Source organism: Streptomyces sp. NPDC006332 (assembly GCF_040612855.1).
In the GTDB taxonomy this organism is placed as follows: Bacteria; Actinomycetota; Actinomycetes; order Streptomycetales; family Streptomycetaceae; genus Streptomyces.
Map to the genome: position 1 here is coordinate 1 of NZ_JBEXRA010000006.1, position 56,816 is coordinate 56,816.

At 71.1% G+C, this 56,816-nt stretch carries 51 protein-coding genes (1 of these 51 running past the window's edge); 23 read left to right on the top strand and 28 right to left on the bottom strand.

Annotated elements, in window-relative coordinates; genetic code table 11:
• Nucleotides 1-112: 112 nt before the first annotated feature.
• On the bottom strand, nt 113-451 hold the full coding sequence (locus ABZ027_RS07560; RefSeq protein ID WP_356765389.1) for an SH3 domain-containing protein: 339 nt from the start codon (nt 449-451) through the stop codon (nt 113-115).
• Between the two features lie 182 nt (nt 452-633).
• Here ABZ027_RS07560 and ABZ027_RS07565 point away from each other — a divergent pair, with 182 nt between their 5' ends.
• Nucleotides 634-2,742, top strand: a complete 2,109-nt coding sequence (locus ABZ027_RS07565; RefSeq protein WP_356765391.1) for a serine/threonine-protein kinase — start codon at nt 634-636, stop codon at nt 2,740-2,742.
• Between the two features lie 71 nt (nt 2,743-2,813).
• Here ABZ027_RS07565 and ilvD read toward each other — a convergent pair whose 3' ends face one another.
• From ilvD to ABZ027_RS07585, 4 genes are all read right to left on the bottom strand, one after another.
• Nucleotides 2,814-4,667 carry a dihydroxy-acid dehydratase gene (gene ilvD / locus ABZ027_RS07570; protein WP_356765393.1) on the bottom strand — a complete coding sequence of 618 codons (1,854 nt, stop codon included), beginning with the start codon at nt 4,665-4,667 and terminating at the stop codon, nt 2,814-2,816.
• A gap of 162 nt (nt 4,668-4,829) precedes the next feature.
• A complete protein-coding gene (locus ABZ027_RS07575) occupies nt 4,830-5,459 on the bottom strand; it encodes a TetR family transcriptional regulator (protein ID WP_356765395.1) in 630 nt (209 codons plus the stop codon).
• Nucleotides 5,456-6,286 (bottom strand): sugar phosphate isomerase/epimerase, encoded by an 831-nt coding sequence (locus ABZ027_RS07580; protein WP_356765397.1) that lies wholly within the window; start codon nt 6,284-6,286, stop codon nt 5,456-5,458. The genes ABZ027_RS07575 and ABZ027_RS07580 overlap by 4 nt, the downstream gene beginning before the upstream one ends.
• 166 nt (nt 6,287-6,452) lie before the next feature.
• A complete protein-coding gene (locus tag ABZ027_RS07585; RefSeq protein ID WP_356765399.1) occupies nt 6,453-7,385 on the bottom strand; it encodes a Ppx/GppA phosphatase family protein in 933 nt (310 codons plus the stop codon).
• A gap of 185 nt (nt 7,386-7,570) precedes the next feature.
• On the opposite strand from ABZ027_RS07585, the gene ABZ027_RS07590 reads away from it, so the two are divergent.
• Complete coding sequence (locus ABZ027_RS07590) at nt 7,571-8,419, top strand: hypothetical protein (protein ID WP_356765401.1); 849 nt, start codon at nt 7,571-7,573, stop codon at nt 8,417-8,419.
• 485 nt (nt 8,420-8,904) lie between these two features.
• Here the strand turns inward: ABZ027_RS07590 and ABZ027_RS07595 are convergent, their stop codons facing one another.
• On the bottom strand, nt 8,905-10,641 hold the full coding sequence (locus tag ABZ027_RS07595; protein ID WP_356765403.1) for a hypothetical protein: 1,737 nt from the start codon (nt 10,639-10,641) through the stop codon (nt 8,905-8,907).
• A 228-nt stretch (nt 10,642-10,869) separates the two neighbouring features.
• Between ABZ027_RS07595 and radA the strand changes: the two genes are divergently transcribed.
• The gene (radA, locus tag ABZ027_RS07600) at nt 10,870-12,279 is read left to right on the top strand and encodes a DNA repair protein RadA (RefSeq protein ID WP_356765405.1); all 1,410 of its coding nucleotides are present in this window, start codon (nt 10,870-10,872) and stop codon (nt 12,277-12,279) included.
• Nucleotides 12,280-12,358: 79 nt separating this feature from the next.
• A complete protein-coding gene (gene disA / locus ABZ027_RS07605) occupies nt 12,359-13,483 on the top strand; it encodes a DNA integrity scanning diadenylate cyclase DisA (RefSeq protein WP_356765407.1) in 1,125 nt (374 codons plus the stop codon).
• A 44-nt stretch (nt 13,484-13,527) separates the two neighbouring features.
• Here the strand turns inward: disA and ABZ027_RS07610 are convergent, their stop codons facing one another.
• Nucleotides 13,528-14,367: a hypothetical protein gene (locus ABZ027_RS07610; protein WP_356765409.1), complete on the bottom strand. Its 840-nt coding sequence runs from the start codon at nt 14,365-14,367 to the stop codon at nt 13,528-13,530.
• 393 nt (nt 14,368-14,760) lie between these two features.
• Between ABZ027_RS07610 and ABZ027_RS07615 the strand changes: the two genes are divergently transcribed.
• The 5 genes from ABZ027_RS07615 to cseC all read left to right on the top strand — a co-directional run bounded on the left by ABZ027_RS07615 (nt 14,761) and on the right by cseC (nt 19,366).
• Entirely contained in the window at nt 14,761-15,696 is a 936-nt protein-coding gene (locus tag ABZ027_RS07615) for an A/G-specific adenine glycosylase (RefSeq protein WP_356765411.1), read from the top strand.
• A gap of 222 nt (nt 15,697-15,918) precedes the next feature.
• Entirely contained in the window at nt 15,919-16,458 is a 540-nt protein-coding gene (locus ABZ027_RS07620) for a SigE family RNA polymerase sigma factor (protein WP_356765413.1), read from the top strand.
• Nucleotides 16,459-16,532: 74 nt separating this feature from the next.
• The gene (locus tag ABZ027_RS07625; protein ID WP_356765415.1) at nt 16,533-17,153 is read left to right on the top strand and encodes a hypothetical protein; all 621 of its coding nucleotides are present in this window, start codon (nt 16,533-16,535) and stop codon (nt 17,151-17,153) included.
• Nucleotides 17,154-17,297: 144 nt separating this feature from the next.
• Nucleotides 17,298-18,002, top strand: coding sequence for a two-component system response regulator CseB (cseB, locus tag ABZ027_RS07630; RefSeq protein WP_356765417.1), 705 nt, complete (start codon nt 17,298-17,300; stop codon nt 18,000-18,002).
• Nucleotides 18,003-18,058: 56 nt separating this feature from the next.
• Nucleotides 18,059-19,366: a two-component system sensor histidine kinase CseC gene (cseC, locus tag ABZ027_RS07635; protein ID WP_356765419.1), complete on the top strand. Its 1,308-nt coding sequence runs from the start codon at nt 18,059-18,061 to the stop codon at nt 19,364-19,366.
• A gap of 200 nt (nt 19,367-19,566) precedes the next feature.
• Here cseC and ABZ027_RS07640 read toward each other — a convergent pair whose 3' ends face one another.
• Nucleotides 19,567-21,165 carry an MDR family MFS transporter gene (locus ABZ027_RS07640; RefSeq protein ID WP_356765421.1) on the bottom strand — a complete coding sequence of 533 codons (1,599 nt, stop codon included), beginning with the start codon at nt 21,163-21,165 and terminating at the stop codon, nt 19,567-19,569.
• A gap of 123 nt (nt 21,166-21,288) precedes the next feature.
• Here ABZ027_RS07640 and ABZ027_RS07645 point away from each other — a divergent pair, with 123 nt between their 5' ends.
• Nucleotides 21,289-21,876: a TetR family transcriptional regulator gene (locus ABZ027_RS07645; protein ID WP_356765423.1), complete on the top strand. Its 588-nt coding sequence runs from the start codon at nt 21,289-21,291 to the stop codon at nt 21,874-21,876.
• Nucleotides 21,877-21,928: 52 nt separating this feature from the next.
• Here ABZ027_RS07645 and ABZ027_RS07650 read toward each other — a convergent pair whose 3' ends face one another.
• Complete coding sequence (locus tag ABZ027_RS07650) at nt 21,929-22,633, bottom strand: M23 family metallopeptidase (RefSeq protein ID WP_356765425.1); 705 nt, start codon at nt 22,631-22,633, stop codon at nt 21,929-21,931.
• A gap of 512 nt (nt 22,634-23,145) precedes the next feature.
• Between ABZ027_RS07650 and ABZ027_RS07655 the strand changes: the two genes are divergently transcribed.
• Nucleotides 23,146-23,781 carry an HAD family acid phosphatase gene (locus tag ABZ027_RS07655; protein WP_356765427.1) on the top strand — a complete coding sequence of 212 codons (636 nt, stop codon included), beginning with the start codon at nt 23,146-23,148 and terminating at the stop codon, nt 23,779-23,781.
• An 83-nt stretch (nt 23,782-23,864) separates the two neighbouring features.
• Here the strand turns inward: ABZ027_RS07655 and ABZ027_RS07660 are convergent, their stop codons facing one another.
• Complete coding sequence (locus ABZ027_RS07660; RefSeq protein ID WP_356765429.1) at nt 23,865-26,390, bottom strand: ATP-dependent Clp protease ATP-binding subunit; 2,526 nt, start codon at nt 26,388-26,390, stop codon at nt 23,865-23,867.
• A 430-nt stretch (nt 26,391-26,820) separates the two neighbouring features.
• Between ABZ027_RS07660 and ABZ027_RS07665 the strand changes: the two genes are divergently transcribed.
• The gene (locus ABZ027_RS07665; RefSeq protein WP_356765431.1) at nt 26,821-27,774 is read left to right on the top strand and encodes an SCO3374 family protein; all 954 of its coding nucleotides are present in this window, start codon (nt 26,821-26,823) and stop codon (nt 27,772-27,774) included.
• A 47-nt stretch (nt 27,775-27,821) separates the two neighbouring features.
• Here the strand turns inward: ABZ027_RS07665 and ABZ027_RS07670 are convergent, their stop codons facing one another.
• The 10 genes from ABZ027_RS07670 to ABZ027_RS07715 all read right to left on the bottom strand — a co-directional run bounded on the left by ABZ027_RS07670 (nt 27,822) and on the right by ABZ027_RS07715 (nt 36,379).
• The gene (locus ABZ027_RS07670; protein WP_356765433.1) at nt 27,822-28,157 is read right to left on the bottom strand and encodes an Lsr2 family protein; all 336 of its coding nucleotides are present in this window, start codon (nt 28,155-28,157) and stop codon (nt 27,822-27,824) included.
• Between the two features lie 285 nt (nt 28,158-28,442).
• On the bottom strand, nt 28,443-29,003 hold the full coding sequence (locus tag ABZ027_RS07675) for an amino-acid N-acetyltransferase (RefSeq protein ID WP_356765435.1): 561 nt from the start codon (nt 29,001-29,003) through the stop codon (nt 28,443-28,445).
• Between the two features lie 9 nt (nt 29,004-29,012).
• Nucleotides 29,013-29,456 (bottom strand): BlaI/MecI/CopY family transcriptional regulator, encoded by a 444-nt coding sequence (locus ABZ027_RS07680; protein WP_356765437.1) that lies wholly within the window; start codon nt 29,454-29,456, stop codon nt 29,013-29,015.
• Nucleotides 29,457-29,586: 130 nt separating this feature from the next.
• Nucleotides 29,587-29,766, bottom strand: coding sequence for a hypothetical protein (locus ABZ027_RS07685; protein ID WP_356765439.1), 180 nt, complete (start codon nt 29,764-29,766; stop codon nt 29,587-29,589).
• 46 nt (nt 29,767-29,812) lie between these two features.
• Nucleotides 29,813-30,613, bottom strand: coding sequence for a hypothetical protein (locus ABZ027_RS07690; protein ID WP_356765759.1), 801 nt, complete (start codon nt 30,611-30,613; stop codon nt 29,813-29,815).
• A 209-nt stretch (nt 30,614-30,822) separates the two neighbouring features.
• Complete coding sequence (locus ABZ027_RS07695; RefSeq protein ID WP_356765441.1) at nt 30,823-31,620, bottom strand: type III pantothenate kinase; 798 nt, start codon at nt 31,618-31,620, stop codon at nt 30,823-30,825.
• Nucleotides 31,621-31,624: 4 nt separating this feature from the next.
• On the bottom strand, nt 31,625-32,611 hold the full coding sequence (gene nadC / locus ABZ027_RS07700) for a carboxylating nicotinate-nucleotide diphosphorylase (RefSeq protein WP_356765443.1): 987 nt from the start codon (nt 32,609-32,611) through the stop codon (nt 31,625-31,627).
• A gap of 5 nt (nt 32,612-32,616) precedes the next feature.
• Nucleotides 32,617-34,404: an L-aspartate oxidase gene (locus tag ABZ027_RS07705; RefSeq protein ID WP_356765761.1), complete on the bottom strand. Its 1,788-nt coding sequence runs from the start codon at nt 34,402-34,404 to the stop codon at nt 32,617-32,619.
• Nucleotides 34,405-34,415: 11 nt separating this feature from the next.
• Entirely contained in the window at nt 34,416-35,408 is a 993-nt protein-coding gene (panC, locus tag ABZ027_RS07710) for a pantoate--beta-alanine ligase (RefSeq protein ID WP_356765445.1), read from the bottom strand.
• A complete protein-coding gene (locus ABZ027_RS07715; RefSeq protein WP_356765447.1) occupies nt 35,405-36,379 on the bottom strand; it encodes a DUF2520 domain-containing protein in 975 nt (324 codons plus the stop codon). Before ABZ027_RS07715 ends, panC begins: the two co-directional genes overlap by 4 nt.
• 183 nt (nt 36,380-36,562) lie before the next feature.
• On the opposite strand from ABZ027_RS07715, the gene ABZ027_RS07720 reads away from it, so the two are divergent.
• Nucleotides 36,563-37,777, top strand: coding sequence for a beta-eliminating lyase-related protein (locus ABZ027_RS07720; protein WP_356765449.1), 1,215 nt, complete (start codon nt 36,563-36,565; stop codon nt 37,775-37,777).
• 42 nt (nt 37,778-37,819) lie between these two features.
• On the opposite strand, the gene ABZ027_RS07725 is transcribed toward ABZ027_RS07720, so the two are convergent.
• Nucleotides 37,820-38,035: a hypothetical protein gene (locus ABZ027_RS07725; protein ID WP_356765451.1), complete on the bottom strand. Its 216-nt coding sequence runs from the start codon at nt 38,033-38,035 to the stop codon at nt 37,820-37,822.
• 164 nt (nt 38,036-38,199) lie between these two features.
• Between ABZ027_RS07725 and ABZ027_RS07730 the strand changes: the two genes are divergently transcribed.
• The gene (locus ABZ027_RS07730; RefSeq protein ID WP_356765453.1) at nt 38,200-39,306 is read left to right on the top strand and encodes a DUF5937 family protein; all 1,107 of its coding nucleotides are present in this window, start codon (nt 38,200-38,202) and stop codon (nt 39,304-39,306) included.
• 73 nt (nt 39,307-39,379) lie between these two features.
• Here ABZ027_RS07730 and ABZ027_RS07735 read toward each other — a convergent pair whose 3' ends face one another.
• Entirely contained in the window at nt 39,380-40,051 is a 672-nt protein-coding gene (locus tag ABZ027_RS07735; RefSeq protein ID WP_356765455.1) for a response regulator transcription factor, read from the bottom strand.
• A 108-nt stretch (nt 40,052-40,159) separates the two neighbouring features.
• Nucleotides 40,160-41,359: a sensor histidine kinase gene (locus ABZ027_RS07740; RefSeq protein WP_356765457.1), complete on the bottom strand. Its 1,200-nt coding sequence runs from the start codon at nt 41,357-41,359 to the stop codon at nt 40,160-40,162.
• A 117-nt stretch (nt 41,360-41,476) separates the two neighbouring features.
• Here ABZ027_RS07740 and ABZ027_RS07745 point away from each other — a divergent pair, with 117 nt between their 5' ends.
• The gene (locus ABZ027_RS07745; RefSeq protein ID WP_356765459.1) at nt 41,477-42,541 is read left to right on the top strand and encodes an SAM-dependent methyltransferase; all 1,065 of its coding nucleotides are present in this window, start codon (nt 41,477-41,479) and stop codon (nt 42,539-42,541) included.
• Here the strand turns inward: ABZ027_RS07745 and ABZ027_RS07750 are convergent.
• Nucleotides 42,506-43,657, bottom strand: coding sequence for an NADH-quinone oxidoreductase subunit D (locus tag ABZ027_RS07750; RefSeq protein ID WP_356765461.1), 1,152 nt, complete (start codon nt 43,655-43,657; stop codon nt 42,506-42,508). The two genes, ABZ027_RS07745 and ABZ027_RS07750, sit on opposite strands and share 36 nt — an antisense overlap.
• 31 nt (nt 43,658-43,688) lie before the next feature.
• On the opposite strand from ABZ027_RS07750, the gene ABZ027_RS07755 reads away from it, so the two are divergent.
• Nucleotides 43,689-44,192: a PH domain-containing protein gene (locus ABZ027_RS07755; protein ID WP_356765463.1), complete on the top strand. Its 504-nt coding sequence runs from the start codon at nt 43,689-43,691 to the stop codon at nt 44,190-44,192.
• Entirely contained in the window at nt 44,189-45,523 is a 1,335-nt protein-coding gene (locus ABZ027_RS07760) for a PH domain-containing protein (protein WP_356765465.1), read from the top strand. Before ABZ027_RS07755 ends, ABZ027_RS07760 begins: the two co-directional genes overlap by 4 nt.
• Nucleotides 45,524-45,791: 268 nt before the next feature.
• Here ABZ027_RS07760 and ABZ027_RS07765 read toward each other — a convergent pair whose 3' ends face one another.
• The gene (locus ABZ027_RS07765; RefSeq protein WP_356765467.1) at nt 45,792-47,354 is read right to left on the bottom strand and encodes a hypothetical protein; all 1,563 of its coding nucleotides are present in this window, start codon (nt 47,352-47,354) and stop codon (nt 45,792-45,794) included.
• A 206-nt stretch (nt 47,355-47,560) separates the two neighbouring features.
• Nucleotides 47,561-48,688: an alpha/beta hydrolase-fold protein gene (locus ABZ027_RS07770; RefSeq protein WP_356765469.1), complete on the bottom strand. Its 1,128-nt coding sequence runs from the start codon at nt 48,686-48,688 to the stop codon at nt 47,561-47,563.
• A gap of 172 nt (nt 48,689-48,860) precedes the next feature.
• Between ABZ027_RS07770 and ABZ027_RS07775 the strand changes: the two genes are divergently transcribed.
• The 6 genes from ABZ027_RS07775 (at nt 48,861) to ABZ027_RS07800 (ending at nt 54,113) form a co-directional block, all read left to right on the top strand.
• On the top strand, nt 48,861-50,672 hold the full coding sequence (locus tag ABZ027_RS07775; RefSeq protein ID WP_356765471.1) for a phosphatidylglycerol lysyltransferase domain-containing protein: 1,812 nt from the start codon (nt 48,861-48,863) through the stop codon (nt 50,670-50,672).
• A gap of 249 nt (nt 50,673-50,921) precedes the next feature.
• Nucleotides 50,922-51,812 (top strand): dihydropteroate synthase, encoded by an 891-nt coding sequence (gene folP, locus ABZ027_RS07780; protein ID WP_356765473.1) that lies wholly within the window; start codon nt 50,922-50,924, stop codon nt 51,810-51,812.
• Complete coding sequence (locus ABZ027_RS07785) at nt 51,809-52,312, top strand: nuclear transport factor 2 family protein (RefSeq protein WP_356765475.1); 504 nt, start codon at nt 51,809-51,811, stop codon at nt 52,310-52,312. The genes folP and ABZ027_RS07785 overlap by 4 nt, the downstream gene beginning before the upstream one ends.
• Nucleotides 52,313-52,603: 291 nt before the next feature.
• Nucleotides 52,604-52,963 carry a dihydroneopterin aldolase gene (gene folB / locus ABZ027_RS07790; protein WP_356765477.1) on the top strand — a complete coding sequence of 120 codons (360 nt, stop codon included), beginning with the start codon at nt 52,604-52,606 and terminating at the stop codon, nt 52,961-52,963.
• Nucleotides 52,960-53,571 carry a 2-amino-4-hydroxy-6-hydroxymethyldihydropteridine diphosphokinase gene (gene folK, locus ABZ027_RS07795; protein WP_356765479.1) on the top strand — a complete coding sequence of 204 codons (612 nt, stop codon included), beginning with the start codon at nt 52,960-52,962 and terminating at the stop codon, nt 53,569-53,571. The genes folB and folK overlap by 4 nt, the downstream gene beginning before the upstream one ends.
• Nucleotides 53,572-53,627: 56 nt before the next feature.
• Nucleotides 53,628-54,113 carry a DUF3180 domain-containing protein gene (locus tag ABZ027_RS07800; RefSeq protein WP_356765481.1) on the top strand — a complete coding sequence of 162 codons (486 nt, stop codon included), beginning with the start codon at nt 53,628-53,630 and terminating at the stop codon, nt 54,111-54,113.
• 43 nt (nt 54,114-54,156) lie between these two features.
• Here ABZ027_RS07800 and folE read toward each other — a convergent pair whose 3' ends face one another.
• Together folE and ftsH are read right to left on the bottom strand one after the other, a co-directional pair.
• On the bottom strand, nt 54,157-54,762 hold the full coding sequence (folE, locus tag ABZ027_RS07805) for a GTP cyclohydrolase I FolE (protein WP_356765483.1): 606 nt from the start codon (nt 54,760-54,762) through the stop codon (nt 54,157-54,159).
• A gap of 154 nt (nt 54,763-54,916) precedes the next feature.
• Nucleotides 54,917-56,816 carry the 3' portion of an ATP-dependent zinc metalloprotease FtsH gene (ftsH, locus tag ABZ027_RS07810; protein ID WP_356765763.1) on the bottom strand. Its footprint extends 140 nt past the window's final position, so the window shows 1,900 of its 2,040 coding nt (coding positions 141-2,040); its start codon lies off the right edge, out of view; its stop codon occupies nt 54,917-54,919.

A 56,816-nucleotide genomic window follows, 5' to 3' on the forward strand; every position in this document is an offset into this window, starting at 1 on the left:
ACGCTCGCCAGTACCTCCTTGGTCACCGCGTACGAGCTGCTCCAGAACAGCGCGGCCGCCACGACGGAACACGTCGCCAAGACCCTGGTTTTCCGAGGACCAGGCGGGTTCGTCAGAGAGAACAGCGCTGAGCGACGTAGCCGTCGCTGCCCGTTTTCACGTAGGCGTCCGAGACGAACTGGCCGTCGCCGATGTTGTCCCAGATGTTCGACGAGCCGTACGGGCCCGACACGTTGGTGCCCGGTGTCTGGCAGAAGATCGGGATCCGCGCGCCCTCGGGCAGGACGCGGACGAGGCTGTAGCCGGTGCCGGGGCCGCTGCGGACGTTGAGACGGACGCCCGGTGCGACCGAGTAGTAGCTCACCGCCGCGGCCGCCATGGTGTCGGCTTCCGCCACACCGCCGCCCTCCGCGCCGCCGCCCTGTACCTTTTCGACACGGTCGACAGACATATGAGACCTCCCCCGTTGTGCCCCATGAGTGCCATGGGGCCCCGTTGATTCCCCCGAATCACGTCATGAAACACATGTACGTAACTCGTACGCGGAGGCTAGCAAGCCGCCTCCGTCTCGTACGCATCATCGACTAGGCTCCGTGCGTCGCGCGCGCGGACGAACAGCACGGGGGTGGTTCCATGGCGCCGCAGCACAACATCGGAGCGGGCGTGGAAGCGGAACTACCCGAGTACGCCGGTCACTACCGGCTGGACTCGTCTTTGGGGTCCGGCGGGATGGGCGTCGTGCACCTGGCCCGCAGCACCTCCGGGATGAAGGTCGCGGTCAAGGTCGTGCACGCCCGGTTCGCCAAGGACCCCGAGTTCAGGGGGCGGTTCCGGCAGGAGGTGGCCGCCGCGCGGCGGGTGAGCGGTGCCTTCACCGCGTCCGTCGTCGACGCCGATCCGGAGGCCGAACGGCCGTGGATGGCCACACTGTTCATCCCCGGCCCGACACTGTCCGACCATGTGAAGCGGAACGGCCCGATGGGGCCCTACCAGTTGCGCCGGCTGATGGCCGGTCTCGCCGAGGCGCTGCGTGACATCCATCGGGTCGGGGTCGTGCACCGGGACCTGAAGCCGAGCAACGTGCTGCTCGCTGAGGACGGGCCGAAGGTCATCGACTTCGGTATTTCCCGGCCGAAGGACAGCGAACTGCGGACCGAGACGGGCAAGTTGATCGGCACTCCGCCCTTCATGGCACCCGAGCAGTTTCGTCGGCCGCGTGAGGTCGGGCCCGCCGCCGATGTCTTCGCCCTCGGCTCCGTGATGGTGCACGCGGCCACGGGACGCGGGCCGTTCGACTCCGACAGCCCGTACGTCGTCGCCTACCAGGTCGTCCACGACGAGCCCGATATGACCGACGTTCCGGAGAACCTCGCTCCGCTCATCGTGCGGTGTCTCGCCAAGGAGCCCGAGGAACGGCCGACGCCTGACGAGCTGATGCGGGAGCTGCGGTCGGTGGCGGCCTCGTACGACACGCAGACGTTCGTCTGGGAGCAGCGGACGGGTGAGACGGCCGAGCCGGAGCCGCGTGCCGAAGGACCACAGCCGGAGCCGCAGCCGGAGCGGGGCGGCAGGCGGCGCCTGGGCAGGCGGGCGGCGATCGGAGCCGGCGCGATCGGTCTGGTCACGGTCGCCTCGCTGCTCTCGCTCCAGCTGTTCGACAGTGTGACGGCGGCGCCGAAGAGCGCTCCCTCTCCGACGACGGCAGCCGCGTTCCGGGCCTGGGCGGCGACGCCGACGCACACGGAGGGCACGCCGCAGTGCTCGTACGGCGCGGGGAAGGTGCTCTGTGCCCAGGCCGGGCTGGTCTTCGCCCTCAATCCGTCGGACGGTCGGCTGGTGTGGCGCCACTCCGTCGCCAGGACGTTCACGAGCGGACCGCCGGTCCCGGCGGGCGGCCTCGTACAGCCGTCGTTGGATCAGGGCCGACACCTGGAGGGGCTCGATCCGGCCTCGGGCAAGCCCCGTTGGCAGCGGAAGGTGCCCGCGTACAGCGGGCTGGCCGTCGCCGGGGGCATGTTGCTGCTGACCGGTGCCGACGGTGGCGTCACCGGGATCGACGGTGGTACGGGCGACACGAAGTGGAACCGGCGGGTTCCGGGCCACGAGCTGCCGCTCTTCGTCTCGTTCAGCGGGGATCCGCTGGCGTACGCGGCGAGCACCTCGGCGGACGGGGCGAGCACGCGGATCACCGCCGTCGATCCGGGCACGGGTGAGGTGCGGTGGGACACCCGGCTGCCGGGGTCACTGCGGCCGGTCGGTACGGCGGACGGGTCGGTCTTCTTCATCGCCGTCGACCAGGTGTACGGGAACACGGAGGCGGTGGTCCGCTACTCGCCGGACAGCCGCAGTGCACGGCGGGTGCCGCTGTCCGTCCCGGTCCAGCAGGCCAACGTCACGGTGCACGGGAACGTCGTCTACCTGATGGGCACCGGTGGCTCGCTGGTGGCCGTCGACCTGGACGCGCGCAAGAAGCGGTGGTCCCTGGAGACGGGGGTGTCCCGGGGCTCGGCTCCGGCGACGGACGGCCGGCATGTCTATCTCACGGCCCCTGACGGGCGGCTGCTCGCGGTGGACGCCCGCGACGGCAGACTGCTGGGGCAGACCTCCCCGCGACTCGGCAAGAACGCGGACAAAGTCGCGGCCGATCTGCCCGAGCCTGTGATCGTCGGCAACCACGTCTACGCCGGTTCCCCCGACGGCACCGTCTTCGCCGTCGACGGACGCGATCCGTCGGCCTGGTAGCGGACGCGGAGGGCCGCCCTCGGAGGAGTCCGAAGGCGGCCCGGCATCACCAGCGGGGAGCGGGAAAACGCTCAGCCCAGCTTGCTGACGTCCCGTACGGCGCCCTTGTCGGCGCTGGTGGCCATCGCCGCGTACGCGCGCAGTGCCGCCGAGACCTTGCGTTCACGGTTCTTCGGGGCGTAGACGCCGCCCAGGGCCTGCTCACGGCGGGCCAGTTCGGCCTGGTCCACCAGCAGCTCGATGGTGCGGCCCGGGATGTCGATGCGGATCCGGTCGCCGTCCTCGACCAGGGCGATGGTGCCGCCCGCGGCCGCCTCCGGGGACGCGTGGCCGATGGACAGGCCGGAGGTGCCGCCGGAGAAGCGGCCGTCGGTGACCAGGGCGCAGGCCTTTCCGAGGCCGCGGCCCTTCAGGTACGAGGTCGGGTAGAGCATCTCCTGCATGCCGGGGCCGCCCTTGGGGCCCTCGTAGCGGATGACGACGACGTCGCCCTCCTTGATCTCCTTCAGCAGGATCTTCTCGACGGCTTGCTCCTGCGACTCGCAGACGACCGCCGGGCCCTCGAAGGTCCAGATCGACTCGTCGACGCCGGCCGTCTTCACCACGCAGCCGTCGACCGCCAGGTTGCCCTTGAGGACCGCGAGGCCGCCGTCCTTGGAGTAGGCGTGCTCGGCGGAGCGGATGCAGCCGCCCTCGGCGTCCTGGTCCAGGGCCTCCCAGCGCTCGGACTGGGAGAAGGCCTCGGCGGAGCGCACGCAGCCGGGCGCCGCGTGCCACAGCTCCAGGGCCTCGGGGGACGGCGAGCCGGCGCGGACGTCCCACGTCTTCAGCCAGTCCGCCAGGGACGGGCTGTGCACCGAGTGCACGTCCTCGTTGAGCAGGCCGGCGCGGTGCAGCTCACCGAGGAGCGCGGGGATGCCGCCGGCGCGGTGCACGTCCTCCATGTAGTACGTGCGGTCCTTGGCCACGTTCGGGGCGACCTTCGCGAGGCAGGGCACGCGCCGCGAGACCTCGTTGATCTCCTCCAGGCCGAACGGGACGTCGGCCTCCTGGGCCGCCGCCAGCAGGTGCAGGATCGTGTTCGTCGAACCGCCCATGGCGATGTCCAGGGCCATCGCGTTCTCGAAGGCGGCGGTGGTCGCGATCGCCCGCGGGAGGACGGTGTCGTCGTCCTGCTCGTAGTAGCGGCGGGTGATGTCCATGACCGTGCGGGCCGCGTCGACGTACAGCTGCTTGCGGGCCGTGTGCGTGGCCAGGACCGAGCCGTTGCCGGGGAGGGAGAGGCCGATGGCCTCGGTGAGGCAGTTCATCGAGTTGGCGGTGAACATGCCGGAACAGCTGCCGCAGGTCGGACAGGCGTTCTCCTCGATACGGAGGATGTCCTCGTCCGAGATCTTGTCGTTCACGGCGTCGGAGATCGCGTCGACCAGGTCGAGCGTGCGGACCGTGCCGTCGACCAGGGTGGCGCGGCCGGACTCCATCGGGCCGCCGGAGACGAAGACCGTCGGGATGTTCAGGCGCAGGGCCGCGTTCAGCATGCCCGGGGTGATCTTGTCGCAGTTGGAGATGCAGACCAGGGCGTCGGCACAGTGGGCCTCGACCATGTACTCGACAGAGTCCGCGATGAGGTCGCGGGAGGGCAGGGAGTACAGCATGCCGCCGTGGCCCATCGCGATGCCGTCGTCCACCGCGATCGTGTTGAACTCGCGCGGGATGCCGCCGGCCTCGACGATCGCCTCGCTGACGATCCGGCCGACCGGCTGCAGGTGGGTGTGGCCCGGCACGAACTCGGTGAAGCTGTTGGCGACCGCGATGATCGGCTTGCGGCCGATGTCCGCACCGGGTACACCGGAGGCGCGCATAAGGGCGCGTGCGCCCGCCATGTTGCGGCCGTGGGTGACTGTGCGGGACCTCAGCTCGGGCATCGTCGCTCGCTCCTTCAGACAGGTATGGCTGTTATTGAGCGTACGCCGGTCATCCAGGGGTCGGGACGGGGTGTCCGGAATGCGGGATGCCTGTCTCGGGATCGTTGGGACTCGTCGGGACTCGTCAGGGCCGGGCGGGCCGCCGGTTCGCGGGGCGCGCGATCAGTCGCCGGTCAGATGTCCCTGCACCACCGGTGCCAACCGGGCGACGATCTGCTCCACGTCCGCCGACGCCAGCGGCTCGACCTTGATCACGTACCGCAGTATCGCGGTGCCGACCAGCTGCGCCGCGGCCAGCTCGGCACGCAGTTCGGCGTCCGGCAGGTCCAGCTGGGCGGCGACGCGACGCAGCAGCTGGGAGACGACCAGGCGGCGGAAGACGGCGGCCGCGGTCTCGTTGTTCACCGCCGAGCGGACGATCGCCAGCAGCGGGGTACGGGTGGTCGGGTTCTCCCAGATACCGAGGACGAAGCGGGTCAGACGCTCGCCGACCCCGTCCAGCGGGCCGTCGGCGACCGCGTCCGGAGCGTTCAGCGCGGGCGCGAAGGCGACCGTGATCGCCGCCTCGAAGACCTGTTCCTTGGTGCCGAAGTAGTGGTGGACCAGGGCCGCGTCGACCCCGGCGGCCTTGGCGATCCCCCGCACCGACGCCTTGTCGTAGCCCCGCTCGGAGAACTCCGCACGGGCCGCGGTCAGGATGCGGTCGCGGGTGTCCGCCGATTCCGTACGAGGGGGGCGGCCCCGCCCGCGTGCGGTGGCCCCGCCCGTCGATGGGGCGCCTTCGCCGGTCATCGTCGGGGCACCCGCACGGTCGAGGCCAGGTGCAGCCGTGCGAAGGCCAGCGCCTCGGCGAGGTCGGCCTCGCGCTCGGCGCCGGACATCGCGCGGCGGGTGTTGACCTCGATCACGACATGGCCGTCGAAGCCGGTCACGGCGAGGCGTTCCAGCAGTTCGGCGCAGGGCTGGGTGCCGCGGCCGGGGACCAGGTGCTCGTCCTTGGCCGAGCCCCTGCCGTCGGCGAGGTGGACGTGGCCGAGGCGGTCGGCCATGCGGTCGACCATCTCGATCGCGTCCGCGCGGGCCGTCGAGGTGTGGCTCAGGTCGATGGTGAAGTGCCGGTAGTCGTCCTTGGTCACGTCCCAGTCGGGCGCGTAGGCGAGCATCTCGCGGTCGCGGTAGCGCCAGGGGTACATGTTCTCGACCGCGAACCGTACGTCCGTCTCGTTCGCCATCCGCCAGATCCCGGTGACGAAGTCGCGGGCGTACTGGCGCTGCCAGCGGAACGGCGGGTGCACGACGACGGTGCTCGCGCCGAGCTTCTCGGCGGCGGCGCGGGCGCGCTGGAGCTTGACCCACGGGTCGGTGGACCACACGCGCTGCGTGATGAGCAGGCAGGGCGCGTGCACCGCGAGGATCGGGACGCCGTGGTAGTCGCTGAGTCTGCGCAGCGCCTGGATGTCCTGGCTGACGGGGTCGGTCCACACCATGACCTCGACGCCGTCGTAGCCGAGGCGCGCGGCGATCTCGAAGGCCGTCGCCGTCGACTCCGGGTAGACGGAGGCCGTCGACAGGGCGACCTTCGCATCCGGGATACGGACTACGTCCCTTGGTTCAGCCACCGGGCCAGCCTAAGGGGTGCGGTCGGGTGGGTGCGGGGGGCCTGTTCGCCGTTGTGGTGTTCGCCACGGGCGGGGGCGGGCGCTTTGTGGTGGCTCGTGCCCACCCGGTGGAGCCGCGCGTCGGCACGGCTCCGTACGTCTTCCGGCGCTACGGCGAATTCAGGCGCTACGGCGAACCCATGTGGTCAAGTCGCCGCAGGATCACGCCCTCCCGCAGGGCCCATGGGCATATCTCCACGCTGTCCACACCCAACAGGTCCATCGCGCCCTCCGCCACCAGGGCGCCCGCGAGGAGCTGGTTGGCGCGGCCCACCGAGACGCCGGGGAGTTCGGCGCGCTGGGCGGTGGTCATGCCGGCCAGCCGCGGCACCCAGGCCTCCAGGGACTCCCGCTTGAGTTCACGCTGGACGTAGAGGCCGTCGGCGGAGCGGGCCGCGCCGGCGAGGCGGGCGAGCTGCTTGAAGGTCTTGGACGTGGCGACCACGTGGTCGGGGGTGCCGAAGCGGGTGAACTCGCCGACGGTACGGGCGATCTGGGCGCGGACATGGCGCCGCAGGGCCCTGATCGCGTCCTGGTCCGGGGGGTCCTCGGGGAGCCAGCCCGCGGTGAGGCGGCCCGCGCCGAGCGGCAGCGACACCGCGGCGTCCGGTTCCTCGTCGATGCCGTACGCGACCTCGAGGGAGCCGCCGCCGATGTCCAGGACCAGCAGTTTTCCGGCCGACCAGCCGAACCAGCGGCGGGCGGCGAGGAAGGTGAGCCGGGCCTCCTCGGCGCCGGCCAGGACCTGGAGGTCGACGCCGGTCTCGGCCTGCACGCGTGCCAGGACGTCGTCCGCGTTGGTGGCCTCGCGCACGGCTGAGGTCGCGAACGGCAGCAGGTCCTCGACGCCCTTGTCCTCGGCGGCCTGGAGCGCCTCCTTGATGACCCCGACCAGTTTGTCGACGCCCTCGGGACCTATGGCTCCGTCCGTGTCGAGCAGTTGGGCCAGGCGCAGCTCCGCCTTGTGCGAGTGTGCGGGCAGCGGGCACGCCCCGGGGTGCGCATCCACCACCAGCAGGTGCACCGTGTTCGATCCCACGTCGAGGACACCGAGTCTCATGTACGGAACGCTACTGCCAGCGAAGCCGTGGGCTGCCTCCGGTGCGGTGTTCTCCGTCCTCTTCGCCGCGGATGCCGTCCTCGAAGCCTTTCTGGGGGCCGTCTCGGAAGCTGTCGCTGAGGCCGTCGCGGAAGCCGTGCCGACGGCTGGCTCTGGACCGGCCGTGAGCGACTTACCCTGGACGGGTGCCAAAGACGAAAAAGGCGAAGAACGACAAGACGGCCAAAACGCTTCAGGGTTCTTCGCAGGTGACAGCACCGAAGAAGTCGAGGAAGGCCCTGGAAGCCGACGAGAAGGGCCTCGACTTCGCGCGCGCGTGGGTGGAGTTTCCTGATCCGGCGGACGAAGAGCAGGTCTTCCGGTGCGATCTGACATGGCTGACCTCTCGCTGGAACTGCATCTTCGGCAGCGGCTGCCAGGGCATCCAGGCGGGCCGCGCGGACGACGGGTGCTGCACCCTGGGTGCCCACTTCTCCGACGAGGACGACGAGAAACGCGTCGCCGGGCATGTGGCCAGGCTCACTCCGGACATCTGGCAGAACCACGACGAGGGCGTGGCGCACGGCTGGGTGTCGGAGGACGAGGACGGCGACCGGCAGACCCGGCCGTTCCAGGGCTCGTGCATCTTCCAGAACCGGCCCGGTTTCGCGGGCGGCGCGGGCTGCTCGCTGCACATCCTCGCCCTGAAGGAGGGCCGCGAGCCGCTGGAGACCAAGCCGGACGTCTGCTGGCAGCTGCCGGTGCGGCGGACGTACGAGTGGATCGACCGGCCCGACGACACGCGGGTGCTGCAGGTGTCGATCGGTGAGTACGACCGACGCGGCTGGGGTCCGGGCGGCCACGACCTGCACTGGTGGTGCACGTCGGCGACCTCGGCGCACGGCGCGGGCGATCCGGTGTACGTGTCCTATCGGCCGGAGTTGATCGAGCTGTTGGGCAAGGCGGGCTACGACCGGCTGGTCGAGCTGTGCGAGGAGCGCCTGGCCTCGCAGCTGCCGCTGCTGGCGCCTCATCCGGCGGATCCTGTCGACTGAGGGGGCGGCGGAGGGGAGGGCTGGCGGGTCTCGGCGGGGCGGTGAGAGCAGGGCTGGCGGACGTCGGCAGGGCGGTGCTGGGGACCTCGCGGGTCCGCGGGCTTCGTGGCTGTGGCGGGCTTCGCGGCTTTCGCGGGCTTCGCGGCTGTGGCGGGCTTCGCGGCTTTCGCGGGCTTCGCGGCTCTGGCGGCTTCGCGGCTCCCGCATCGGCGGCGGGGCGTGCCCTCCTTCGCGGCTCCCGTCGGCTTCGCGGCTCCCGTCGGCTTTCGCGGCTTCCACGGGCTTCGCGGCTCTGGCGGCTTCGCCGCTCCCGCATCGGCGGCGGGGCGTGCCCTCCTTCGCGGCTCCCGTCGGCTTCGCGGCTTTCGCGGGCTTCGCAGCTCCCGCGGGCTTCGCGGCTTCCGCATCGGCGCCGGGCTGTGCCCTCCCTTTCGCGGCTCGCGGAGCCGTTCGGCTGGCATGGCCCACGGCCTGTCCTGTCGGATCTACGACGTGAACGGGCTCGGGTCGCCGCCCTCGCTGGGTGGTGGCGACGAGTCCCCCGGGTCGGGTGGGGCCGGGTCGGTCTGGGTCGGCTCCGGGGCGGAGGGCGGGGGCGGGTCGGCGGGGGTGGGGTCGAGGGTGGGCGGGGGCGTGGGGTCGGGGTCGGACGGGGGCAGCGTAGGGGTGCCGTGGCCGGGGGCGTGGTGGCCGTGGCCGGAGTCCGCCGGCTCGGGGGCGGCGGGGCCGGGCGCGGTGCCGTAGCCCTCGATGGAGACGATGGCGCCGACCGGTGAGATCGCCACCCGCGCGATCCAGTGCCCGGACGGCTCGCGCAGATGGTCGACGTACACCTTGATCGTCAACGATTCGCCCGGTTCGAGCGTTCCCGAGGACCGGCTGAGGTAGAGCCAGGCCGCCGGGGTGGTCGCGGACCAGCGCACGGGCGCTGAGCCGGTCGCCGTGAGGGTGACCAGGGTGGTGTCGCCGTGGCTGTCGGCCGCCACCTCCAGGTGTCCGGCGCCCTTCCGGCCCCCGCCGGCGACGCTGATGACCTCCACGGAGACGTCGGCCTTGGCGTCCTTGGCGAAGCGGCCACCGCTTCTGGCGCTGGCGTTGCCGGCGTTCTCGTAGCCGCCGGCGGCGTTCTCACCGTCGAGGGTGCCGGGCCCGTGCGCCTCGCCGGCGCTCACGGAGTGGCCGCCCGGGCCCTCGCCGGTCGGGGTGGTGCCCCGGTAGGCGGCCCACAGGGCCAGTACGGGGGCGGCGACGACGGTGGCGACGACGGTCGTGGTGACGGCACGCGCGCGCAGCCGGTCCCGGCGCGCGGCACGGTCCTTGGGGTCCATCGGGAAGCCGCGCCGGTTGAAGCGGGGCGCGCCGCGCCGCGCGCGCGGGAGGTGCGCCATCGCCTCGCTCAGGGCCGTGCGGGGCGCCGCCAGGACCGGCAGTTCGGCGGGGGTGACGACGGCGCCGGGCCAGCGGCCGGGGGTGGTGCGCTCGGCGGTGCGACGGCAGCGCGGGCAGTCGTCGACGTGCCGGACGAGTTCGCGGCGCAGGGCCGTGCTGAGCACCATCTCCTTGTCGCCGGTGAGCCGGGCGACGCTCGGACAGCCGCCGGTCTCCACGACGGCCAGGGCCGCGCGGGTGCGCTCGACCTCGCAGGCGGCGCAGGCGAGCAGTTCGCGGGCGGCGGCGGGGTCCAGACCGAGGACGGCGGCGAGTTCAGGGGCGGAGAGGTGGTGGCGCACGGCGAGTTCGAGCGCCTCGCGCTGCTCCGGGGTGGTACCGGCGGCCTCCGGCCAGGCGAGCAGGGCCAGTTCACGCCTGCGCTCCTCCTGGAGGTCGTCGGGGACCGGCGGGGTGTCGGGCTGCGCGCTGCGACGCCGGTCGGCGCCGGGGCGGCCCGCCGCGTGCGTGCTCTGACGTTTCTGCTTGGCCTCGGCCAGCGTGCGCAGACAGGTCCAGCGGGCCAGCGCGTACAGCCAGGCCCGGCGATCCCCGTCGGCCTCGGGGCCGCGGCGCTTCCCGGCGAGCGCGAGGGCATCGCGCAGGGCGGCGGTCGCGGCGTCGTGGTCGCACAGCACGGACAGGCAGTAGGTGAACAGGCCGTCCAGGTACGGCTCGTAGCGCGCGAGCGGCAAGTGCGCCAGCGTGCGCGCCGCCGCGCGGTCGCGTGCCTCCCGGTGCGCCCGGTGCGCGCCGGTGATGCGGGTCGAGGTCTCCGGACTGCTGCTCATCACCCGTGGACCGTAGGGGGCGCGGGTTCGCCCCTTCTTGTCCCTTGAGTTCTTTTAATCCATACGGGTGAAACGATCCCTCAATAGGGGACAGGAACGACTCCTTCCGTGGCTTGTTCTCGAAGGGAGTGGCCGGATCACGCGGGGTGACGGCGCGGTGGGAGCGGGCGGTGCACGGCACGTCGTCCGGGTCCCGTCCGCGCTGTCAGTGGTGCCGGTTACGGTTCGTGCATGGCTGCCCGTACGAAGTCCAGCAAGGAGCGCCCGTCCTACCGCTGCACCGAGTGCGGCTGGCAGACGGCCAAGTGGCTCGGCCGCTGCCCCGAGTGCCAGGCCTGGGGGACGGTCGAGGAGTACGGCACGCCCGCCGTGCGGACGACGACACCGGGCCGCGTCACCACCTCCGCCCTGCCCATCGGCCAGGTCGACGGCCGCCAGGCGACCGCCCGCGCCACCGGCGTGCCCGAACTGGACCGGGTGCTCGGCGGCGGCCTGGTCCCCGGCGCCGTGGTGCTGCTCGCGGGCGAGCCCGGCGTCGGCAAGTCCACGCTGCTCCTGGACGTGGCGGCCAAGTCGGCCAGCAACGAGCACCGCACCCTCTATGTGACCGGCGAGGAGTCCGCGAGCCAGGTACGGATGCGCGCCGACCGGATCGGTGCGATCGACGACCACCTGTATCTCGCCGCCGAGACCGACCTGTCCGCCGTGCTGGGCCACTTGGACGCGGTGAAGCCGTCCCTGCTGATCGTCGACTCGGTGCAGACGGTGGCCTCCCCGGAGATCGACGGCGCGCCCGGCGGCATGGCACAGGTGCGGGAGGTGGCGGGGGCGCTGATCCGGGCCTCCAAGGAGCGCGGGATGGCGACTCTCCTGGTGGGCCATGTCACCAAGGACGGAGCCATCGCCGGGCCCCGCCTCCTGGAGCACCTCGTGGACGTCGTGCTGAGCTTCGAGGGTGACCGGCACGCCCGCCTGCGTCTCGTACGAGGCGTCAAGAACCGCTACGGCGCCACGGACGAGGTCGGCTGCTTCGAGCTGCACGACGAGGGCATCACCGGCCTCGCCGACCCCAGCGGCCTGTTCCTGACCCGGCGCGCAGAACCGGTGCCCGGCACCTGCCTCACCGTCACCCTGGAGGGCCGCCGCCCCCTGGTCGCCGAGGTCCAGGCGCTCACCGTCGACTCGCAGATCCCCTCGCCCAGGCGTACGACGTCCGGTCTGGAGACCTCCCGGGTGTCGATGATGCTCGCCGTCCTGGAACAGCGCGGAAAAATCAGCGCTCTGGGCAAAAGGGACATCTACTCCGCGACGGTGGGCGGTGTGAAGTTGTCGGAACCCGCCGCCGACCTCGCCGTCGCACTCGCGCTGGCCTCGGCGGCCAGTGACACCCCGCTCCCGAAGAACCTCGTCGCGATCGGCGAGGTGGGCCTGGCGGGCGAGGTCAGAAGGGTCACGGGGGTGCAGCGCAGGCTCGCCGAAGCACACCGTCTGGGCTTCACGCACGCGCTCGTACCGGGCGATCCGGGCAAGGTCCCGGCGGGCATGAAGGTGTTGGAAGTCGCCGACATAGGAGACGCTCTGAGAGTCCTTCCCCGCTCGCGTAGGCGAGAGGCCCCACGGGACGACGAGGACCGCCGGTAGACTTTGCCCTGGTCTCGCCCGTCCGTACGAACCGCTTGTGCGAGGGGAGCGCCCCAGAACCTGCGACCGGAGGAGTGCAGTGGCAGCCAACGACCGGGCAGCAGCTCCCGGAAAGTCCGGCGGGAGTTCCGGTGCCGATGGCATGATGCGTGCCTCACTGAGCGCCGTGGCTCCCGGAACACCCCTGCGTGACGGCCTTGAGCGGGTCCTGCGCGGCAACACCGGCGGCCTCATCCTGCTCGGCTCCGACAAGACGGTCGAATCGATGTGTACGGGCGGTTTCGTCCTGGATGTCGAGTTCACGGCGACGCGACTGCGGGAGCTGTGCAAGCTCGACGGCGGCATCGTGTTGTCCTCCGACCTGTCGAAGATCCTCCGGGCGGGCGTCCAACTGCTCCCCGACCCGACGATCCCCACCGAGGAGACGGGTACGCGGCACCGCACCGCGGACCGGGTGAGCAAGCAGGTCGGCTTCCCGGTCGTCTCGGTCTCCCAGTCGATGCGGCTGATCGCCCTGTACGTCCACGGCCAGCGCCGGGTCCTGGAGGACTCGGCGGCGATCCTGTCCCGTGCCAACCAGGCACTGGCGACCCTGGAGCGCTACAAGCTCCGCCTCGACGAGGTCGCGGGCACGCTGTCCGCGCTGGAGATCGAGGACCTGGTGACCGTCCGGGACGTCTCGGCCGTGGCCCAGCGCCTTGAGATGGTCCGCCGTATCGCCACCGAGATCGCCGAGTACGTGGTGGAGCTCGGCACCGACGGGCGGCTGCTGGCGCTGCAGCTGGACGAGTTGATCGCCGGTGTGGAGCCCGAGCGTGAGCTGGTCGTGCGGGACTACGTCCCCGAGCCCACCGCGAAGCGCTCCCGCACGGTGGACGAGGCGCTGTACGAGCTGGACGCGCTCACCCACGCCGAGCTTCTCGAACTGCCCACGGTGGCAAGGGCGTTGGGCTACACGGGCTCACCGGAGGCGCTCGACTCGGCGGTGTCCCCGCGGGGCTTCAGGCTGCTCGCCAAGGTGCCCAGGCTGCCGGGCGCGATCATCGACCGGCTGGTGGAGCACTTCGGCGGCCTGCAGAAGCTGCTGGCCGCGAGCGTGGACGACCTGCAGGCCGTGGACGGCGTCGGCGAGGCGCGGGCACGGAGCGTGCGGGAGGGCCTCTCCCGGCTGGCGGAGTCGTCGATCCTGGAGCGCTACGTCTAGGGAGCGCCACGTCCAAGTCGTAGCGCTCGTTCTCTCCTAGGCGCTCAGTCGTTCTGGAGCACGAACGACGTCTGCGCGGTCCCGAAGCCGGGGGCCTTGGCCTCCACCAGGTACGTCCCGGCCTCGGCGGACCCCGCCGGGGGCGTCGCGCACTTGGGGGCGCTGGGCTTGCGGTTCCACTTCACCGTGTATGTGACGCTGCTGTCGGCCGGCACCCGGAATACCAGGTTCCCGGAGGTCTTGACGCAGTCCGCGGAGGACCAGTAGTCGTCGTCGCCCCCCGCCTGAGTGATCGTCAACACCGTGTTCTTCGGGCCGAGATCGACCTTGCAGTCACCGCCCGAGGAGTTCGTCGCGGTGAGCAGCAGGGCGGGAGTGGATCCGGGTCCGTACGTGTTGTGGAGGCTGCGCACGGTCAACTTCGTGGCCCCCGCGGTGCAGTTGGGAAGCGTGGAACTCGCGGGGAGGGTGTCACCGGCGGTGACCCCGCCGCCCGAGCCGCCGACGGCGGCCCCACCGCCCGAACCCTCCGAGCCGCCGGCCCCGCCGACGCCGTCCGAACCGGACCCGGCGCCCGAACTCGAACCGTCGCCCGAACCGCCGGCGGTCCCCGAGCCTCCCGAGCCCCCGCCGCTCGACTCCTCGCGCCCGCCGGGCGCTTGACTGATCGCGGGCCCGGATCCCGTAGGCCCCGGAGTGATCGTCGAGGGTGAGGGATTCTTGTCGCTGGGCCCGTCGGCACCGTTCTTGCCGCCTGAGCCGCCGGACATGGCGATCCAGGCGACCACCAGCGCCAACAGGGCCAGCACGGACACCAGTACGACCCTCCGCCGCCAGTAGATGGAGGAGGGAAGCGGCCCGACCGGATTGCGCAGAGATCCCACGGCGCAAACTGTACGAGAGATCGGCGCGTGAGCTTGCGCCACCCGCCGCCGTGGATCACAACTTTTCCGGATCATCATGCCGGAACGGGCCGTCCCGCCCCGCCCGTCGCCGGGAGCGGCAGGTGACGATCGCGAACGGTGACGACTTCGCCCGTTTCATGACGGTCCGTGATCAGGGACGTCGAGGGCACGAACCCCGACGCGCGCGCCCACGGTCCGCACCGGCACCGTCAGGTGCGCCCCGCGCGCTCCCCCACCGAAGGAGGCCCCGTCGGCCAGGCGCCGTCGGCAGGCCGGCGGACGCCTCTCCAACTGCTCTCCCGACCACGGACACACCAGCGCACGCCCGGGAACACACGTACGTGCCCTTCGTCATGGCAGGATCGGAATGTCATGACTGTGCCCACGAAGTCCCCGCGCCCCGTCAACAGCCCCGTCGGCGACGCCCCCGGCGAGCCGCTCCACGCCCCCGTCATCGACTGGTTCGACGAGCACGCCCGCGACCTGCCGTGGCGGCGCCCCGAGGCCGGCCCGTGGGGGGTGATGGTGAGCGAGTTCATGTTGCAGCAGACGCCGGTGAACCGCGTCCTGCCCGTCTACGAGCAGTGGCTGGCCCGCTGGCCGCGCCCCGCCGACCTGGCCGCGGACGCGCCGGGCGAGGCCGTGCGCGCCTGGGGCCGGCTCGGCTACCCGCGCCGCGCACTGCGGCTGCACGGCGCCGCCGTCGCCATAACGGAACGGCACGGTGGCGACGTACCGAAGGACCACGCCCAGTTGCTGGCGCTGCCCGGGATCGGCGAGTACACGGCCGCCGCCGTCGCCTCCTTCGCGTACGGGCAGCGGCACGCGGTACTGGACACCAACGTCCGCCGGGTCTTCGCCCGGGCCGTGACCGGGGTGCGGTACCCGCCGAACGCCACCACCGCCGCCGAACGCAAGCTGGCCCGCTCGCTGTTGCCCGAGGAGGAGCGGACGGCCGCGCGGTGGGCTGCCGCGTCCATGGAGCTGGGCGCACTCGTCTGCACCGCGAAGAACGAGAGCTGCCACCGCTGCCCGATCGCCGCGCAGTGCGCCTGGCGCCTCGCGGGCAAGCCGGAGCACGAGGGCCCGCCGCGCCGGGGCCAGACGTACGCCGGTACGGACCGGCAGGTGCGCGGCCGGCTGCTCGCCGTGCTGCGCGAGGCGCGCGGCCCCGTCCCGCAGCCGGCCCTGGACCGGGTGTGGCACGAGCCGGTGCAGCGCGCCCGGGCACTGGACGGTCTGGTCTCGGACGGTCTGGTGGAACCTCTCCCGGGTGGTTTGTATCGGCTGCCGTTGACACGGAGCTGACGCCAAATCGCCCTGTACCGGCACCAATCGGCGTGCCGCCTTACCCCGTCCCTACTTCTGTTACACAACCGACGGACAGCCGAGTGCTAGCCGAGCGCTGCTTCGCACAGCCCCGTGACAACACCTCCGTAGCTTCATCTGCGTACCCGGCGGACCGGGGACGACGGAGGACAGACCGACGGTGCGTAAGCCGGCGGACACGGGGATCAGGAGGCGGTCGACATGGCGCAGGGCGAGGTGCTCGGATTCGAGGAGTACGTCCGCACCCGGCAGGACGCGCTGCTGCGCAGCGCACGCCGGCTGGTCCCGGACCCTGTCGACGCGCAGGACCTGCTCCAGACGGCGCTGGTGCGGACGTACGGCCGCTGGGACGGGATCGCGGACAAGCGGCTCGCGGACGCCTACCTGCGCCGGGTCATGATCAACACCCGGACCGAGTGGTGGCGGGCACGGAAGCTGGAGGAGGTGCCGACCGAGCAGCTCCCGGACGCCTCGGTCGACGACGCCACCGAGCAGCACGCGGACCGTGCCCTGCTGATGGATGTCATGAAGGTCCTCGCCCCCAAGCAGCGCAGCGTCGTAGTCCTGCGACACTGGGAGCAGATGTCCACGGAGGAGACGGCCGCCGCACTCGGCATGTCGGCCGGAACCGTCAAGAGCACGCTGCACCGGGCGCTCGCCCGGCTCCGCGAGGAGTTGGAGAGCCGCGACCTGGACGCACGCGCGCTGGAGCGTGAGGAGCGGGAGCGTTGCGCGGCCTAGACACCAGGGCCGGGCGCGCGGGTGGGGGCCCTGACGGAATTGGCCCTCGCCCGCCGGGGCCCACACCCGCCCGGGTGACTTTCCAGGCGGCGATCACGGCGGTGGCCGTGCTCGCCGCCCTAGGCCTTTTCGTGTCCGCGTGCGGCACCGGCGGCACCGGCGCACGCGACGAGGGCCCGGCGCACGCCGACTCGATGGCGGGGGCCAAGATCTCCGCGTCGCCCTCACCCTCCCCTTCGCGGACGACCGACCGCGTCAACGCCGTCCGCCTCGTCAAGGCCGATCCGGCGGTCTCCGCGGAGGTCAAGCGCGAGCTGAAGCCGTGCGTGGCCGACAAGTACCCGGTGGACGTGTCGTACGGCGACCTGACCGGCGGGGCGGCGGACGACATCGTCGTCAACGTGCTGACCTGCGGAGACGCGGTCGGGATCGGCTCGTATGTGTATCGCGAGCAGGATGGTTCGTACCGGAACGTCTTCAAGGCCGAGGAGCCGCCGGTCTACGCGGAGATCGACCGCGGTGATCTGGTGGTGACCAAACAGGTGTACGAGAAGGGCGACCCGGTGTCGGCCCCGTCCGGGGAGATCGTGAACACCTACCACTGGCGCGGCACCCGTTTCGTCCAGACGTACAGCTCACGCAACGACTACGGGAAGACGGCCGAGGACGCCCCCACACCGGCGCCGGCCGACTGACTCGGCTGATCCGGCCCACCCCGGCTGACACGTTCTTGACACCGGACCGTGAAGATGGGTCCGTGACGCCGTGAACCGATCGGGCCCGCCGACCCGATCACCGGGTGACGGCACCACACGAGGACCGAGAACAGAGAGCAACGGATGGCAGACCAGACCCACGTTCTGTTCGTCGAGGACGACGACGTCATCCGCGAGGCCACCCAGCTCGCCCTGGAGCGCAACGGTTTCGCGGTCACCGCCATGCCCGACGGGTTGTCGGGCCTCGACGCGTTCCGCGCGGACCACCCCGACATCGCCCTGCTGGACGTCATGGTGCCCGGGCTCGACGGGGTGAGCCTGTGCCGCCGTATCCGGGACGAGTCGACCGTCCCGGTGATCATGCTGTCGGCGCGCGCCGACTCGATCGACGTCGTACTGGGGCTGGAGGCGGGTGCCGACGACTACGTCACCAAGCCGTTCGACGGCGCTGTCCTGGTCGCCCGGATCCGTGCCGTGCTGCGCCGCTTCGGGCACGCCGGCGGTGGCGACCGTACGGACGGGGCCGGGGCGCTGGCCGACGGTGGTCTGCTGGCCTTCGGTGATCTGGAGGTCGACACCGAGGGCATGGAGGTGCGCCGGGCCGGGCGGCCGGTGGCGCTGACGCCGACCGAGATGCGGCTGCTGCTGGAGTTCTCCTCGGCGCCGGGCACGGTGCTCTCGCGCGACAAGCTCCTGGAGCGGGTGTGGGACTACGGCTGGGGTGGGGACACGCGGGTCGTGGACGTCCATGTGCAGCGGCTGCGCACGAAGATCGGGCAGGACCGGATCGAGACGGTCCGCGGTTTCGGCTACAAGTTGAAGGCCTGAACAGGGGTATACGAGGTATGCGGGGGAGGAACCTTCGGCGCCCGGGCGCAGCCGTCATGGACAGACTGGGCCTGCGTACCGGCCTGCGCTGGAAGCTGAGCGCGGCCATCGCGCTGGTCGGTGCGCTGGTGGCGATCGCGCTGAGCCTCGTCGTGCACAACGCGGCGCGGGTGTCGATGCTGGACAACGCGCGTGACCTGGCCGACGAGCGCGTCCAGATCGCGCAGCGCAACTACGAACTGTCCGACCGGCCGAACTTCCCCAGCATCAAGATCGACGACCCGGATCTGCCCCGGGCCCTGCGCTCGAAGGTCGAGCAGGGGCGCCGGGCGACCTACGTGTCGGACCGGCCGGGCGGTGTGCCGGACATCTGGGCGGCGGTACCGGTCAAGGGCGGGCATGTGCTGTCCCTGCACACCGGGTTCACCGACCGCAGCACCGACATCCTCAAGGACCTCGACCAGGCCCTGGTGATCGGCTCCATCGCGGTCGTCTTCGGCGGGAGCGCGCTCGGCGTGCTCATCGGCGGGCAGCTCTCGCGCCGGCTGCGCAAGGCCGCGGCCGCGGCGAACCGGGTCGCCAACGGTGAGGCGGACGTGCGGGTGCGGGACGCCATCGTCGGGGTCGTACGGGACGAGACCGATGACCTCGCGAGGGCGGTGGACGCCATGGCCGACGTGTTGCAGCAGCGGCTGGAGGCGGAGCGACGGGTCACCGCCGACATCGCGCACGAACTGCGCACCCCGGTGACCGGACTGCTGACCGCCGCCGAACTGCTGCCCCCGGGCCGCCCGACGGAGCTGGTCCTCGACCGGGCGAAGGCGATGCGCACCCTCGTCGAGGACGTCCTGGAGGTCGCCCGTCTCGACGGCGCCTCCGAACGGGCCGAGCTGCAGGACATCCTGCTGGGCGAGTTCATCCGGCGGCGGGTGGTGGCGAAGGACCCCGCGATCGAGGTGCGGGTGGTGCACGAGTCGGAGGTGACCACCGATCCACGCCGCCTGGAGCGCGTGCTGTTCAACCTGCTCACCAACGCGGCCCGGCACGGCAGGCCGCCGATCGAGGTCACCGTCGAGGGCCGGGTGATCCGGGTCCGCGACCACGGCCCCGGGTTCCCCGAGCACCTGCTCGCCGAGGGGCCGAGCCGCTTCCGCACGGGCAGCACCGACCGCTCCGGCCGCGGCCACGGGCTGGGCCTGACCATCGCGGCCGGGCAGGCCAGGGTGCTGGGGGCCCGGCTGACCTTCCGCAACGTACGCCCGGCGGGCGCGCCCGAGGACGTCCCGGCGGAGGGGGCGGTGGCGGTGCTGTGGCTGCCGGAACACGCGCCGACCAGCACGGGGAGCTATCCGATGCTGCCGTAGCCTCTGGCGGCTCGGCGGTCGGGGCCTTCAGGCGGTCGAGATCCTCGCTGCTCCGGGGGGGGCATGGCGACGGCGGCACGAGAAGGGCGGTAACGACGAAGGCGGGTAACGACGAGGCGGCATGCCGAAGGCCCCCGGGGCGGACACCATCCGGGGGCCTTCGGCTCATGGAGAGCTCGCTGGGGTGCTCTCTGGGGAGCTCAGACCGCCCCGGCGAGCGGCGACTTCTCCGCCACGCCGTCCGTCGGGCCGTCGTTCTTCGACGCCTCGTCCGCCTTCTGCGGTCCCGCCCCCTTCAGCGGAACCTCCTTGACGAACACGGCCGCCAGCAGCGCGGCCACGGCGACGATCGATCCCAGCAGGAACGCCGAGTGCGTGCCGGCCGACACCGCGTGCTTGTACGCCTCGCTCACCGCGGCCGGCAGCTTCGCCAGGCTCGCCGCGTCCAGCTGCGCGGACTGCTCGGTCACCTTGGAACCCAGTGCCCCGGCCCGCTCGGACATGACCTCGGTGACCCGGTTGTTGAACAGCGCGCCCATGATCGCGACGCCGAAGGAGGAGCCGAGCGTACGGAACAGGGTGGTCGAGGAGGACGCGACGCCCATGTCCTTCATCTCGACGCTGTTCTGCGCGACCAGCATGGTGATCTGCATCAGGCAGCCCATGCCGAGACCGACGACGGCCATGAACACACCGGAGGTGAACCGGGTGGTGTCGGTGTCCATCGTGGAGAGCAGATACAGCCCGACGACCATCAGCACGCTGCCGACCAGCGGGAAGATCTTGTACTTGCCGGTGTTGGTGGTCACCCGTCCCGCGACCATCGAGGTCACCAGCATGGCGCCGAGCATCGGCAGGAGCAGCAACCCGGAGTTGGTCGCGGACGCGCCCTGGACCGACTGCTGGTACAGCGGCAGGAAGAGGGTCGCGCCGAACATCACGAAGCCGGTGATGAAGCCGATCAGCGACATCAGGGTGAAGTTACGGCTGCGGAAGATGTGCAGCGGCACGATCGGCTCCGCGGCCTTGGTCTGCCAGAACACGAAGCCGATGAGCGAGGCGACACCAATGCCGATCAGTTCCATGATCCGCGCGGACGTCCAGGCGTACTCCGAACCGCCCCAGGTGGTGACGAGCACGATGGAGGTGATGCCGACGGTCAGCAGAGCGGCGCCGAGATAGTCGATCCGCGCCTGCGCCCGCTTCTTCGGCAGATGCAGTACGACACTGATCGCGGCCAGCGCCACCACGCCGAGCGGCAGGTTGATGTAGAAGGACCAGCGCCAGCCCCAGTTGTCGGTGATGGTGCCGCCGACCAGCGGCCCGCCGATCATCGCGAGCGCCATGACGCCCGCCATCATTCCCTGGTACTTGCCGCGCTCGCGGGGCGGTATCAGGTCGCCGATGATCGCCATGACGCCGACCATCAGACCACCGGCGCCCAGGCCCTGGATCGCGCGGAAGCCGATCAGCTGCCCCATGTCCTGGGCCATGCCGCTCAGCGCCGAGCCGATCAGGAACAGCACGATCGAGCTCATGAAGACGCCCTTGCGCCCGTACATGTCGCCGATCTTGCCCCACAGGGGGGTGGAGGCGGCGGTCGCGAGGGTGTACCCGGTCACCACCCACGAAAGGTGTTCGAGTCCGCCGAGCTCGCCGACGATCGTCGGCATCGCCGTGCCCACGATCATGTTGTCGAGCATCGCGAGCATCATGGTGATCATGAGCGCGAGCAGCACGACGCGCACGCTCCTGGGTTGTTTCTCCGGTTCCGTCTCGACCGTCTGTGTGTCCGCCATCGTTTCCACTCCCCTGTGACCTGCTCCGGTCGACTACTTACTTGCCGCCCGGCTAGTTGGCTACCATGGGAAGGTAGACCCGTAACTAGCCGGGCGTCAAGTAAGTTTTTCGGGAGTGCGACGATGGGCGGCACCATGGACGGCACCAAGCAACAGCGCCGCGGCGACACCCGCCAGCGCATCCAGGACGTGGCCCTCGGGCTCTTCGCCGAGCAGGGGTACGAGAAGACCTCACTGCGCGAGATCGCGGAGGCCCTCGACGTCACCAAGGCGGCCCTGTACTACCACTTCAAGACCAAGGAAGAGATCCTCGTCAGCATCTTCGAGGACCTCACCCAACCCATCCTCGACCTGATCGACTGGGGCAGGCGCCAGCCGCACACCCTGGAGACGAAGCAGGAGATCGTACGGCGCTACAGCGAGGTCCTGGCCGGCGCGACGCCACTGTTCCGCTTCATGCAGGAGAACCAGGCGACGGTACGTGAGCTGCGGGTCGGCGAGACCTTCAAGAACCGGATGATCGGCCTACGCGAGATCATCGTGGACCCGGAGGCGGACCTGGTCGACCAGGTCCGCTGCGTCAGCGCGCTGTTCACCATGCACGCGGGGATGTTCCTGCTCCAGGACCTGGACGCCACCCCCGAGGAGAAGCGCCAGGCGGTCCTGGACGTGGCCACCGACCTGGTGACGCAGGCCCACAAGGGCGCCTGAGGGTCCGTCACGGCCCGGACCGAAGTGATCCGGGCCGACTCCCGCGGCGGTCTCAGACGTGGACGCCCTTGGCACGCAGGAACTTGACCGGGTCTATGGCCGAGCCGTAGTTGGGCGTCGTACGGATCTCGAAGTGCAGGTGCGGGCCGGTGGTGTTGCCGGTGTCGCCGGACAGAGCGATGCGCTGACCGGTCTTGACTATCTGGCCGACCCGCACGTCGATCCGGGACAGGTGGGCGTACTGGGAGTACGTCCCGCCACCGTGCTTGATGACGATGGCGTTGCCGTACGCGGGGCCGTCACCGCCGCCGTTGCCGCCCGCCTTGACGACGGTGCCGCCGTGCGCGGCCATGACCGGCGTACCGCTCGGCACGGCGAAGTCCTGCCCGCTGTGCTTGGCGTGCCACAGGCTGCCGGCCTGGTTGAAGCTCGCGGTCAGTGTGTACTTCCGCACCGGGTCGATCCAGGAGATCTTCTTCTTCGCGGCGGCCTTCTTCGCGGTGGCCTTCTTCGCGGCAGCCTTCTTGGCTGCGGCCTGCACCTTCGCCTGCTCGACGACGGTGACCTTGGCGGCCTTGGCCTGCACGACGGACTGCGCCTGGACGATACCGGCGGCCGGGGCCGCCGACGGGGCGTCGGCGGCGGCCGCGACTCCGGCCCCCAGCGCGACCGACGCTCCCAGGCCGACGGTGATCACGGCCGCGCGGGTGCGGAGAAGGGACACACGGGAAGTACGGGACGAGACGCGCTGGAACATCAGAACCTCATGGGGACGGGGACAGAAAGACCACCCGGCGCGAACACCCCGCCGAATGGGCCATCCCTTGGTAACCGCCGACCCCAGATACGCCCAAACCAGCTATCTACGAATGAATCTAGTATTTCCTCCCAAACATCAAGACTTCTTGACAGATCAGCCATCGGGGATAAATCGGCCCAGGAGGGCGGATACGCCAAGAGTTCGAAGACAAATGCCCCTTTTGCACCTTTTTAATTGATCACTATTCCGGTTAGTAACGGACAAATCGCCTGTGCGGCATGTCACCGGGCCGCCAGATCAGCGGACTTCAGAATGTGACGGCGACTACTCGGCCGCCCGACCGGAACCCACCGTTCCTGATCGACAGTCAGACACCTTCGATCCCCGCGATGTGACGCACGTCTCTGGCTACTTACCCCTCGGTAACTCTACGGTTCCTCTCGCGCCACCCTCACCCACGAACATGCATCCGAAAACTGCAGAACGTCCCGACGTGAGAGGAACCCCCCATGACGAGACGACGCCCCTGGGCGCGCCACACCGCCGTCACCGCTGTCTCCGCCGCCGCCGTCGTGGCACTGGCCGTCCCCGCCGAGGCCGCCACGACGGCCACCAGCACCTCCCCGACCTCCCAGGCCGCCGCAGCCGCGGACGTCGACTACGCCACCTGGCAGCGGGACTGCCAGGGCGTGATGGACCAGGCGCTGCCCTATCTGAAGCAGCGCATAGCGGCCACCAAGCCGGGCGAGAAGCAGGCGATCGTCTTCGACGTCGACAACACCACGCTGGAGACCGACTTCGGCTTCAGCTACCCGCAGCCCGCCAACAAGCCGGTGCTGAACGTCGCCGATTACGCCCAGAAGCACGACGTCTCGCTGTTCTTCGTCACCGCCCGACCGGGAATCATCTCTGGTGTGACCGACTACAACCTCAAGAACGTCGGCTACCGGGTGTCCGGGCTCTACGTCCGTGGCTTCAGCGACCTCTTCAAGGACGTCGCCGCCTACAAGACCGCCCAGCGCGTCGCCATCGAGTCCAAGGGCTACACGATCATCGCGAACATCGGCAACAGCGCCACCGACCTGTCGGGCGGCCATGCCGAGAAGACGTACAAACTTCCTGACTACGACGGTCAGTTGTCGTAATTCCGCGGGCACACACGCGGACATACGGAAGGGGCCGGTGCTCGAAAGCACCGGCCCCTTTCGCGGCCTGACGGCCGTGAGGCTTACGCCTCCTTGCTCAGGTTCGGTCCGGCTCCGCCGGCCGCCTGCTCGATCGGCGGGACGTCCGGCAGCGCCGACTTCTCCTCGCCGCGGAAGGTGAAGGTCTGGGTCTCGCCCTCGCCCTCGGTGTCCACGACCACGATGTGACCGGGGCGCAGCTCACCGAAGAGGATCTTCTCGGAGAGCGTGTCCTCGACCTCGCGCTGGATGGTGCGACGCAGCGGCCGCGCGCCCAGCACCGGGTCGTAACCCTTCTTGGACAGCAGCTCCTTGGCGGACTGGGAGAGCTCGATGCCCATGTCCCGGTCCTTCAGGCGCTCGTCCACCTTGCTGATCATCAGGTCGACGATCTTGAGGATGTCCTCCTGCGTCAGCTGCGGGAAGACGACCACGTCGTCGACGCGGTTGAGGAACTCGGGACGGAAGTGCTGCTTGAGCTCGTCCGACACCTTGTTCTTCATGCGCTCGTAGTTGGACTTCTTGTCACCCGAGGCCGCGAAGCCCAGGTTGAAGCCCTTGGAGATGTCCCGGGTGCCGAGGTTGGTGGTCATGATGATGACCGTGTTCTTGAAGTCCACGACCCGGCCCTGGGAGTCGGTCAGGCGACCGTCCTCCAGGATCTGCAGCAGCGAGTTGAAGATGTCCGGGTGGGCCTTCTCGACCTCGTCGAACAGGACGACGGAGAACGGCTTGCGGCGGACCTTCTCGGTCAGCTGGCCGCCCTCTTCGTAGCCCACGTATCCGGGGGGCGAACCGAACAGACGCGACACCGTGTGCTTCTCGCTGAACTCCGACATGTCGAGGGAGATCAGCGCGTCCTCGTCACCGAAGAGGAACTCCGCGAGCGCCTTGGACAGCTCGGTCTTACCGACACCGGACGGGCCGGCGAAGATGAACGAACCACCGGGACGCTTCGGGTCCTTGAGGCCCGCACGCGTACGACGGATCGCCTTCGACAGCGCCTTGACGGCGTCGACCTGGCCGATGACCCGCTTGTGGAGTTCTTCCTCCATGCGCAGCAGACGCGAGGACTCCTCCTCGGTCAGCTTGAAGACCGGAATGCCGGTGGCGGTCGCGAGGACCTCGGCGATCAGCTCGCCGTCGACCTCGGCGACGACGTCCATGTCGCCGGCCTTCCATTCCTTCTCCCGCTTGGCCTTGGCGGCCAGGAGCTGCTTCTCCTTGTCGCGGAGGGAGGCGGCCTTCTCGAAGTCCTGCGAGTCGATCGCGGACTCCTTGTCGCGGCGCACGCCCGCGATCTTCTCGTCGAACTCGCGCAGGTCCGGCGGCGCGGTCATCCGGCGGATGCGCATCCGGGAACCGGCCTCGTCGATCAGGTCGATCGCCTTGTCCGGCAGGAAGCGGTCCGAGATGTACCGGTCGGCCAGGGTGGCGGCCTGGACCAGCGCCTCGTCCGTGATCGAGACGCGGTGGTGCGCCTCGTACCGGTCACGCAGACCCTTGAGGATCTCGATGGTGTGCGGCAGGGACGGCTCCGCGACCTGGATGGGCTGGAAGCGGCGCTCGAGGGCCGCGTCCTTCTCCAGGTGCTTGCGGTACTCGTCCAGCGTGGTCGCACCGATGGTCTGCAGCTCACCACGGGCCAGCATCGGCTTCAGGATCGACGCCGCGTCGATGGCACCCTCGGCTGCGCCGGCACCGACCAGCGTGTGCAGCTCGTCGATGAACAGGATGATGTCGCCGCGGGTGCGGATCTCCTTGAGGACCTTCTTCAGGCGCTCCTCGAAGTCACCGCGGTAGCGGGAGCCGGCGACCAGGGCGCCGAGGTCCAGGGTGTAGAGGTGCTTGTCCTTGAGGGTCTCGGGCACCTCACCCTTGACGATGGCCTGGGCGAGGCCCTCGACGACGGCGGTCTTGCCGACGCCGGGCTCACCGATCAGGACCGGGTTGTTCTTGGTACGGCGGGACAGCACCTGCATGACCCGCTCGATCTCCTTCTCGCGCCCGATGACCGGGTCGAGCTTGGACTCACGAGCGGCCTGGGTGAGGTTCCGGCCGAACTGGTCGAGGACCAGGGACGTCGAGGGGGTGCCCTCGGCAGGCCCACCGGCGGCGGCGGTCTCCTTGCCCTGGTAACCGGAGAGCAGCTGGATGACCTGCTGCCGCACCCGGTTGAGATCTGCGCCCAGCTTGACCAGGACCTGGGCGGCGACGCCCTCGCCCTCACGGATCAGGCCGAGCAGGATGTGCTCCGTGCCGATGTAGTTGTGGCCCAGCTGAAGGGCCTCGCGGAGCGACAGCTCCAGGACCTTCTTGGCACGGGGGGTGAAGGGGATGTGCCCGGACGGGGCCTGCTGGCCCTGGCCGATGATCTCCTCCACCTGCTGGCGGACCGCCTCGAGCGAAATCCCGAGGCTCTCAAGGGCCTTGGCGGCGACACCCTCACCCTCATGGATCAGGCCCAGGAGGATGTGCTCGGTGCCGATGTAGTTGTGGTTGAGCATCCGGGCTTCTTCCTGAGCCAGGACGACAACCCGCCGCGCGCGGTCGGTGAACCTCTCGAACATCGTTAATCGCTCCTCAGAGCGGTCAGGCAGTGGGGGGAACTTCCCCTCCCTGTCCTTCCGCAGCTTAGTCCCGCAAGCGGGGACCGCTCATTCCAACTGCCGACACCGTCGATGGCCTCCTGACCCCGAACGCCGACATCTGCTCCAACCCGATGGTGCGAGACGATGTTCCCGCAGGCCAAGCCGTTACCCTCACCATCAGTACGCCGATGGCGAACGTGAGACGCCCTGTCCTGCGTGTCGCCCCCTCCCACTAGGGTGTCTTACCCACTGGGGTCGGCGCACTCCATGCCGAGCGCACCGGTTCGCTCCGCTATGGGCGAACAACCGCGCGTCTCCCCCGCGAGCCCGGCATCCCTGATTCGGCACTCTTCGCACGCGACAGGGCACGCAGCGTAACTCGCGCACCTCTTCGGCTGTTGCACTTGGCATGGTTGGCACCCTCCCCACGGTTACCGCCGAATGCCCCACGGTCCCGCTTCCCCGTAGGCCGTTCGATCCGAGCGACCGGATCCGCCGGTGGTACGAGAACGAGCTGGGCTGGCCGACAGTGCCCGCGCCTTCCGGACCGCACGGAGCCCCGTCCGGCCCCGGGGTCGCCCCGGTGCGGCTCGCGGTGGGCCGGCGCTTCGACGTCCTGGACGTGCCGGCCGAGGCGGGACGGGCCGCGCTGCGCCACCTGGCCGCGGGGTCCCCGGTGGCCCTGCAGGGCGACCGGATGCGGTTCCTGGTGGCCGCGGGCAGCGCGGAGGAACTGCCGGGGGTGCTGGCCTGGCTGGAGTGGGGCGCGCTGCCGCTCGACCTCACGATGATCGGCGAGGGAGGGGTACTTGACGCTCCCGCGCCACCGGACACGGGGGAAGCGGCGCAGACGACGCGGGCGCTCTCGCGGGGGCCGAGGCGGGCTGCGCGGGCGATGCGGGCGGGACTGCCGCCCGAGACAGCAGACGCGGCGGGGGCGGGACTACCTCACGAGACAGGGCGCGAGGCGGCGACGGGGCTGCCCCACGAGACAGGGCACGGGGCGCCGACGGGGCTGTCGTACGAGGCCGGGGAGGCGGGCCTGGAGGAGCGTGAGCGGGCTGTCGTGACACGTCAGCTTCGGGAAGGCGGGGCGTGGCTTCCCTCCCCCGCGGGGTCTCCCGGGGGACGCTCGCTGCCACAGGGCCGCTACGGGGGCGTGCAAGGGGCCGCCGTGTGGGTGCGGCCCCCCGAGCCCGGGTGCGAGGTCGAGGCCTCGCTGCCGACGCTGTCGGCCTTGTGGGGCGGTGGGGGCGCCCCCGATCTCGTACGCGTTCTGAGCACCGTGGCGACGCAGTGCCACCGCCTGCGACTGCGACAGGCGTGCGCCCGGCCGTCGACCGTGCCCCGGGCCCGGCACTGAGCCAGGCACCGATTCGGGCCGGATCCGCGCCGAGCCGGATACCTCGATCAGCCGTTGGCCTTCTCGTATTCCTCGCGAATGGTCTGCGGAACGCGGCCGCGGTCATTGACCTCGTAACCGTTCTCCTTCGCCCAGGCGCGGATCTGCGCGGTGTCCTGGCTGCCGCCGGAAGCGGCGCGCGCCTTTCCGCGACCACCCGAAGCACGACCGCCCGTGCGGCGACCGCCCTTCACGTAAGGCTCAAGAAGACCACGCAGCTTGTCCGCATTGGTGGTCGTGAGATCGATCTCGTACGTCTTGCCGTCCAACGCGAACGTGACGGTCTCGTCCGCCTCGCCGCCGTCGATGTCATCGACAAGAAGGACCTGAACCTTCTGTGCCACCGGATTTCCTTTCATCCATAACTTGAGGGCCGGGGGTCTGCGGCGTCCGCCGTTTCGCCGTCCCCTGTTATATGCAGTACTGCAGTACGTCGGAAAGCAAACCGCTTTTGCCGGAAAAACACAAACCCTCGGGAGGGATCGACCGACCTCCCCCAGTCCGGAAACATGTGCGTTTCGGACATAGGGAACCTGGGCAAGGCCCGGTGGGACGGAATGGGCCTTCCCGATCCGTCCTTGCCTCTGTCCTTGTCGCGCCATGGCGCGACAAGGACAGAGGCAAGGCGATCACAGATGCAGAAGCATCCGGCTGTTGCCCAAGGTGTTCGGTTTCACCCGTTCGAGACCGAGGAACTCCGCGACGCCTTCGTCATAGGAACGCAGGAGCTCCGCGTAGACATCGGTGTCAACCGGCGTCTCGCCGATCTCGACGAAGCCGTGCTTGCCGAAGAAGTCCACTTCGAAGGTCAGACAGAAAACGCGGCGAACGCCCAGCCAACGCGCGGTGTGCAGCAACTTCTCCAGCAACTGATGGCCGACACCGGCACCCTTCAGACCGTCCTTCACCGCGAGAGTGCGGACTTCGGCGAGGTCTTCCCACATCACATGCAGGGCACCGCAGCCGACCACCTCGGCGTTGTCGTCCCGTTCGGCGACCCAGAACTCCTGGATGTCCTCGTAAAGGGTGACCGTGGCTTTGTCGAGCAGGATGCGACCACGGACGTACGCGTCAAGGAGTCCACGCACGGCCGGGACATCGCCGGTGCGGGCCCGCCGGACCGTGATGGCTTTTGCGGTGACTTCGGGACTCTCCGCGGAGGGACTCTCCGCTGAGCTCTCTGCAGACATGAGCGGACGCTATCGCCCGTCGTCCTCCGGCGCCGAGCCGGGGCTCGTCCCGGCGGTATCGGAAGGGGGACCGGGAGGGGCTTCGGATGATTCCGGGCCCTGGACCATGCGCACGGCATCACGCAGGGCTCGGCGCTGTTCGTCACTCATCATGCCGAAGAACGCGACGAGAGCCGCGGCCGGGTTGTCACTCTGGGACCAGGCGTCGTTCATCAGTGCCGCGGCGTACGCGGCCCGGGTGGAGACCGCCTCATATCGATAGGCCCGGCCTTCCGCCTCGCGGCGCACCCAGCCCTTCTGATGGAGATTGTCCAGGACGGTCATCACCGTGGTGTATGCGATGGACCGTTCCCGCTGAAGATCTTCCAGGACTTCTCGAACGGTCACCGGGCGGTTCCACTTCCACACCCGCGTCATGACCGCGTCTTCGAGTTCTCCCAATGGCCGGGGCACAGTTCAGCACAATAGTGGGAGATCCCGACATCGGCCTGACGGACGTGCGCCTTCACCGGCGGACAAGCTCAAAAAAGGGCGTACGACTCGGGGAAATCGGAGTCGTACGCCCCCATGCGGTGCCGCCCGCTCAGGCCTCGCTGTTCGCGGAGCCCTGACGGGCGCTCTCCGCGCGTGCGAGGGCGGCGTCGACGGCCGCGTCCTCCTTGGCCTTGTTGGCCCCGCCCTGGGTCTTCACGATCACCCTGATCAGACCGATGAAGAACACGGCCATGACGACCGGCGGCACGAGCGCGGAGACGTAGTCCATGCGTCCAGAGTAGCCAGGGGCCGGGGGGTGCTCGGGGCGGGGTGTCTCAGCCGGCGGCCAGCTGCTGCGGAGGGTCCTCGGGCGGCGGGCTGGTCGGTTTGCGACGGGGAAAGACCTCACCCGGCGTGGGGATGGGGCGGGACGGCTTCGGCGCGGGGGACGAGGGCCTGGGGGCAGCGGGCCGCTCAGGGCGCTCGGCGGGCTTGTGCGGGGGCTTGCGCTCGGGGTCCCTGGCCGGGCCCTTGCCCGGTTCCTTGGGCGCGGCGTCAGCGGCATCGACGGCGGCATCGACGGCGGCGTTGACGGCGTTCGCGGGATGAACCCCGGGTGAGACACCCGCGCGCCCCTTGCCCCGTTCCTCGACGTCGCGTCCGGCCGGGTGCCCGGTGGGGCCCGAACGGCCTCCGGGGAGGGCCAGGAGGCGGGTACGGGAGGCAGGGACGGTGGGGCTGGCAGCGGCGACCCTGCGGGCGGCGCCAGGGGCCGGACGGGCTTGTACGTCCTCTTCGGCCGGTGCTTGGCAGCGTTCCAGGAGGAAGGCGGCGACGGGGTTGCCGCGCAGGGCTCGCAGGGCGCTCAGGTCGTCGGGGTCCGGGCGGTATCCGGCGCCCAGTGCCTCCTCCAGGAGCGTGAGGTACCCGGCGGCTGTGCCGGGGAGGGCGGCGCGGTAGCGGGCGAGGTCGGCCACCAGGAAGGCACGCAGCCGGGCGCCCTCGCGCGTCGCCTCGTCGAGGGACTCGGCTAGGCGGAGGCAGTCCTGGACGTCCTCGGCCTGGGCGGGCGTGGGGTGGATGGCGAGGGCGAGAGCGCGGCGGAGCACACGCAGCTCCTCCACACCGAACGCCATGCCGCCGCGGGATCCGTATGGCGTGGGCATGGTGCGACGATACGCGCTAATCAGACAAATTCGACATAAGGGCGCCGGGTGTGGCGCCCGCGGCCACCCACCCGGACGTGCGGCTCAGGTCCACGGATCGGGTGCACGTGTTGTGCACGGCGCCGCGGCTCGAGGCCGACGCCCACAGAGGCCCTGGGTACGCCGGCCCGCTCCGCGGGTCACATCCGGGAGACGTTCCGCTCGTACACCAGGCGCAGGCCGATCAGCGTCAGCCACGGCTCGTGTTCGTCGATCACCGAGGACTCGCCGAGGACCATGGGCGCGAGGCCGCCCGTGGCGATGACCGTCACGTCCTCCGGGTCGTCGGCCAGTTCCCGGGTCATCCGGTTCACCACCCCGTCGACCTGACCGGCGAACCCGTAGACGATCCCCGCCTGCATCGCCTCGACCGTGTTCTTGCCGATCACGCTCCGCGGGCGCGCCACCTCGATCTTGCGCAGCTGCGCGGCCTTGACGCCCAGCGCCTCCACCGAGATCTCGATACCGGGCGCGATGACCCCGCCGACGTATTCCCCGCGCGCGCTGACCGCGTCGAACGTCGTCGCCGTACCGAAGTCCACCACGACCGCGGGACCGCCGTACAACTCGATCGCCGCCACCGCGTTGATGATGCGGTCGGCGCCGACCTCCTTGGGGTTGTCGAAGAGGATGGGCACCCCCGTCTTCACCCCGGGCTCCACGAGCACTGCGGGCACGTCGCCGTAGTAGCGCCGGGTCACTTCGCGCAGCTCGTGCAGCACGGACGGCACGGTCGCGCAGATGGCGATGCCGTCGATGCCGTCCCCCAGCTCGTCGCCGAGGAGCGGATGCATGCCCATCAGGCCCTGCAGCAGCACCGCCAGCTCGTCGGCGGTGCGGCGGGGGTCCGTCGAGATGCGCCAGTGCTCGACGATGTCCTCACCGTCGAACAGGCCCAGAACCGTGTGCGTGTTGCCCACGTCGATCGTGAGGAGCATGGCGCTACTCCGCCTCGCGCAGGTCCAGGCCGATGTCCAGGATCGGCGAGGAGTGGGTGAGGGCCCCTACGGCGAGGTAGTCGACCCCGGTGTCCGCGTAGGCCCTGGCGTTGTCGAGGGTGAGGCGCCCGGACGCCTCCAGGGCCGCGCCGCCCTGCACCTGGGCCACCGCCTGCGCGCACTCGGCGGGCGTGAAGTTGTCCAGCAGGATCAGGTCGGCTCCGGCGTCCACGACCTCGCGCAGCTGGTCCAGGGTGTCGACCTCGACCTCGATCGGCACCTCGGGGAAGGCCTCCCGTACGGCCTTGAAGGCCTGCGCGACGCCGCCTGCGGCGACCACGTGGTTGTCCTTGACCAGGGCCGCGTCGGACAGCGACATGCGGTGGTTGACGCCGCCGCCGCAGCGCACCGCGTACTTCTCCAGGGAGCGCAGGCCGGGGGTCGTCTTGCGGGTGTCCCGCACGCGGGCCTTGGTGCCGTCCAGGGCGTCCGCCCAGGCGCGCGTGGCGGTCGCGATGCCCGACAGGCGGCACAGCAGGTTGAGGGCGCTGCGTTCGGCGGTCAGGAGGTCACGTGTCCGCGTGGTGACCGACAGGAGCTTCTGTCCGGCCTCGACGCGGTCGCCGTCCTCCACGTGCCGCTCGACCTCGAAGTCGTCCGTGCAGACCACCGAGACGACGGCCTCGGCGATCCTGAGGCCCGCGACCACGCCGGCCTCGCGGGCGGTGAAGTCGGCGGTGGCGACGGCGTCCTCGGGGATGGTCGCGACGGTCGTCACGTCCACGCCGTGGGCGAGGTCCTCCTGGATGGCGACGTTGGCGAGGTCCTCGACCTCCACGGGGTCGAGTCCGGCGTCGGCCAGGATCTGGGCGAGCGCGGGGTCGAGCCCGCACTCCAGGTACTCCGCGCCGTCGAGGCCGGCGTCGGCGCCACAGGCACAGCCGTCGCCGCAGCCGCCGGTCTGGGCGAGGGGAAGGTCGGGGGTGGTCACTTGGGTCACTGCTCCTGAAGGCGCTGCTGGTGCTGCCGGGTCGGGGGGAAGTCTGCGGTATCGGTGGTGTGCACGGCGAGTGTGCGGTCCGGATTCAGCCGTACGACGATGTGGCGGCGCCACCCGGTGTCGTCGCGCTCGGCGTGGTCCTCGCGCCAGTGGCAGCCCCGGGTCTCCTCGCGCCGCCGCGCGGCGGCGACCAGGACGCGGGCCACGCACAGGAGGTTGGTGGCCTCCCAGGTGTCGACGCCGGGCTCGGCGGTCTTGCCGTTCTCGTCGAGGGCGCCCCGGGCGTCGGTGTGCAGGCGCTGCAGGGCGTCCGCGGCGGTGGCCAGGGACTCCTCGGAGCGCAGGACACCCGCGCCGCGCGTCATGATCCGCTGGATCGTGAACCTGGACTCCGGGGCGAGCAGGGGGTGGGCGGGCTTCTCGGGGTGCGCGACCGGGGCGGGCACCGGCGCGGGCAGACCGTTCACGGCGTGCTGGGCCGTGATGTCGGCGGCGATGCGCTCGGCGTAGACCAGCCCTTCCAGGAGGGAGTTCGACGCGAGCCGGTTCGCGCCGTGCACGCCGGTGCAGGCGACCTCGCCGCACGCGTAGAGGCCGGGAACGGTGGTGCGGCCGTGCGCGTCGGTGCGGACGCCGCCGGAGGCGTAGTGGGCGGCCGGGGCGACCGGGACGGGCTCGTGGACCGGGTCGATGCCGTGCGCGCGGCAGGCGGCGAGGATCGTCGGGAAGCGGTGCTCCCACATGTCGGCGCCGAAGTGCCGGGCGTCGAGGAACATGTGGGTGGCGTCCTGCTCCTGCATGCGGCGCGTGATGCCCTTGGCGACGATGTCCCGGGGCGCGAGTTCCGCCAGTTCGTGCTGGCCGACCATGAAGCGCACACCCTGGGCGTCCACCAGGTGGGCGCCCTCGCCGCGGACCGCCTCGGAGACCAGGGGCTGCTGGCCCTCCGCGTCCGCGCCCAGGAACAGCACGGTCGGGTGGAACTGCACGAACTCGAGGTCGGAGACCTCCGCGCCCGCGCGCAGGGCGAGCGCCACGCCGTCGCCGGTGGAGACGGACGGGTTGGTGGTCGCCGAGAAGACCTGGCCCATGCCGCCGGTCGCGAGGACGACCGCGGGGGCGTGCACTGCGCCCACGCCGTCGTGCTGGCCCTCGCCCATGACGTGCAGGGTGACGCCGGCGGTGCGGCCGTCGGCGTCCGTGAGCAGGTCCAGGACGAGCGCGTTCTCGATGGTGCGCAGCCGCCGCGCGCCGGTGCCCCCGGGCATCGCCCCCTTGACCGCCTCGACGAGCGCCCGGGAGATCTCGGCGCCGGTCGCGTCACCGCCGGCGTGCGCGATGCGACGGCGGTGGTGTCCGCCCTCGCGGGTGAGTGCCAGGCGCCCTTCGGCGGACTCGTCGAAGTGGGCGCCCGTCTCGATCAGCCGGCGGACGGCGCCGGGGCCCTCGGTGACGAGGATCCGTACGGCCTCCTCGTCGCACAGGCCGACGCCCGCGACGAGCGTGTCGTCCAGGTGCTGTTCGGGGGTGTCGCCCTCGCCGAGGGCCGCGGCGATGCCGCCCTGCGCCCAGCGGGTGGAGCCGTCGTCGAGGCGGGCCTTGGTGACGACGACGGTGTTCAGGCCGGCGGCCTCGCAGCGCAGGGCCGCGGTGAGGCCGGCGACTCCGGAGCCGACGACCACGACGTCCGCGGTGATGGACCATCCGGGCGCGGGCGCATGCAGGCGGGGGTGAGCGCGAAGCGCTCCCGTTTGAGGGTGGTGACGGGCGACGGGCGGGCGTATGCCTGTGCTGGTCACGAGGCGGCTCCGAAGGTGAGAGGGATGTTGTCGATCAGCCGGGTCGTTCCCACCCGGGCGGCGACGGCGAGCACGGCCTCGCCGGTGAAGTCGTCCTCGATCTCGGTGAAGTCGGACGGGTCGACGAGCGCCAGGTAGTCCAGCTCGAGCGGCGGGTCCAGGCGGGCGGCGTCGTCGAGGATCAGGCGGGCGGCCGCGCGGACGGTCGCCGGGCCGCCCGGGGTGGCCTTGGCGACGGCGTGGGTGTCGGCGGCGGCCCGGGACTCCCCTATGGCGCTCAGGGCCTCGGCACGCGCTCGGGTGGCGGGCACCTCACGGGCCCGGGCGCGCAGCGCCTCCTGCGCCGCGTGCCGGTCGCTGCCCGCGAACAGCGCGCGGGACAGCGCGAGGGCGGTGCGCCGCTCGGTCGGCGAGAGGTAGCGGTTGCGGCTGGACAGGGCCAGCCCGTCCTCCTCGCGCACGGTGGGCACGCCGACGATCTCGACGCCGAAGTTCAGGTCCCGCGCCATCCGGCGGATCAGGGCGAGCTGCTGGGCGTCCTTCTGGCCGTAGAGCGCCGCGTCGGGGCGGGTGAGGTGGAGCAGTTTGGCGACGACGGTGAGCATGCCGTCGAAGTGGCCGGGCCGTGAACCGCCCTCCAGGCGCTCCCCCATGGGTCCGGCGCTGATGCGGATCTGAGGTTCGCCGCCCGGGTAGACCTCGTCGACGGCGGGTGCGAAGACGACGTCCGCGCCCGACTCCTCGGCGATCTTGAGGTCGGCGTCCAGGGTGCGCGGGTAGCGGTCGAGGTCCTCCCCGGCGCCGAACTGCAGCGGGTTCACGAAGACGGTGACGACGACCTCGCCGTCGTCTCCGGCGATCTCCCGCGCGGTGCGGATCAGGGTGGCGTGCCCCTCGTGCAGGGCGCCCATGGTCATCACGACGGCGCGGCGGCCCGCGCGGGTACGGGCGTGCAGTTCGTCGGCGGTGCGCAGCAGGACGGTGGTCATCGGGCGTCCCCCTCGGTGCCGTCGGGGCCGTCGGGGCCGTCGGGGCCGTCGGTCCTGTGTGTCCTGTCGGTCCCGTCGGCGAGTACCCCGAGCAGGTCCTGAGCGAATTCCGGCTTCAGCAGGCCGTGGGCGAGGGCGCGGTCGGCCGTCGCGCGCGCCATCGCCAGGTAGCCGGCGACGGCCTGCGGGGCGTGCTTGCGCAGTTGTTCGACGTGGGCGGCGACGGTGCCCGCGTCCCCGCGCGCGACGGGGCCGGTGAGGGCGGCGTCGCCGGAGCGCAGGGCGTTGTCGAGGGCTGCGCCGAGCAGCGGGCCGAGCATCCGGTCGGGAGCCTCCACGCCGGACGCGCGCAACAGCTCCAGGGACTGCGCGACCAGGGTGACCAAGTGGTTGGCGCCCAGCGCGAGCGCGGCGTGGTAGAGCGGCCGCATCTCCTCGGCGATCCACTCGGGTTCGCCGCCCATCTCGATGACGAGGGCCTCGGCCGCCAGCCGCAGTTCCTCGGGCGCGGTGACGCCGAAGGAGCATCCGGCCAGCCGCTGCACATCCACGGGGGTGCCGGTGAAGGTCATCGCCGGGTGCAGGGCCAGCGGCAGCGCGCCCACCCGCAGGGCGGGGTCCAGGACCTTCGCGCCGTACCGCCCGGAGGTGTGCACCAGCAGCTGTCCCGGTCGTACGGCACCGGTCTCGGCGAGGCCTTCGACGAGACCGGGCAGGGTGTCGTCGGGGACGGTCAGCAGCACCAGGTCGGCGCGCTCCAGGACCTCGGCGGGCGGGACGACCGGCACGTCGGGCAGCATCTGCGCGGCCCGGCGCCGGGAGGCGTCCGAGACCCCGGAGACGGCCACCGGACGGTGCCCGGCGAGCTGGAGGGACGCGGCCAGCGCGGGGCCCACGCGGCCGGCGCCGACGACACCGACGGTGAGCCGCGCGGGGCGGTCCTGGGGGTCTGGCTGTTGGAATGTACTCACGCGACGGCGGCCTTCCCGTTCCAGTCCGCTCTGGGTACCGGACGATTTCTCGTCATGTTAACGCGATTGGTTCGAGGGGCGTTCGGTTGTCCACAGGCTGTGGGTTGACGCACGCCGGGTGCCCACGGACGGGCGGGCCGAAATCCGGATGCCCGTGTGGAGGGCCGCGGGCATGATCCGGGCATGAGCGATACGGCGGAGCAGACACAGGACGCGCACGGGCAGGCCGACGAGGAAGAGTTGGAGCCGGTCTCCGAGGCGGACCGGCGTGTCCGGCGCAGGCAGCGGCGTATCGCCGCCCTACGATCCGCTGACCGCGCGCTCGCACGCCTGGGCGTCCTCGGCACGCTCCGGGACCGGCTGGCCCTGCTGGACGCGGCGCCCGAGGTGTACGACCTGGACGAGGACTCGGACATGTACGGCAACGGCGTGGTCGAGGCCCTGGAGGAGAAGGTCGCGGGCCTGCTCGGCACCGAGGCCGCGGCGTTCTTCCCGACGGGCACGATGGCCCAGCAGGTCGCCCTGCGCTGCTGGGCGGGCCGCACCGGGTCCCCGGCGGTCGCCCTGCATGGGCTGTCCCACCCGGAGATGCACGAACGGAACGCGTTCAGCCAGGTCAGCGGATTGCGTCCGGTCCGGGTGACGAGCGAGCCCCGGTTGCCGACCGCGGACGAGGTACGCGACCTCGACGAGCCCTTCGGGACGCTGATGCTCGAACTCCCCCTCCGGGACGCCGGTTTCGTGCTGCCTTCCTGGGAGGAACTCACCGAGCTCGTGGCGGCGGCCAGGGAACGCGAGGCGGTGGTCCACGTCGACGGGGCCCGCCTGTGGGAGTCCACCGTGCACTTCGACCGCCCGTTGGCGGAGATCGCGGGCCTGGCGGACAGCGTCTACGTGTCGTTCTACAAGTCCCTCGACGGGTACGGCGGCGCGGCCCTGGCCGGCCCCAGGACACTCATCGAGGAGGCCAAGGCCTGGCGGCACCGGTACGGCGGCACGCTCTTCCAGCAGTTCCCGACCGCGCTGGCGGCGCTGATCGGCCTGGAGCGGGAGCTGCCCCGGCTGCCGGAGTACGTGGTCCACGCGCGCGTGGTGGCCGAGGAGTTGCGCGCCGGTTTCGAGGATGCCGGGGTGCCGTGGGCGCGCGTCCACCCCGAGGTGCCGCACACCCACGACTTCCAGGTCTGGCTGCCGTACGAGGTCGATGTCGTCTCGGAGGCGGCGATCCGGCAGGCCGAGGAGACGCGGACCGTGCTGTTCGGCAACCCGTGGGAGGCGAGGGGCCCCGGCCTGGCGTGCACGGAGGTCTACGTGCGGGCGGCCGCCCTGGAGTGGACCCGCGACGACGTGAGGTCGGCGGTCGCGGACTTCGTCTCCCGGCTGGCCGGTCCCCGCTGACCGGGGAGGACGGCAGGCGGTCGTCCGGCGGACGGCAGGCGGTCAGCTGGCGGAACGGGAGCGAGGGCGCAGCCACCGGCGCACGGTGAGGCGTATCCGCCCGCGGGTCGGGCGCCCGGCGAGGACCGCCCGGAACGCGCGGCGGTCACGCAGTTCGCGGACGACCTGCCAGTCGTGGGCACCGGGCGCGGGCGGCGCCGGTTCGCCGAGCCGTTCGGCGCGGTAGGTGTCGAGGAGGTACTGCTGCGTGATGCTCATGGCTGACGGCCCCTTCTCGGGTTCTCGGGATTGTCCGGACCTGGGATCGGGCTCCGCGGCTGCCCGTCCAACCAGGCTGCGCGGGTACGGCGGTGACGTCGCGTCGATTGACGGGCGCCGTCAATCGGGCCGGTGTTGTCAGTGGCGGAGGGCACGATGAGGTCATGAGCGTGCGTATCGACATCGCGGAGTTGCGGCCGGAGCGGGTCGCCGTCGTGCCCTCGCCGCTGGCCGAACTCGGCATGGCGCTGCACGCGTTGACCGAACCGGGGCACCATCCCGCCCTGCAGGGCTGGGTGACGGGAGTGACCGCCCGGCTCGACTCGCACCTGGCCGACCGGATGTGCGAGGCCGATTTCCTGTGGCGGTCGACGTTCTCCGACCTCTTCCTGCCGTTCGCCGGCGTCCCGGGCCGCGACACCCTTCCGGGCGCGAGCCTCGCCGAGGACCTGGGGCTCCTGGACAAGCTGTCGGACGAACAGTTCGTGGACGCGGCCCTGGAGTTCTCCTGCGCGATGCCGTACTCCTCGCCGGCGCCCGCGATCCTCTCCGACGCGAAGCTGCGGCGACTCGCGCTGGAGCTGGCCGCGTCGCGCGGGCCGCAGCAGGTGCGGTTCACCGAGCGCCTGCTGGCCGACCCGCCGTGGGTGCGGGCCTGGTTCCGGCAGTTCGTGGAGGACTGCGACGAGGCGTTCTTCGCGGAGGCCTGGGCCCGGCTGCGGCACCAGCTCGCGGCGGACGCCCGCCACAAGACGGACCTGCTGCGGCACAGAGGCCTGTCCGAGGCGTTGGCCTCGGTGTCGCCCGCGCTGACGCTCGACGAGTCAGCGGCCCGGATCACCGTCGACAAGCTGGGTGAGGGCCGTACGACCACCGGGGACGGCCGCCTCTTGCTCATCCCGACGAGCCTGGGCTGGCCGCACCTGAGCGTGCTGCACCGGTACGGCTGGCAGCCGGTGCTGCACTACCCGGTCAATTCGCCCGAGTTCGCCGCGCCGCCGTCGGTGGACCAGCTGGCGCTGCGGATGACCGCGCTCTCGCACCCGGTCCGGATGCGGATCTGCCGCCATCTGGCCCGCAGCGCGTACACCACGAGCGAGCTGGCCCAGGTGCACGGCATGACGGCCCCGGAGATATCCCGGCACCTGGGCGTGCTGAAGAAGGCGGGCCTGATCACCACGCGCCGCCGCGGCCGGTACGTCCTGCACCAGCTGGACGTCACCGTGGTGGCCCGGCTGGGCAGCGACTTCCTGGAGGGCATCCTGCGCTGACCGCGGACCGCGGACCGCCGACCGCCGACCTCTGACCTCTGACCTCTGACCTCTGACCGACGATCGCGGACCGTTAACCGTGCCCGCCCGCGCGCACCAGCCCCGTCTCGTACGCGAGGACGACCACCTGCACCCGGTCGCGCAGCCCCAACTTGGTCAGGATGCGGCCCACATGGGTCTTGACGGTCGCCTCGGACAGCACGAGCCGGGCCGCGATCTCACCGTTGGACAGGCCCTGCGCGACCAGGATCATGACCTCGCGCTCCCGTTCGGTGAGCCGCTCCAGCCCCTTGTGCTGGGGCTCCTTGCCGGCGCTCGGCAGCATCGGCGCGAAGCGGTCGAGCAGGCGGCGCGTGGTCGACGGTGCCACCACCGCGTCACCGCTGTGCACCGCGCGGATGGCCGCCAGCAGTTCACCCGGCGGCACGTCCTTGAGCATGAAGCCGGAGGCGCCCGCCTTCAGCCCGGAGAACGCGTACTCGTCGAGGTCGAAGGTGGTCAGGATCAGTACCTTCGGCGGGTCGGACTCCAGGCAGATGCGCCGGGTGGTCTCCACCCCGTCCAGCTTCGGCATCCGGACGTCCATCAGGACGACGTCCACGGCAGTCGAACGCAGCACCTCGAGCGCCTCCACGCCGTCGCCCGCCTCCGCGACGACGTCCATGTCCGGCTGGGCTGCCAGCACCATCCGGAACCCGGTGCGCAACAGCACCTGATCGTCGACGAGCATCACGCGGATCGTCATCGGGGCCTCTTCCGTTCTCTGTCGGTCGGGAGTCCGTCGGGGGTTCACAGGGGTCGCGCCGGGGTCGGCGGGGTCGTTACAGGTGTCAACACGGTGCGGATGTCGGCGTCAGTGCGCTGCTTTGAGCGGGAGCAGGGCGCTGATGCGGAATCCTCCGCCGGGGCGTGGGCCCGCGTCGAGGGTGCCGCCCACCATGCCGATCCGCTCCCGCATGCCGATCAGTCCGTGCCCCCGGCCGTCGACGCCGCCCTCCTCGTACAGCTCGTGCGGGGCGCCCTTGCCGTCGTCCTCGACGAGCAGGCCGAGCCCGTCGTCGAAGTAGACGAGCCGGACGCTGGCGCCCGCGTTGGGCCCACCGTGCTTGCGGGTGTTGGTCAGGGCCTCCTGGACGATGCGGTACGCGGTGAGCTCGACGCCGCTGGGCAGCGGGCGCGGGGTGCCCTCGATCTTGAAGTCGACCGGCAGTCCGGAGTCTCGGCACTGCTCGACGAGGTCCTCGATCTGCTCCACGTCGGGCTGCGGGACGTACTCGCCGCCCTCCTGGTGCTCTCCGGTGCGCAGCACGCCCAGCAGGCGGCGCATCTCGGCGAGGGCCTGGCGGCCGGTGGAGGAGATCGTCTCCAGGGCCTTCTTCGCCTGGTCGGGGGCGGCGTCGAGGACGTAGGCGGCGCCGTCCGCCTGGACCACCATGACCGACACGTTGTGCGCGACGACGTCGTGCAGCTCACGGGCGATCCGGGCCCGCTCGGCGGCGACCGCGACCTTCGACTGCGCCTCGCGCTCCTTCTCCAGACGGGCGGCCCGCTCCTCCAGCTGCGCGAAGTACGCGCGGCGGGTGCGGATCGAGTCGCCGAGCACCCAGGCGAGGGCGAACGGCACCATCAGGAAGACCATTTGCGCGACGTTGCTCAGGGCGCCCTCGTCGGTCGGCCACCGCAGCTGCGCCACGGGTGCCGCGCACAGTCCCGCGGCCAGCGCGAGCCGAGAGGCCCAGCGGGCGCCGGTCACGGCCACCGTGTAGACGATCACCAGCAGCGCGAAGTCGGCGGCCAGCGTCTCGACGTCCAGCACGACCTGCGCCACACCGAGGCCGACGGCCAGCAGCAGCATCTTCTCCGGCATCCGCCGGCGCAGCGCTGTCACCAGGCTCAGCAGGAGCACGATCGGCACGATCACACCGAGGGAATCGGTGCCGGGGGAGGCCTGGCGGGCCTCTTCTCCCGCCACGGAGACCCCGAGGAGGAAGACGGCCCAGAAGCTGTCGAACCAGGTCGGGTGTCTGCGGAGGAAGTCGTAGAGGCGCTGCACGTAACCCAGCGTAGGGAAGCCGGATGCGTGCAGGGTCAACCGGAGGACCGATCCGTAGGTCCCGCGCATACTCCGCAAGGTGGAGGCTTCGTTCCCCGGTGCGCTTAGCCTGACGACGTGACGGAGGAAAACGCGGGGCTGGACAGGGACGGTTGGCGCGGCTGGCGGGCCGCCGGCCAGGCGGCGCTGTACGGGCCGGAGGGGTTCTACCGCAGGCCGGAGGGGCCGGCCGGGCACTTCCGTACGTCCGTGCACGCGTCGCCGCTGTTCGCGCGGGCGGTGGCCCGGCTGCTGTGCCGGGTCGACGAGGCGCTCGGCCGGCCCGCCGAGCTCGACTTCGTCGACATGGCCGCGGGGCGCGGCGAGTTGGCCGCGGGCGTGCTCGCCGCGCTGCCCGCCGAGGTGGCCGCCCGAACGCGGGGGTACGCCGTCGAGATCGCCGAGCGACCCGCCGACCTCGATCACCGGATCGAGTGGCTGGCCGAGCCCCCGCGGGGGGTCACCGGGCTGCTGTTCGCCAACGAGTGGCTGGACAACGTGCCCGTGGAGGTCGCCGAGGTGGACGCCGCGGGCGTACCCCGGCTGGTGCGCGTGCGGGAGGACGGACGGGAGCGCCTGGGCGAGCCGGTCCGGGGTCCGGCGGCCGAGTGGCTGGCCCGGTGGTGGCCGCTGCCGGCCGAGGAGGGGCTGCGGGCCGAGATCGGGCTGCCCAGGGACGAGGCGTGGGCGGCGGCGGTCGCCGCCGTGGAGCGGGGGCTCGCGGTGGCGGTGGACTACGCGCACACGGTGGACACGCGCCCCCCGTTCGGAACGCTCACCGGCTTCCGTAACGGGCGGGAGACGTCGCCCGTGCCCGACGGCTCCTGCGACCTCACGGCACATGTCGCACTGGACGCGTGCGCACTGCCCCACGGGCGCGTCCTGACCCAGCGCGCCGCCCTGCACGCCCTGGGCCTCACCGGCGCACGCCCCCCGCTCGCACTGGCGTCCACGGAACCCACGGCTTACGTGCGCGCCCTCGCGAGCGCCGGGGAGGCGGCCGAGCTCACCGCGACGGGCGGACTCGGCGACTTCGGGTGGCTGCTGCAGCCGGTCGGAATTCCGCACGCGCCCCTGGGGGACCTGCTCGTGACACCCCCGGGGGACCTACTTGTCGATGTCCCCGACCACGAAGAACAGTGATCCCAGGATCGCCACCATGTCCGCCACCAGCGTGCCCGGCAGCAGCTCCACCAGCGCCTGGATGTTGTTGTACGACGCCGAGCGCAGCTTCAGCCGGTACGGGGTCTTCTCGCCCTTGCTGACCAGGTAGTAGCCGTTGATGCCGAGGGGGTTCTCGGTCCACGCGTAGGTGTGGCCCTCGGGCGCCTTGAGGACCTTGGGGAGCCGCTGGTTGATGGGTCCCGGCGGCAGGTCGGCGAGCCGGTCGAGACAGGCGTCGGCCAGGTCGAGGGCGTTGTGGGTCTGCTCCAGGAGGACCTCGAAGCGGGCCAGGCAGTCGCCCTCCGTCCTGGTCACCACCTTCAGGGTGTCCTGGAGCTCCCCGTACCCGAGATACGGCTCGTCCCTGCGCAGGTCGAAGTCGACGCCCGAGGCGCGCGCGATCGGCCCGCTCACTCCGTAGGCGTGCACGGCCTCGGGCGCGAGGACGCCCACGCCCCGCGTGCGCCCCCGGAAGATCTCGTTGCCGAGCACCAGGTCGTCGAACCGGTCCATACGGGAGCGCACGGCGGCGACGGCGGCCCGCGCGCGGGTGGTCCAGCCGGCCGGCAGGTCCTCCTTGAGGCCGCCGACGCGGTTGAACATGTAGTGCATCCGGCCGCCGGAGACCTCCTCCATGACGTTCTGGAGGACCTCCCGCTCCCGGAACGCGTAGAAGACCGGCGTGATCCCGCCGAGTTCCAGCGGATACGACCCCAGGAACATCAGGTGGTTCAGCACCCGGTTCAGCTCGGCCAGCAGGGTGCGGGTCCACACCGCGCGCGGGGGCACCTCCATGCCGAGCATGCGCTCCACGCCGAGGACCACGCCCAGCTCGTTGGAGAACGCCGACAGCCAGTCGTGGCGGTTGGCGAGCATGATGATCTGGCGGTAGTCACGCGCCTCGAACAGCTTCTCCGCGCCGCGGTGCATATAGCCGATCACCGGCTCGGCGTGCTGGATCCGCTCGCCGTCCAGGACGAGCCTGAGGCGCAGTACGCCGTGGGTGGACGGGTGCTGAGGGCCGATGTTGAGCACCATGTCGGTGCTCTCCGCGGCGCCGCCGATTCCGACCATGGTCTCCGTCGTGGGAGTCATGGACCCAGTCTCTCCTACGTACGCTGACGCCATGGAGACGGGGAGCGCGCCAGACACGGGCACCACAGGGGACGAGCCGGTGTGGACCGGGCTGCCGCCGAGGCTGCTGAGCATGCGGCGGCTGCTGCTGGTGGTGTGGCTGGGGTTGCTGGCCCTGGGGCTGGGCCTGCCGCTCGGGCTGGTCGTCGGGCCCGCCTGGGCGTCGTTCGCGCTGCTGCCGCTGGCGCTCATGGCGTGGGGGTGGGTGATGCTCGGCCGCAACTGGCGTTCCTGGCGCTACGCCGAACGCGCCGACGACCTGCTGATCAGCAGGGGCGTGCTGTGGCGGGAGGAGACCGTGGTGCCGTACGGGCGGATGCAGCTGGTGGAGGTCACCTCCGGGCCCCTGGCACGCCACTTCCGGCTGGCCGGCGTGCAGCTGCACACGGCGGCCGCGGCGAGCGACGCGGCCATCCCGGGGCTCGACCCGGCCGAGGCGGAACGGCTGCGCGACCGGCTCACCGAGCTCGGCGAGGCCCGATCGGCGGGGCTGTGACCGCGCCGGGCGTCGAGGACGACGTACGCGAGAAGCGGCCCCTGACCGAACGGAGGCTGCACCCCGTGACGCCGCTCAGACGGGCGTGGGCGCCGGTCGCGGTGCTCATCGGGTGGGCGGCGCACGACCCCGACCAGACGCAGCGCCAGCTGGCCAGGCTGACCACCACCATGCTGCTGGTCGCGCTCGCCGTACTCATACCGGCCGCCGCTCTCTACGGCTTCCTGACCTGGTGGTTCACCCACTTCGCGGTGACCGACAGCGAACTGCGCATACGGACCGGCCTGCTGTTCAGGCGCACCGCGCACATCCGGCTGGAGCGGATCCAGGCCGTCGACGTCACCCAGCCGCTGCTCGCGCGGATCGCGGGCGTCGCGAAACTCAAGCTCGACGTCGTCGGCACGGACAAGAAGGACGAACTGGCCTTCCTCGGCGAGGATGAGGCGCGTGCGCTGCGCGCCGAACTCCTCGCACGCGCCGCCGGTTTCGCGCCCGAGACGGCGCACGAGGTCGGTGAGGCGCCCTCCCGCGAGCTGCTGCGGGTGCCGCCGCGGGTGCTCGCCGTCTCCCTGGTGCTGACCGGCGCGACCTGGGGCGCGCTGGCCGCCGCGCTCGTCGTGCCGCCGGTGCTGTGGCTGGCCACCCACAGCGTGTGGACGGTCCTCGCGACCGGCGTGCCGCTGCTGGGCGCGGCGGGCGCGAGCAGTGTGGGGCGGTTCGTCGGCGAGTACGACTGGACGGTCGGTGAGTCCCCGGACGGGCTGCGCATCGACCACGGGCTGCTGGACCGCACGCACGAGACGGTGCCGCCCGGGCGCGTGCAGACCGTACGGATTGTGGAGCCGCTTCTGTGGCGGCGCCGGGGGTGGGTGCGGGTCGAGCTGGACGTGGCCGGGTCGTCCAACTCGGTGCTGGTACCGGTCGCTCCGCGCGAGGTGGCCGAATCGGTCGTCGCCCGGGTGCTGCCCGGGGCGACCGTGCCGCCTCGGTCGGCGCTGTCCCGGCCGCCCCGGAGGGCCGGGCGGTGCGCGCCGGTGTGGTGGCGGGGGTACGGACTCGCCGTCGACGACAGCGTGTTCGCGGTGCGGCAAGGCCTGCTGCGCCGCAGGCTGTCGCTCGTCCCGCACGCGAAGGTGCAGAGCGTACGGCTCACCCAGGGCCCGTGGGAGCGCCTGTGGCGGGTCGCCGACGTCGAGGTGGACACGGGGGCCAACAAGACGGTGACAGCCCGGTTGCGGGACGCCCAGGAGGCCGCGCGCCTGCTGCGGGAGCAGGCGGAGAGATCACGGACCGGACGACGCGACGCGCGACCGGACCGGTGGATGGCGTAGGGGGTCTCCGCAAAGTCGCGTCGTCCGCCCGAAGGGCGGGCCCTGCGGCGTCATGGGGGTCCCCCCGCTCGAGCGCAGCCGAGAGTGGGGGAGCGTGCTCTGGGGGTCCCCCCGGCCGAAGGCTGGGGGAGTGCCGGGCGGACGCCCGCGTACTGGTCGTACTCGGGTGTTCGCCCGGTGCGGCGAGTGGGGGCACCTCCCACGCCCTTAAGGCAGTGGGGGAGGCGTGCCGGGCGTCGCGGGGCAGGCGGGACTTTGCGGACACCCCCTAGGACACCGCGCTCCGCAGCCCCTGCAGGTCGATCTGTTCCGTCTCGTCGTGGGCCGTCAGGTCGATCACCTGGCTGACCGGCGGCGCCTGCTCGTCCGCCGTCTTGAAGTCCGCCTCGGCCTCGGCCTTGTGGAGGGCGAGCGCCTCCTGACCGACCACGTCGGCGAGGTCCTCGTTCTGCACGGCCTCCAGGGCGGCCGGCTCGGCCCCCTGCTTCGTACCGAAGAAGTCGAAACCGCCCTCGACCGTGTGGCGTCGCGCGGGAGCCGACGGTACGACCGCCACCGCGGTCGGCGCGACGAAGTGTCCGGAGGGCTGCTGGGTGGGCTGGGCCGCCCTGGCCGTGGTGGTTGCGGCGGTCGCGCGCTGATGCCCGTCGACCGCCTCGGGCTTCCCCTGGGCCTCGTCCTCCGGCGCGGCCTCCGGCTTGCCGTTCCCGGCGGCGCCGGCGGCGGCCCCCTCGGCGGAACCGGCCTTCACCGACCCGCCGTCCGAGGCCGTCTTCTGCTCGACCTTGCGGATGTCCTTCGCCTTGCCCTTGGCGAGGCTCTTGGGCGGGGTGTTCTTGGACGCGATGGTTGTGGAGGCGGTGGTTTTGGACGCGGTGGTTTTGGACGCGACGCTCTTGGCCTCGCCGGTCGTGACGGGCTCGACGTCGGTGACGGGATCGGCGTCCACGAGCGGCTCGGCGTCGGCTTCCGGGTCGACGTCCGTAGCGTCGGCGTCCGTCGTTTCGGCGTCCGTCGTTTCGGCGTCCGTCGTTTCGGCGTCCGTCGTTTCGGCGTCCCTCGCTTCGGCGTCCCTCGCTTCGGCGACCTCAGACTCGGCGCCGTCCGACGCCGCGTCCTCCGCCCCCGCATCCTCCGCTTCGGCCTCCGCTTCGGCCTTCGCCGTACGGTCGCCCTCGTCGCCCTCGTCGCCCTCGTCGCCGAAGCGCGCCAGCGCCCCCTTCGCCCGCAGGTACAGCTGGGAGGCCGACGGTGAGAAGGCCGCGGGAGCCTCGGGCTTCCCGTCCACGTCGGCCGCAGGCTCGGCCGGGGCTGCCACAGCCCCCGCTGCCTCGGTGGACGCGGCCGGCGCCGGCAACAGCTCGCGGGTCGGCGCCGCGGTCTCTATCTCCAGCAGCCGACGGCCCTCCAGGGCGCTCGCCCGCTCCGTCTCCGCCGTGGCGTACCGCCGCAGCAGTGCCGCGTGTTCGTTGCGCAGCCCCGCCAGCTCCGACCGCTTGGCGCGCAGCCGCTGCTCCAGCTTGACCCGCAGCTCGCGCGACTCGTCGAGGTCGGTCTCCAGTTCGGCGACCCGCTCCTCGTACCGCCACTCGTCGCTCGCCCGCGCGCGCGTGAGCTCGGCGACCTGCTTGCCCGCCTGCGTGTCCCAGTGGCGCATCACGACGGCGCCGACGATCGCCGTCACCGCGGCGGCCGCGGCCAGCCCGCGGAGCATCATCGGCTGGGTGAACACCCAGGGGCCGAGCGCGCAGAGGAGGGAGACGCCAGCGATCGCCGACGGGGGCAGCAGCCTGTGCAAGGGCGGTGAATGGCGGTGACGTCCACGTGGCATGGCCAGAAACTTACCGCGCGTAGGTGAATCATGGAGCCCCGGGCTGTAAAAACACAGCCATCCCGCAGCCTTCACACGTCATCAGGAATCAGATCCGCCACTGAATTCGGCAGGATCGGCAGGATCGACGAGATTGGCCGGACGGGACCGGCAAGAAGAGGCCGCCAGAAGGGCCGCCGAGAAGAGCGAGATCCGCAAGATCGTTTTCAGTTGCCGTCCAGTCGTCCGCTGATCCACTGAAGCGTCGGCGGAATCTCCCGCCGCCAGGTGTTGAAGTTGTGGCCGCCGCTTTCGAGGATGATCGACGAGATGTGGGTCAACCCGGTTGCCTTCACCCGGTCTATGAACTTCAGCGTGTCCTTGTAGTTCGACTCGCCGGCCTTGCTGCTGGTGACGAGGAGTGAGGTGTCGGACGGCGGCATGTGCTTGACGTACCAGTCCAGGTTCGCCCGGTCACGCAGTCCCTTGTCGCCGTGGAAGAGATCGCCCGTGGTGGCGTCCTTGGGAGCGTCGTAGTACGCCGACAGGCCCGCCCCGGCGGCGTACACCCCCGGGTGGTGCAGGGCGAGTTTCAGCGCGCAATAGCCGCCCGTGGAGTCGCCGATGATGCCCCAGCTGCCCGGTTTCCTGCCGACCCGGTAGTGCGCCAGTACGGCGTCGGGCAGGTCCTTGGCGAAGAACGACTCGGTCTGCGGGCCCCCCGGGATGTCCACGCACTCGGTATCCCGCGGCGGCGCCACGGTCGGCCGGAGCATCACCAGGATCATCGGCTGCATACGGCCGTCCTCGGCGAGTTCCAAAGCCGTGCGCGGGTAGTGGAGTTTGCTCACCAGCGCCTGTGCCGTGCCCGGATAACCGGTGAGCACGACGGCCGCGGGAAAGGTCCGGGTCCGGTATCGCGGCTGGAAGTACTCGGGCGGCAGGTAGACATACGCGCGGGTGGCGATGTTTGTCGTACGGCCCACGATGTCGACCTTCTCGACCTGCCCGCCCGTCGACGGCCCGAGCCCGGTCGCACCCCGCACCCTTCCCGTATCGATCACCTGGAGGGGCCGGCCCGGGGAAGCGCCGGCGGTGTGGTCGACGACCACACCCTGGGCGGTCTCCCGGCCTAACAGGTCCGCCCAGGACGCGTAGAACCCGAAAGCCTGGTTGGCGGCGAGGCCCACCGACACGAAGAGCACCAGCTGGGTCGCGAGCAGCAGTCCCACCCGCCCGCCGACGGTCCGCCAGGACCGCCGCGCCAGCCGCGGCCACAGCCACACCGTGCCGACGAACAGCATCAGCGCCGCCAGGACCGCCAGTGCCAGCGTGTTGTTGCTTGTGAGACCCATTGGTTGCTTCCGCTTTCCTCGTCCTTTGACCCCGCTTTGGAGAGATGAGTGAACCTCTCCGTGCAAGACACCGTCCTAGAGGGCGCAATGTCGCCGGATGCCCGAATCGGTACCGGATCCAAGGTCTCTCGCAGAACTACGGGATGCGATGTCTGTCAGGACAGATGAGGAAATGTCGGGCCAGGTTCCGGTCCGATCACACCGGGTGGGGCGCCTGTTCCATGGCCCGCGCCCCGAAGCCGTACCGTCCCTCGTCGGCAGAGCCTGTGCCCTCGTAGGCCTGCTGGACATCGCCGCGGGCGTCTTTCCTCGCTTCCGGCACAGCCGTATGCACACCCTCGCCGAGGTGCTGCCCGGCGCGCTCGGGCCGTTCGCCGCCGCGCTCTCGCTCAGCGCCGGCGTCCTGTTGCTGCTGCTCGCCCACGGGCTCAAGCGCCACAAGCGCCGGGCCTGGCGCGCGGCCGTGGTGCTGCTCCCGGCCGGCGCGGTGGCGCAGTTCACGTACCGGCACTCGCTGGTGGGCGTGCTCATCTCGCTCGCGCTGCTCGCGCCCCTGCTGCGCCACCGTGACCAGTTCGTGGCCCTGCCCGACCCGCGCAGCCGGTGGCGCGCGCTCGCCAACTTCGTCCTCATGGGCGCCGGTTCCCTCGTCCTCGGACTGCTCATTGTCAGCGTCCACCCGGGACGCATGGTCGGCGACCCGAGCCTGGCCGATCGCATCACCCACGTGCTGTACGGCCTGTTCGGTTTCGAGGGCCCGGTCGACTACCAGGGCAACACCTCATGGACGGTCGCCTTCTCCCTTGGCGCCCTGGGCCTGCTCACCGCCGTCACGACGATCTACCTGGCCTTCCGGCCCGAACACCCCGCCGCGCGGCTCACCCAGGAGGACGAGGCCCGGCTGCGCGCCCTGCTGGACAAGCACGGCGGCCGTGACTCCCTGGGCCACTTCGCGCTGCGCCGCGACAAGGCCGTCGTCTTCTCGCCCAGCGGCAAGGCCGCCGTGACCTACCGGGTCGTCTCCGGCGTGATGCTCGCCAGCGGTGACCCGATCGGGGACGTGGAGGCCTGGCCGGGCGCCATCGAACGCTTCATGGACGAGGCCACGGCCCACTCCTGGACGCCCGCCGTGATGGGCTGCTCGGAGACCGGCGGCGAGGTCTGGACCCGGGAGACCGGCCTGGACGCCCTCGAACTGGGTGACGAGGCGGTGGTGGACGTCGCGGATTTCTCCCTCGCCGGCCGCGCGATGCGCAACGTGCGTCAGATGGTCAAACGCATCGAGCGGGCCGGTTACGAGACCCGGGTACGGCGCGTGGGTGACCTCGGGGAGGCCGAGCTGGAGCGCGTCCGGCGCGCCGCGGAGGACTGGCGCGGGACCGACACCGAGCGGGGCTTCTCCATGGCCCTGGGCCGGATCGGCGACCCGGCGGACGGCGACTGTCTGATCGCCACCGCCCACAAGGCGGACGACCAGCCCGGTCCCTACGGCGACCTGAAGGCGATCCTGCACTTCGTGCCCTGGGGCACGGACGGCGCCTCCCTGGACCTGATGCGGCGCGACCGCTCGGCCGACCCCGGCATGAACGAGCTGCTGATCGTGGCCGCCCTCCAGGCCGCCCCCCGGCTGGGGATCACCCGCGTGTCGCTCAACTTCGCGATGTTCCGCGCGGCGCTCGCGCGCGGCGAGAAGATCGGCGCGGGCCCGGTGCTGCGCGCCTGGCGCGGGCTGCTGGTCTTCCTCTCGCGCTGGTTCCAGATCGAGTCCCTGTACAAGTTCAACGCCAAGTTCCGGCCACGCTGGGAGCCGCGCTTCGTGGTCTACCGCGCCTCCGGCGACCTGCCGCGCATCGGCTTCGCCGCGATGCAGGCGGAGGGCTTCGTCAACCTCGCCCTCCCCCTGCCACGCTTCCTGCGCAACCACACGCCCCAGGCGCACGCCTGCGCCCACGGCGCGGAACGGAGCGTCAGAGCGGCGATCTGACGAAGACCGCGCCGCTCGCCCGGCGACGACATGGGCGCCGCCGGATGAAGACCGAGCCGGTCGCCCGGCGACGACATCGGTCACCGTCGGGCGACCGCGCGGCCCACCCGCGGACGACATGGGCACCCCCGGACGAAGACCGTGGGCCGGCCGGCGACGAGTGGGGGCGGCCGTTCGCCGCTCCAGCCTCACCCTCGCGTCGGCCGGGCCCCGGCCCCTGTGATCCCGCCCGGGGCCTACGCTGAACGTATGAGCAAGCAGAGCGGACGCGGGCGCGTCGCGGGCCTTCCGGAATGGGGCCGCTGCGCGGTCATGGGAGTCGTGAACGTCACCCCCGATTCCTTCTCCGACGGCGGCCGCTTCTTCGACACCCTGGCCGCCGTCAAGCACGGCCTCGACCTCGTCACCGAGGGCGCCGACCTGGTGGACGTCGGCGGCGAGTCCACCCGTCCCGGCGCCAGCCGGGTCGACGAGGCCGAGGAGCTCAAGCGCGTCATCCCGGTCGTCCGCGGTCTCGCCTCCGAGGGCGTCACCGTCTCCGTGGACACCATGCGCGCCTCCGTCGCCGAGCAGGCCCTGTCGGCCGGTGCCTCCCTCGTCAACGACGTCAGCGGCGGCCTCGCCGACCCCGCGATGATCCCGGTCGTCGCCGACGCGCAGGCCCCCTTCGTCGTCATGCACTGGCGGGGCTTCCTGCAGGGCGGCAACGTCAAGGGCGTGTACGCGGACGTCGTGGCCGAAGTCGTGGACGAACTGCACACCCGCGTGGGGGCCGTCCTCGCCGGCGGTGTCGCCCCCGACCGCGTCATCGTCGACCCCGGCCTCGGCTTCTCCAAGGACGCCGAACACGACCTCGCCCTCCTCGCCCACCTCGACCGCCTGCTCGCCCTCGGGCACCCCCTGCTCGTCGCCGCCTCCCGCAAGCGGTTCCTGGGCCGCGTCCTGGCCGGCCCCGGGAGCGCGCCGCCGCCCGCCCGCGAGCGGGACGCCGCCACCGCCGCCGTCTCCGCGCTCGCGGCGCACGCCGGCGCGTGGGCGGTCCGCGTGCACGAGGTGCGCGCGACCGCGGACGCGGTACGGGTCGCGCGCGCCATGGAGGGAGCGCGCACCGCGGGCAACGGCGCTGAAGGAGTCCGGTGAGCGCCCCCCACACGGACGTGGAAGAGGTCGAACTCGCCAACACCGCCTTCTACGAGGCCATGGAGCGCGGCGACTTCGACACGGTGTCCTCGATCTGGCTCACCCCGTCCGACCTGGGCGTCGACGAGGAGTACCACGACCCCGCCGACGTCGGCGTCATCTCCTGCGTGCACCCCGGCTGGCCTGTACTCACCGGCCGCGGCGAGGTCCTGAGGTCGTACGCCCTGATCATGGCCAACACGGACTACATCCAGTTCTTCCTCACCGATGTACACGTCTCCGTCAGCGCCGACACCGCCCTGGTGACCTGCACCGAGAACATCCTCAGCGGCGGGCCCGCCCCCGAGGGCGGCGAGGAGCTGGGCCCGCTCGTCGGCCAGCTGGTGGTCGCCACCAACGTGTTCCGCCGTACACCCGACGGCTGGAAACTCTGGTCCCACCACGCCTCGCCCGTTCTGGCCGAAAGCGACGAGGACGAAAGCGACGACACCCCCGCCTGAGTGGGTAGGCGCCCCACAGGGCCACCAGAACTCCGCGCGGGAGCCACCCGTGCGGCTGGGACCGGGACCGGACGTGGTTGGAATCACGAACCGCCGGGTATGGGCGGCTACCAGCCCGTGAGCGGCCGGGTTCCCCAGGGGAAACGCACGATGAAACCTCCTGGCTCCGGCGCGGGCCCGCGCCCCCGCGGCCGGGCCCTGTCCGTGCTCGCAGGTAGATTCATCTGAGGCCGGTGTGCCGCCGCACACGGTACGGACCGGCCGTGACCGACGACAGCAGGAGTGATTCGTGTGGATCGTGTCGCGCTGCGCGGCCTGAAGGCCCGCGGGCACCACGGTGTGTTCCCCAAGGAGCGCGAGGAGGGCCAGACCTTCATCGTGGACCTCGTCCTGGGCCTGGACACCCGACCGGCCGCCGCCGACGACGACCTGACGAAGACCGTGCACTACGGCATCGTGGCGGAGGAGGTCGTGGCCGTCGTGGAGGGCGAGCCGGTCAACCTCATCGAGACACTCGCCGAGCGCATCGCCCAGACCTGCCTCAAGCACGAACGGGTCGAGGAGATCGAGGTCCGCGTCCACAAGCCGGACGCGCCGATCACCGTCCCCTTCGACGACGTGACCGTCACCATCACCCGGAGCCGAGTATGACCGCGTTCTTCACCGAGGGGCACAGCGACCCGACCGTACAGCCGGTACCCGCCTCCGTCGTCGAGAAGGTCGACGCCGCCGACACGACCCTCCACAACCCGAAACGGGCCGTGGTCTCCCTCGGCGCCAACCTCGGCAACCGTCTGGAGACCCTCCAGGGCGCCATCGACGCCCTGGAGGACACCCCCGGGGTCCGCATCAAGGCGGTCTCCCCGGTCTACGAGACGGAGCCGTGGGGCGTGGAGCCGGGCAGCCAGCCCTCGTACTTCAACGCGGTCGTGGTCCTGAAGACGACCCTGCCCCCCTCCTCCCTCCTGGAGCGGGCGCACGCGGTCGAGGAGGCCTTCCACCGAGTCCGGGACGAACGCTGGGGCGCGCGCACCCTCGACGTCGACATCGTGGCGTACGCCGACGTCGTCATCGACGACCCGCACCTCACGCTCCCTCATCCCCGCGCCCACGAACGCGCCTTCGTCCTCGTCCCCTGGCACGACGTGGACCCCGAGGCCCAGCTGCCCGGCCGCGGCCCGGTCGCCGACCTGCTCGACGCGGTCACCCGCGAGGGCGTGGAAGCACGCAAGGACCTGGAACTCCGGCTGCCCGAATAGCCGTTAAGGTCAAGACGGCCACAGTCCGTGGGACCTCGGGGAGCTGAAGGGACACCGTGAGAGAGCTGCGCATCAGGGTGCTGATCGGCGTCTTCGCCGTCGCCGGGGTCTTGTCCTGGGCGGGCGCCCGCCTGTGGAACTCGGTCGGGACCCTGCCCAGCGTCCCCCTGGCGGCGCCCATCGTCCTCGGCCTGATCGCCGTGGTCCTCCTGGCCACGGCGCTGTCGATCCGCGCCCGGCTCAAAGCGCAGCGCGAGCGCCGTCCGGAGGCCAAGGGCGTCGATCCCCTGATGGCGGCCCGCGCGGTCGTCTTCGGTCAGTCCAGCGCCCTGGTCGCGGCCCTGGTTTCAGGTATGTACGGCGGGACCGGGGTCTTCCTGCTGGAGTCCCTGGACATCCCCGCCCGCCGCGATCAGGCCATCTACGCCGGCTTCTCGGTCCTGGCGGGCATCGGCGTCATAGTGGCGGCCATCTTCCTGGAGCGCGTCTGCCGACTCCCGGAGGACGACGACCACAACACGGGTGCGGCTTCCACGACGTGACGACGGCCGGGCCTCAGCGGGCCTCAGCGGGTCTTAACAGCTCTTAGCGGGCCATGATGAGGCTCATCGCCTCATTGCGGGTGGCGGCGTCCCGCAGCTGGCCGCGCACGGCCGACGTCAGCGTCTTGGCACCGGGCTTGCGGATGCCGCGCATCGACATGCACATGTGCTCGCACTCCACGACGACGATGACACCGCGCGGCTCCAGTATCTCCATCAGGGAGTCCGCGATCTGCGTGGTGAGCCGCTCCTGCACCTGAGGGCGCCGGGCGTAGACGTCCACGAGACGGGCCAGCTTGGACAGGCCGGTGATCTTGCCGGTGGTGGCCGGGATGTAGCCGACATGGGCGACGCCGCGGAACGGCACGAGATGGTGCTCACACGTCGAGTACACCTCGATGTCCTTCACCAGCACCAACTCGTCGTGCCCCGCGTCGAACGTCGTGGTCAGCACGTCCTCGGGCTTCTGCGTCAGCCCCGCGAATATCTCCTGATAGGCCCGCGCGACCCGCGCCGGCGTCTCCCGCAGGCCCTCCCGGTCGGGGTCCTCGCCGACCGCGATCAGCAGTTCGCGTACGGCGTTCTCGGCGCGCTTCTCGTCGAACTCGCCGATGAAGCCCTCGCCGTCCAGCGTCACGGGGTCGGTCATGTGGTGCCTCGTTCCTGTGCCTGTCGCGCGTGTGGACCACGCACTTCCATCCCTGGCATACGAAATGCCGCGCCCCCCAGGCTAGAACCTGGGGGGCGCGGCAATCCATCCCGGGCCCGCGGTGAGGCCACCGGGGTCCGAGGGACCCGGAGGGTCAGCTCTCCGGGCGGTCCTCGGGGGCCGGCTCGGCCGCCGGAGCGGGCTCCGCGGCGGTGGCCTTCGCGGTGGAGATCGCCGGAGTCGCGCCGTTGGCGCCGTTCGTCAGTGCGAGCTCCTTGGGGGAGAGCACCGGCGGACGGGTCGACGGCGTACGCCGGGAGGATCCGGTCCAGGCCGGCCGCGGGGGACGCTTGACGATGGGAGCGAAGATCTCGGCGATCTGCTCCTTGTTCAGCGTCTCCTTCTCCAGCAACTGCAGGACCAGCTGGTCGAGGACGTCGCGGTTCTCGACCAGGATCTCCCAGGCCTCGTTGTGCGCCGTCTCGATGAGCTTCTTGACCTCCTCGTCGACCAGCGCGGCGACCTCTTCCGAGTAGTCACGCGGGTGCGACATCTCCCGGCCCAGGAACGGCTCGGTGTTGTCGCCACCGAACTTGATGGCGCCGAGACGCTCGGTCATGCCGTACTGCGTGACCATCGCGCGGGCCGTGGCCGTGGCCTTCTCGATGTCGTTCGCGGCGCCGGTGGTCGGGTCGTGGAAGACCAGTTCCTCGGCCGCGCGGCCGCCCAGCATGTAGGCCAGCTGGTCCAGCATCTCGTTGCGCGTGGTCGAGTACTTGTCCTCGTCCGGCAGGACCATCGTGTAGCCCAGAGCACGGCCTCTCGAGAGGATTGTGATCTTGTGGACCGGATCGGAGTTCGGGGAGGCCGCCGCGACCAGGGCGTGACCGCCCTCGTGATACGCGGTGATCTTCTTTTCCTTGTCCGACATGATCCGGGTCCGCTTCTGCGGGCCGGCCACGACGCGGTCGATCGCCTCGTCCAGCATGTGGTTGTCGATCAGCTTCTGGTTGCCGCGCGCCGTCAGGAGCGCCGCTTCGTTCAGCACGTTCGACAGGTCCGCGCCGGTGAAGCCGGGGGTGCGGCGGGCGACGGCCGACAGGTCGACGTCCGGTGCGACCGGCTTGCCCTTCTGGTGGACCTTGAGGATCTCCAGACGACCCTGCATGTCCGGGCGGTCCACCGCGATCTGGCGGTCGAAACGGCCGGGACGCAGCAGCGCCGGGTCGAGGATGTCCGGACGGTTCGTGGCGGCGATGAGGATCACACCGCCCTTGACGTCGAACCCGTCCATCTCGACGAGCAACTGGTTCAGGGTCTGCTCACGCTCGTCGTGACCACCGCCGAGGCCGGCGCCGCGATGGCGGCCGACCGCGTCGATCTCGTCGACGAAGACGATCGCCGGGGCGTTCGCCTTGGCCTGCTCGAACAGGTCACGGACTCGGGAGGCACCGACACCGACGAACATCTCGACGAAGTCGGAACCGGAGATCGAGTAGAACGGGACCCCGGCCTCGCCCGCGACGGCGCGCGCCAACAGGGTCTTGCCGGTGCCGGGAGGGCCGTACAGCAGTACGCCCTTGGGGATCTTCGCCCCGACGGCCTGGAACTTCGCCGGTTCCTGCAGGAACTCCTTGATCTCGTGGAGCTCCTCGACGGCCTCGTCCGACCCGGCGACGTCCGAGAACGTCGTCTTCGGGGTGTCCTTGGTGATGAGTTTCGCCTTGGACTTCCCGAAGTTCATCACCCGGGAGCCGCCGCCCTGCATCTGATTCATCAGGAACAGGAAGACGACGACGATGAGGACGAAGGGGAGCAGGGAGAGCAGGATCCCGACGAAGGCGTTCTGCTTCGTCGGCGAGACGGTGTATCCGTCCGGGATCTGCTTGTCCTGGTACTTGGTCTGCAGCGTGCCGGCGATGGTCACGCCCTGGTCGCCGATGTAGCTCGCCTGGATCTTCGAGCTGCCCTCGACCTTTACGCCGTTCTTGAGCTCGACCTTGATGGTCGACTCGTCGCCTGTGGTCAGCTTGGCCGACTCGACCTTGTTGTCA

Bases quoted from the DNA above. Each gene is read 5' to 3' on its own strand.
- ABZ027_RS07560 (WP_356765389.1), bottom strand. From the start codon at position 451: ATGTCTGTCGACCGTGTCGAAAAGGTACAGGGCGGCGGCGCGGAGGGC.
- ABZ027_RS07565 (WP_356765391.1), top strand. From the start codon at position 634: ATGGCGCCGCAGCACAACATCGGAGCGGGCGTGGAAGCGGAACTACCC.
- ilvD (WP_356765393.1), bottom strand. From the start codon at position 4,667: ATGCCCGAGCTGAGGTCCCGCACAGTCACCCACGGCCGCAACATGGCG.
- ABZ027_RS07575 (WP_356765395.1), bottom strand. From the start codon at position 5,459: ATGACCGGCGAAGGCGCCCCATCGACGGGCGGGGCCACCGCACGCGGG.
- ABZ027_RS07585 (WP_356765399.1), bottom strand. From the start codon at position 7,385: ATGAGACTCGGTGTCCTCGACGTGGGATCGAACACGGTGCACCTGCTG.
- radA (WP_356765405.1), top strand. From the start codon at position 10,870: ATGGCTGCCCGTACGAAGTCCAGCAAGGAGCGCCCGTCCTACCGCTGC.
- ABZ027_RS07615 (WP_356765411.1), top strand. From the start codon at position 14,761: ATGACTGTGCCCACGAAGTCCCCGCGCCCCGTCAACAGCCCCGTCGGC.
- ABZ027_RS07620 (WP_356765413.1), top strand. From the start codon at position 15,919: ATGGCGCAGGGCGAGGTGCTCGGATTCGAGGAGTACGTCCGCACCCGG.
- cseB (WP_356765417.1), top strand. From the start codon at position 17,298: ATGGCAGACCAGACCCACGTTCTGTTCGTCGAGGACGACGACGTCATC.
- cseC (WP_356765419.1), top strand. From the start codon at position 18,059: ATGGACAGACTGGGCCTGCGTACCGGCCTGCGCTGGAAGCTGAGCGCG.
- ABZ027_RS07640 (WP_356765421.1), bottom strand. From the start codon at position 21,165: ATGGCGGACACACAGACGGTCGAGACGGAACCGGAGAAACAACCCAGG.
- ABZ027_RS07645 (WP_356765423.1), top strand. From the start codon at position 21,289: ATGGGCGGCACCATGGACGGCACCAAGCAACAGCGCCGCGGCGACACC.
- ABZ027_RS07650 (WP_356765425.1), bottom strand. From the start codon at position 22,633: ATGTTCCAGCGCGTCTCGTCCCGTACTTCCCGTGTGTCCCTTCTCCGC.
- ABZ027_RS07655 (WP_356765427.1), top strand. From the start codon at position 23,146: ATGACGAGACGACGCCCCTGGGCGCGCCACACCGCCGTCACCGCTGTC.
- ABZ027_RS07660 (WP_356765429.1), bottom strand. From the start codon at position 26,390: ATGTTCGAGAGGTTCACCGACCGCGCGCGGCGGGTTGTCGTCCTGGCT.
- ABZ027_RS07665 (WP_356765431.1), top strand. From the start codon at position 26,821: ATGGTTGGCACCCTCCCCACGGTTACCGCCGAATGCCCCACGGTCCCG.
- ABZ027_RS07675 (WP_356765435.1), bottom strand. From the start codon at position 29,003: ATGTCTGCAGAGAGCTCAGCGGAGAGTCCCTCCGCGGAGAGTCCCGAA.
- ABZ027_RS07685 (WP_356765439.1), bottom strand. From the start codon at position 29,766: ATGGACTACGTCTCCGCGCTCGTGCCGCCGGTCGTCATGGCCGTGTTC.
- ABZ027_RS07690 (WP_356765759.1), bottom strand. From the start codon at position 30,613: ATGGCGTTCGGTGTGGAGGAGCTGCGTGTGCTCCGCCGCGCTCTCGCC.
- ABZ027_RS07695 (WP_356765441.1), bottom strand. From the start codon at position 31,620: ATGCTCCTCACGATCGACGTGGGCAACACGCACACGGTTCTGGGCCTG.
- panC (WP_356765445.1), bottom strand. From the start codon at position 35,408: ATGACCACCGTCCTGCTGCGCACCGCCGACGAACTGCACGCCCGTACC.
- ABZ027_RS07720 (WP_356765449.1), top strand. From the start codon at position 36,563: ATGAGCGATACGGCGGAGCAGACACAGGACGCGCACGGGCAGGCCGAC.
- ABZ027_RS07725 (WP_356765451.1), bottom strand. From the start codon at position 38,035: ATGAGCATCACGCAGCAGTACCTCCTCGACACCTACCGCGCCGAACGG.
- ABZ027_RS07730 (WP_356765453.1), top strand. From the start codon at position 38,200: ATGAGCGTGCGTATCGACATCGCGGAGTTGCGGCCGGAGCGGGTCGCC.
- ABZ027_RS07735 (WP_356765455.1), bottom strand. From the start codon at position 40,051: ATGACGATCCGCGTGATGCTCGTCGACGATCAGGTGCTGTTGCGCACC.
- ABZ027_RS07750 (WP_356765461.1), bottom strand. From the start codon at position 43,657: ATGACTCCCACGACGGAGACCATGGTCGGAATCGGCGGCGCCGCGGAG.
- ABZ027_RS07755 (WP_356765463.1), top strand. From the start codon at position 43,689: ATGGAGACGGGGAGCGCGCCAGACACGGGCACCACAGGGGACGAGCCG.
- ABZ027_RS07765 (WP_356765467.1), bottom strand. From the start codon at position 47,354: ATGCCACGTGGACGTCACCGCCATTCACCGCCCTTGCACAGGCTGCTG.
- ABZ027_RS07770 (WP_356765469.1), bottom strand. From the start codon at position 48,688: ATGGGTCTCACAAGCAACAACACGCTGGCACTGGCGGTCCTGGCGGCG.
- ABZ027_RS07775 (WP_356765471.1), top strand. From the start codon at position 48,861: ATGTCGGGCCAGGTTCCGGTCCGATCACACCGGGTGGGGCGCCTGTTC.
- folP (WP_356765473.1), top strand. From the start codon at position 50,922: ATGAGCAAGCAGAGCGGACGCGGGCGCGTCGCGGGCCTTCCGGAATGG.
- folK (WP_356765479.1), top strand. From the start codon at position 52,960: ATGACCGCGTTCTTCACCGAGGGGCACAGCGACCCGACCGTACAGCCG.
- folE (WP_356765483.1), bottom strand. From the start codon at position 54,762: ATGACCGACCCCGTGACGCTGGACGGCGAGGGCTTCATCGGCGAGTTC.